The organism is Burkholderia sp. NFPP32, from assembly GCF_900119325.1.
Classification (GTDB): Bacteria; Pseudomonadota; Gammaproteobacteria; order Burkholderiales; family Burkholderiaceae; genus Burkholderia; species Burkholderia pyrrocinia_C.
Genome location: NZ_FPJP01000004.1, coordinates 1 through 57671 on the forward strand (window position 1 = coordinate 1; position 57671 = coordinate 57671).

Annotated in this window: 53 protein-coding genes and 1 tRNA gene; 30 read left to right on the plus strand and 24 right to left on the minus strand. The window is 67.0% G+C overall.

The window, feature by feature from the left end:
- The 7 genes from BT264_RS09300 to BT264_RS09330 all read right to left on the minus strand — a co-directional run.
- Positions 1–1121, minus strand: a 1121-nt coding sequence (locus BT264_RS09300) for an acetyl-CoA C-acetyltransferase (RefSeq protein ID WP_072467035.1), incomplete at its 3' end; no start/stop codon positions are given.
- A gap of 314 nt (positions 1122–1435) precedes the next feature.
- The gene (gene phaP, locus BT264_RS09305) at positions 1436–2023 is read right to left on the minus strand and encodes a TIGR01841 family phasin (RefSeq protein WP_072444655.1); all 588 of its coding nucleotides are present in this window, start codon (positions 2021–2023) and stop codon (positions 1436–1438) included.
- Positions 2024–2541: 518 nt separating this feature from the next.
- Entirely contained in the window at positions 2542–3306 is a 765-nt protein-coding gene (locus tag BT264_RS09310; RefSeq protein ID WP_034179044.1) for a ParA family protein, read from the minus strand.
- Between the two features lie 101 nt (positions 3307–3407).
- On the minus strand, positions 3408–4031 hold the full coding sequence (locus BT264_RS09315; protein ID WP_072444657.1) for a DNA-3-methyladenine glycosylase: 624 nt from the start codon (positions 4029–4031) through the stop codon (positions 3408–3410).
- Positions 4018–4569 (minus strand): G/U mismatch-specific DNA glycosylase, encoded by a 552-nt coding sequence (mug, locus tag BT264_RS09320; protein ID WP_072444659.1) that lies wholly within the window; start codon positions 4567–4569, stop codon positions 4018–4020. The genes BT264_RS09315 and mug overlap by 14 nt, the downstream gene beginning before the upstream one ends.
- 120 nt (positions 4570–4689) lie before the next feature.
- Positions 4690–5241, minus strand: coding sequence for a single-stranded DNA-binding protein (locus tag BT264_RS09325; protein ID WP_072444661.1), 552 nt, complete (start codon positions 5239–5241; stop codon positions 4690–4692).
- Positions 5242–5343: 102 nt separating this feature from the next.
- Positions 5344–6531 carry an MFS transporter gene (locus BT264_RS09330; RefSeq protein WP_072444663.1) on the minus strand — a complete coding sequence of 396 codons (1188 nt, stop codon included), beginning with the start codon at positions 6529–6531 and terminating at the stop codon, positions 5344–5346.
- A gap of 247 nt (positions 6532–6778) precedes the next feature.
- Between BT264_RS09330 and uvrA the strand changes: the two genes are divergently transcribed.
- The gene (gene uvrA, locus BT264_RS09340) at positions 6779–9664 is read left to right on the plus strand and encodes an excinuclease ABC subunit UvrA (RefSeq protein WP_072444665.1); all 2886 of its coding nucleotides are present in this window, start codon (positions 6779–6781) and stop codon (positions 9662–9664) included.
- A 250-nt stretch (positions 9665–9914) separates the two neighbouring features.
- A complete protein-coding gene (locus BT264_RS09345) occupies positions 9915–10997 on the plus strand; it encodes an AI-2E family transporter (protein ID WP_072444667.1) in 1083 nt (360 codons plus the stop codon).
- A 143-nt stretch (positions 10998–11140) separates the two neighbouring features.
- Here BT264_RS09345 and purU read toward each other — a convergent pair whose 3' ends face one another.
- The 5 genes from purU to BT264_RS09370 all read right to left on the minus strand — a co-directional run bounded on the left by purU (position 11141) and on the right by BT264_RS09370 (position 16251).
- Positions 11141–12025: a formyltetrahydrofolate deformylase gene (gene purU, locus BT264_RS09350; protein WP_034179051.1), complete on the minus strand. Its 885-nt coding sequence runs from the start codon at positions 12023–12025 to the stop codon at positions 11141–11143.
- 74 nt (positions 12026–12099) lie between these two features.
- Positions 12100–12954 (minus strand): NUDIX hydrolase, encoded by an 855-nt coding sequence (locus tag BT264_RS09355; protein WP_072444669.1) that lies wholly within the window; start codon positions 12952–12954, stop codon positions 12100–12102.
- 5 nt (positions 12955–12959) lie between these two features.
- Entirely contained in the window at positions 12960–13574 is a 615-nt protein-coding gene (locus BT264_RS09360) for a LysE family translocator (protein WP_072444730.1), read from the minus strand.
- Between the two features lie 26 nt (positions 13575–13600).
- Complete coding sequence (locus BT264_RS09365; RefSeq protein WP_072444671.1) at positions 13601–14167, minus strand: adenine phosphoribosyltransferase; 567 nt, start codon at positions 14165–14167, stop codon at positions 13601–13603.
- A gap of 77 nt (positions 14168–14244) precedes the next feature.
- A complete protein-coding gene (locus BT264_RS09370; RefSeq protein ID WP_072444731.1) occupies positions 14245–16251 on the minus strand; it encodes a monovalent cation:proton antiporter family protein in 2007 nt (668 codons plus the stop codon).
- Positions 16252–16377: 126 nt separating this feature from the next.
- Here BT264_RS09370 and kdsD point away from each other — a divergent pair, with 126 nt between their 5' ends.
- From kdsD to BT264_RS09425, 11 genes are all read left to right on the plus strand, one after another.
- Complete coding sequence (gene kdsD, locus BT264_RS09375; protein WP_034179055.1) at positions 16378–17361, plus strand: arabinose 5-phosphate isomerase KdsD; 984 nt, start codon at positions 16378–16380, stop codon at positions 17359–17361.
- Entirely contained in the window at positions 17361–17897 is a 537-nt protein-coding gene (locus BT264_RS09380) for a KdsC family phosphatase (protein ID WP_072444673.1), read from the plus strand. Before kdsD ends, BT264_RS09380 begins: the two co-directional genes overlap by 1 nt.
- A gap of 3 nt (positions 17898–17900) precedes the next feature.
- On the plus strand, positions 17901–18515 hold the full coding sequence (gene lptC / locus BT264_RS09385; RefSeq protein WP_072444675.1) for an LPS export ABC transporter periplasmic protein LptC: 615 nt from the start codon (positions 17901–17903) through the stop codon (positions 18513–18515).
- Between the two features lie 20 nt (positions 18516–18535).
- The gene (lptA, locus tag BT264_RS09390) at positions 18536–19201 is read left to right on the plus strand and encodes a lipopolysaccharide transport periplasmic protein LptA (RefSeq protein ID WP_072444677.1); all 666 of its coding nucleotides are present in this window, start codon (positions 18536–18538) and stop codon (positions 19199–19201) included.
- Positions 19198–19974 carry an LPS export ABC transporter ATP-binding protein gene (gene lptB / locus BT264_RS09395; protein ID WP_072444679.1) on the plus strand — a complete coding sequence of 259 codons (777 nt, stop codon included), beginning with the start codon at positions 19198–19200 and terminating at the stop codon, positions 19972–19974. The genes lptA and lptB overlap by 4 nt, the downstream gene beginning before the upstream one ends.
- Positions 19975–20134: 160 nt before the next feature.
- Positions 20135–21640 (plus strand): RNA polymerase factor sigma-54, encoded by a 1506-nt coding sequence (locus tag BT264_RS09400; RefSeq protein WP_072444681.1) that lies wholly within the window; start codon positions 20135–20137, stop codon positions 21638–21640.
- Positions 21641–21799: 159 nt separating this feature from the next.
- Positions 21800–22159, plus strand: coding sequence for a ribosome hibernation-promoting factor, HPF/YfiA family (hpf, locus tag BT264_RS09405; protein ID WP_006477786.1), 360 nt, complete (start codon positions 21800–21802; stop codon positions 22157–22159).
- A 196-nt stretch (positions 22160–22355) separates the two neighbouring features.
- On the plus strand, positions 22356–22868 hold the full coding sequence (locus BT264_RS09410) for a PTS sugar transporter subunit IIA (protein WP_034195643.1): 513 nt from the start codon (positions 22356–22358) through the stop codon (positions 22866–22868).
- A gap of 129 nt (positions 22869–22997) precedes the next feature.
- Entirely contained in the window at positions 22998–23966 is a 969-nt protein-coding gene (hprK, locus tag BT264_RS09415; RefSeq protein WP_006483133.1) for an HPr(Ser) kinase/phosphatase, read from the plus strand.
- Positions 23967–24041: 75 nt separating this feature from the next.
- On the plus strand, positions 24042–24950 hold the full coding sequence (gene rapZ / locus BT264_RS09420; protein WP_034179062.1) for an RNase adapter RapZ: 909 nt from the start codon (positions 24042–24044) through the stop codon (positions 24948–24950).
- 27 nt (positions 24951–24977) lie between these two features.
- On the plus strand, positions 24978–25613 hold the full coding sequence (locus tag BT264_RS09425; RefSeq protein ID WP_072444683.1) for an LON peptidase substrate-binding domain-containing protein: 636 nt from the start codon (positions 24978–24980) through the stop codon (positions 25611–25613).
- Between the two features lie 104 nt (positions 25614–25717).
- On the opposite strand, the gene mutY is transcribed toward BT264_RS09425, so the two are convergent.
- Complete coding sequence (gene mutY, locus BT264_RS09430) at positions 25718–26824, minus strand: A/G-specific adenine glycosylase (RefSeq protein WP_072444685.1); 1107 nt, start codon at positions 26822–26824, stop codon at positions 25718–25720.
- Between the two features lie 24 nt (positions 26825–26848).
- Positions 26849–27676, minus strand: a complete 828-nt coding sequence (gene mutM, locus BT264_RS09435) for a bifunctional DNA-formamidopyrimidine glycosylase/DNA-(apurinic or apyrimidinic site) lyase (protein WP_072444687.1) — start codon at positions 27674–27676, stop codon at positions 26849–26851.
- 86 nt (positions 27677–27762) lie between these two features.
- On the opposite strand from mutM, the gene BT264_RS09440 reads away from it, so the two are divergent.
- From BT264_RS09440 to hisC, 8 genes are all read left to right on the plus strand, one after another.
- Positions 27763–29586, plus strand: coding sequence for a tetratricopeptide repeat protein (locus tag BT264_RS09440; RefSeq protein ID WP_072444689.1), 1824 nt, complete (start codon positions 27763–27765; stop codon positions 29584–29586).
- Positions 29586–30206 (plus strand): lipoprotein insertase outer membrane protein LolB, encoded by a 621-nt coding sequence (gene lolB, locus BT264_RS09445; protein WP_072444691.1) that lies wholly within the window; start codon positions 29586–29588, stop codon positions 30204–30206. Before BT264_RS09440 ends, lolB begins: the two co-directional genes overlap by 1 nt.
- Before the next feature lie 26 nt (positions 30207–30232).
- Positions 30233–31114, plus strand: a complete 882-nt coding sequence (ispE, locus tag BT264_RS09450) for a 4-(cytidine 5'-diphospho)-2-C-methyl-D-erythritol kinase (protein WP_034179068.1) — start codon at positions 30233–30235, stop codon at positions 31112–31114.
- 55 nt (positions 31115–31169) lie between these two features.
- Positions 31170–31246 (plus strand) — tRNA-Gln (locus BT264_RS09455).
- 44 nt (positions 31247–31290) lie between these two features.
- Complete coding sequence (locus BT264_RS09460) at positions 31291–32247, plus strand: ribose-phosphate pyrophosphokinase (RefSeq protein WP_034179069.1); 957 nt, start codon at positions 31291–31293, stop codon at positions 32245–32247.
- A 160-nt stretch (positions 32248–32407) separates the two neighbouring features.
- Positions 32408–33016, plus strand: a complete 609-nt coding sequence (locus BT264_RS09465) for a 50S ribosomal protein L25/general stress protein Ctc (RefSeq protein ID WP_034179070.1) — start codon at positions 32408–32410, stop codon at positions 33014–33016.
- A gap of 120 nt (positions 33017–33136) precedes the next feature.
- Positions 33137–33736 carry an aminoacyl-tRNA hydrolase gene (gene pth / locus BT264_RS09470; RefSeq protein WP_072444693.1) on the plus strand — a complete coding sequence of 200 codons (600 nt, stop codon included), beginning with the start codon at positions 33137–33139 and terminating at the stop codon, positions 33734–33736.
- Positions 33737–33859: 123 nt separating this feature from the next.
- Entirely contained in the window at positions 33860–34927 is a 1068-nt protein-coding gene (gene hisC, locus BT264_RS09475; RefSeq protein ID WP_072444695.1) for a histidinol-phosphate transaminase, read from the plus strand.
- An 82-nt stretch (positions 34928–35009) separates the two neighbouring features.
- Here the strand turns inward: hisC and BT264_RS09480 are convergent, their stop codons facing one another.
- From BT264_RS09480 to rsmD, 3 genes are all read right to left on the minus strand, one after another.
- Positions 35010–35276 (minus strand): YfhL family 4Fe-4S dicluster ferredoxin, encoded by a 267-nt coding sequence (locus BT264_RS09480; protein ID WP_034179073.1) that lies wholly within the window; start codon positions 35274–35276, stop codon positions 35010–35012.
- 59 nt (positions 35277–35335) lie between these two features.
- Entirely contained in the window at positions 35336–35833 is a 498-nt protein-coding gene (coaD, locus tag BT264_RS09485) for a pantetheine-phosphate adenylyltransferase (RefSeq protein WP_031403077.1), read from the minus strand.
- 111 nt (positions 35834–35944) lie between these two features.
- On the minus strand, positions 35945–36559 hold the full coding sequence (gene rsmD, locus BT264_RS09490) for a 16S rRNA (guanine(966)-N(2))-methyltransferase RsmD (protein WP_072444697.1): 615 nt from the start codon (positions 36557–36559) through the stop codon (positions 35945–35947).
- 216 nt (positions 36560–36775) lie between these two features.
- Here rsmD and ftsY point away from each other — a divergent pair, with 216 nt between their 5' ends.
- A complete protein-coding gene (ftsY, locus tag BT264_RS09495; protein ID WP_072444699.1) occupies positions 36776–37930 on the plus strand; it encodes a signal recognition particle-docking protein FtsY in 1155 nt (384 codons plus the stop codon).
- Positions 37931–38002: 72 nt separating this feature from the next.
- Here ftsY and maiA read toward each other — a convergent pair whose 3' ends face one another.
- Positions 38003–38647 carry a maleylacetoacetate isomerase gene (gene maiA, locus BT264_RS09500; RefSeq protein WP_072444701.1) on the minus strand — a complete coding sequence of 215 codons (645 nt, stop codon included), beginning with the start codon at positions 38645–38647 and terminating at the stop codon, positions 38003–38005.
- 193 nt (positions 38648–38840) lie between these two features.
- Between maiA and ybiB the strand changes: the two genes are divergently transcribed.
- Complete coding sequence (gene ybiB, locus BT264_RS09505; RefSeq protein WP_072444703.1) at positions 38841–39815, plus strand: DNA-binding protein YbiB; 975 nt, start codon at positions 38841–38843, stop codon at positions 39813–39815.
- Positions 39816–40195: 380 nt separating this feature from the next.
- A complete protein-coding gene (leuA, locus tag BT264_RS09510) occupies positions 40196–41845 on the plus strand; it encodes a 2-isopropylmalate synthase (protein ID WP_072444705.1) in 1650 nt (549 codons plus the stop codon).
- 131 nt (positions 41846–41976) lie between these two features.
- On the opposite strand, the gene BT264_RS09515 is transcribed toward leuA, so the two are convergent.
- Complete coding sequence (locus tag BT264_RS09515; protein ID WP_072444707.1) at positions 41977–42360, minus strand: nuclear transport factor 2 family protein; 384 nt, start codon at positions 42358–42360, stop codon at positions 41977–41979.
- 45 nt (positions 42361–42405) lie between these two features.
- Complete coding sequence (locus tag BT264_RS09520) at positions 42406–42975, minus strand: acyloxyacyl hydrolase (RefSeq protein ID WP_072444709.1); 570 nt, start codon at positions 42973–42975, stop codon at positions 42406–42408.
- Positions 42976–43335: 360 nt separating this feature from the next.
- On the opposite strand from BT264_RS09520, the gene rpoH reads away from it, so the two are divergent.
- From rpoH to BT264_RS09560, 6 genes are all read left to right on the plus strand, one after another.
- Complete coding sequence (rpoH, locus tag BT264_RS09530) at positions 43336–44271, plus strand: RNA polymerase sigma factor RpoH (RefSeq protein ID WP_072444713.1); 936 nt, start codon at positions 43336–43338, stop codon at positions 44269–44271.
- A 377-nt stretch (positions 44272–44648) separates the two neighbouring features.
- Positions 44649–44927 (plus strand): cytochrome oxidase putative small subunit CydP, encoded by a 279-nt coding sequence (gene cydP / locus BT264_RS09535; RefSeq protein ID WP_034179080.1) that lies wholly within the window; start codon positions 44649–44651, stop codon positions 44925–44927.
- On the plus strand, positions 44917–46497 hold the full coding sequence (locus BT264_RS09540; protein WP_072444715.1) for a cytochrome ubiquinol oxidase subunit I: 1581 nt from the start codon (positions 44917–44919) through the stop codon (positions 46495–46497). The genes cydP and BT264_RS09540 overlap by 11 nt, the downstream gene beginning before the upstream one ends.
- 31 nt (positions 46498–46528) lie before the next feature.
- Positions 46529–47665: a cytochrome d ubiquinol oxidase subunit II gene (cydB, locus tag BT264_RS09545; protein WP_072444717.1), complete on the plus strand. Its 1137-nt coding sequence runs from the start codon at positions 46529–46531 to the stop codon at positions 47663–47665.
- Positions 47666–47719: 54 nt separating this feature from the next.
- Positions 47720–47842, plus strand: a complete 123-nt coding sequence (gene cydX / locus BT264_RS09550; RefSeq protein ID WP_034179083.1) for a cytochrome bd-I oxidase subunit CydX — start codon at positions 47720–47722, stop codon at positions 47840–47842.
- 569 nt (positions 47843–48411) lie between these two features.
- Entirely contained in the window at positions 48412–50895 is a 2484-nt protein-coding gene (locus BT264_RS09560; protein WP_072444719.1) for a family 20 glycosylhydrolase, read from the plus strand.
- 143 nt (positions 50896–51038) lie between these two features.
- Here the strand turns inward: BT264_RS09560 and nagE are convergent, their stop codons facing one another.
- The 4 genes from nagE to nagA form a co-directional block, all read right to left on the minus strand.
- Positions 51039–52802: an N-acetylglucosamine-specific PTS transporter subunit IIBC gene (nagE, locus tag BT264_RS09565; RefSeq protein WP_072444721.1), complete on the minus strand. Its 1764-nt coding sequence runs from the start codon at positions 52800–52802 to the stop codon at positions 51039–51041.
- Between the two features lie 87 nt (positions 52803–52889).
- Positions 52890–55472 (minus strand): phosphoenolpyruvate--protein phosphotransferase, encoded by a 2583-nt coding sequence (ptsP, locus tag BT264_RS09570; RefSeq protein ID WP_072444723.1) that lies wholly within the window; start codon positions 55470–55472, stop codon positions 52890–52892.
- A gap of 15 nt (positions 55473–55487) precedes the next feature.
- Complete coding sequence (locus BT264_RS09575) at positions 55488–56504, minus strand: SIS domain-containing protein (RefSeq protein ID WP_072444725.1); 1017 nt, start codon at positions 56502–56504, stop codon at positions 55488–55490.
- The gene (gene nagA, locus BT264_RS09580; RefSeq protein ID WP_072444726.1) at positions 56497–57600 is read right to left on the minus strand and encodes an N-acetylglucosamine-6-phosphate deacetylase; all 1104 of its coding nucleotides are present in this window, start codon (positions 57598–57600) and stop codon (positions 56497–56499) included. The genes BT264_RS09575 and nagA overlap by 8 nt, the downstream gene beginning before the upstream one ends.
- Positions 57601–57671 lie beyond the last annotated feature (71 nt).

Sequence of the window (57671 nt, forward strand, 5' to 3'; positions counted from 1 at the left end):
CCGCGCTTCGCATCGCGCTTGGCCATCTCGTGCAGCAGCGTCACCAGGATCCGGCAGCCCGACGCGCCGATCGGGTGGCCGATCGCGATCGCCCCGCCGTTCACGTTCACCTTCGACGTGTCCCAGCCCATCTGCTTGTGCACCGCCAGCGCCTGCGCCGCGAACGCCTCGTTGATCTCCATCAGGTCCAGGTCGCCCGGCGTCCAGCCCGCGCGCTCCAGGCACCGGCGCGACGCCGGCACCGGGCCCATCCCCATCACGCTCGGATCCACCCCCGCGTTCGCATACGCCTTGATCCGCGCCAGCGGCGTCAGGCCCAGCGCCGCAGCCTTCTGCGCCGACATCACCAGTACCGCCGCCGCGCCGTCGTTCAGGCCCGACGCGTTCGCCGCCGTCACCGAACCGTCCTTCGAGAACGCCGGCTTCAGCCCCGCCAGCGATTCCGCCGTCACGCCGTGACGCACGAACTCGTCGGTCGCGAACTGCAGCGGCTCGCCCTTGCGCTGCGGAATCGACACCGGCACGATCTCGTCGTTGAAGCGCCCGGCCTTCTGCGCGGCTTCCGCCTTGTTCTGCGACAACGCCGCGAACGCGTCCTGCTCTTCGCGCGTGATTCCGTATTCCTTCGCGACGTTCTCCGCCGTGATGCCCATGTGGTACTGGTTGTACACGTCCCACAGCCCGTCGACGATCATCGTGTCGACCAGCTTCGCGTCGCCCATCCGGAACCCGTCGCGCGAGCCCGGCAGCACGTGCGGCGACGCGCTCATGTTCTCCTGCCCGCCCGCGATCACGATCTCCGCGTCGCCCGCGACGATCGCGTTCGCCGCCAGCATCACGGCCTTCAGGCCCGAGCCGCACACCTTGTTGATCGTCATCCCCGGCACTGCCGCCGGCAGCCCGGCCTTGATCAGCGACTGCCGCGCCGGGTTCTGCCCCGAGCCGGCCGTCAGCACCTGGCCCATGATCACTTCGCTGACCTGCTCGGGCTTCACGCCCGCACGCTCCAGCACCGCGCGGATCACCGTCGCGCCCAGTTCAGGCGCCGCAATCTTCGCAAGCGAGCCGCCGAATTTGCCGACCGCGGTCCGCGCGGCCGATACGATCACTACGTCCGTCATGTTCAGTTCCTGCATCGAAATCAAGTTCGTCGTTCTGACGCCGGCACGAGCCGGCTGCAATTGGCGATGGCGCACGTCGGGCCATTCGGCGCGATAAGGGTCGCACGCCGCCGCGCCATGAGCAGCGTCCGGTCGCACCGGCGGCACACCGGCACGGCCCGCACATGCACCGGCACCTTGCGGCAAACCGGAGGGCCGCCGTGCACTGCGCAACACACGCGATGCACGGCGCCATCCGACGCCGATCAATCGTGTCGTGTCGCGCCTGCGCACGACACGCGCTCACGTCCGCGGTTATGTCCGCGGTTGCGCCGTTACGCGGCCGATTCGCGCGCAGCCGCTGCCGCGTCCTTGCGTGCGGCGGCAGCCGTCTGCTTGCCGCCCCGCGTGGCCGTTTCGCTGACCGCATCGAAGCCGCTCTGTGCAGCTTCGATCGCCTGACCCGTCGCTGCGCGCACGGAGTCGGCCGCTGCCGTCGCCGCGGACAGCGCCGAATTCAGTGCGGCCACCACCGGCGCCGAGCCGGCCGGCGCATGCTTCGACAGTTCGCCGATCACGTCCTTCAGGCGCTTGTCGTTCTGTTCGTATTGCGCCTGCGCGACCTTCGCCCATTCGGATTGCGTCGACACCGCGATGTCGAACAGATGGCGGCCGTACGACACGACCTTGCCGGCCGCTTCCTGCGGTACGGCCGCCTGCTGCGCGAAACCCGCGGCCGGATTGCTGCTGTTGAAGGCGTTCTTCAGCTTCTCTTCGTATTCCTCGAGCGCCGTCCGGGCTGCCTGCAGGTTGAGTTCGACGACAGCCTCGAAACCCTTGATCGCCGGACGGGCGATCGCGAACCACGCGGCGATACCGGATTGATAATCGGCGGCGAATTTTTCGGGGGCAAATACGGACATCGGGCACGCTCCTGTTGGCAATGCGAGAGACGACGTAAAGAAAAATAGAAGCCAGATCGAAAGCCGGCTTACTTATTGACAACTCTCCACTCACTTGAGCACGAGAAGTTGGAGGAAGCCATTCTAGATCGATTAATTGTCAATAAAATGGCATTAATGATAAGTGTAAACCCTTATTTCATTTCGAGCGACCGCCTGAGCCCGCGACGCGCCGATATCGCAGAGAAAAAAATACCGCGCACTCTGTCCCGTATTGCCTTTTTACCTTTTTACAACGTAGCGCATCATGACGTTGCACAACATTTACCAATTCACCGTTCCGTTTATTAGAAAACCGGCGCTCATTGAAAATGGAGCAGTCACTTATGTAATCGATTTTTCTGGATTTATTATGAAATCGTTTCCGGGATTATTAATGACAAAATCAATGATCGGATGAATTGCGGGTCGCAATGGAAAAAACCTGGCGCGGCCGTATGAAACGGCCGAGGCCGAGGCCGGCGCCGGCGTGCGGGCGATCAACCGGCCAGTTCGCGATGCAGTGCGCGGAATTCCTGGGCGAGCTTGTGCCCGGGTTCGAGATGGATCACCGGCTTGGACTGCTGATGCGACTCGCGGATCTTCACCGACGCCGACAGCCTCGACGCGAGCACCGGCAGCCCTTCGTCGACGAGTTCGTCGACCAGCCGTTGCGGAAGGCTCGCCCGTGGCTGGAACTGGTTGATGACGATCCCTTCCACCTCGAGCGCCGCGTTGTGGTCCTGCTGGATTTCCTTCACGTTCTCGAGCAGCGTGTACAGCGCGCGGCGCGAGAAATCGTCGCAGTCGAACGGGATCAGGCAGCGCTCGACCGCGATCAGCGCCGAGCGCGTATAGAAATTCAGCGCGGGCGGCGTGTCGATGTACACGGCATCGTAGGTGTCGAGTTCGTTCAGCGCGTCGCGCAGCTTGTAGATCTTGTAGCGCGATTCCAGCTTGCCGTGCAGCGTGTCGAGGTCCGGATGCGCGGGCATCACGTCGAGCCCTTCGAACGGGGTCGGATGAATGAACGACGCGACGTCGACCGGACGGAAGTTGAAGGTCAGCGCGGTTTCAAAGAAGCCGGCCACACCCGGTTGCGCATCGGCCGCGGCGTCGCCAAGCAGGTAGCGCGTGGAATTCGCCTGCGCATCGAGGTCGATGACGAGCGTGCGCAGCCCTTCGCTCGCGCTGATCGCCGCCAGGTTGCAGACGATCGTCGATTTGCCCACACCGCCCTTCTGGTTGAATACGACCCGCCGCATGGTGTCTCCTCGATCGAAACGTCGAAAGGATCAGCTTAGCCGGTCAATAATGGCGGCTGCGTGACGCAGATCGAATTACGCGCGATTGTGCGCAGCACGCATCAGGTGCGCGGGAGCGCCCCCGACACATATCGATTGCCGGGCACGCTCCATCGCCACGGGAAATCCTTGCCGACGCGAATGCCGATGCGCAGCCCGCCCGCCAGATCGGTGGGCGGCGCCATGCCGTCGTCCACGACCGCGAACCCTTCGCGCGCGCCGACCAGATCGACGCCATCCTGGGCGCCGCCGATCCCCATCGCCTGGGTCAGCCGCGCCGGCCCGCGGCACAAATCGCGATCGCGCGTCAGCGGCGGCCGTGCCGCACGCATCTGCTCGAGCCCGTGCAGCGGTTCCAGCGCACGGATCAGCACGCCCGTTCCCATGCCGTCCGGGCCGCACACGCAATTGCAGCACCAGTGCATGCCGTACGTGAAATAGACATACAGGTGCCCGGGCGGCCCGAACATCGTCGCATTGCGCGGCGTCTTGCCGCGATAGGTATGCGCCGCCGGGTCGATCGCGCCGGCATAGGCCTCCACTTCGACGATGCGGCCGGCCCGGCCGTCGGCTGCCGCGAGGATCTTGTTGAGCAGTTGCGGCGCGACGTCGGTCGCTGCGCGATCGAAGAACGCACGCGGCAACACGGTGCCCGGCCATGGGGATGCCGTCTTACCGAGTCGCATCCGGCCGCCCCTCCGGCTGATGACCGGAAGCGGTCCTCGCGTGCAGATAAAGCTGACGGTACGCATCGACCAGATCGTCGAGGCCGAACGCAAGATTTCTCCCGCTGGGATTGGGCAGCACCCAGACGCTCGCGCGCTGCATGCGCGCCGGCTGCAATCCCCACGCGATTTCGCGTTGCCCCGAGAGCGCCGAGTACGCCGCCTTGCCGAGAAACGCGACAAAGCGCGGCCCATAATGCGCTACCTTCTGTTCGAACTCCGCCGCCGCGGCGAGGAATTCCGCGCGCGAAAGCTGATCGGCACTCGCGGTCGGCCGCTTGACCACCGCCGTCAGGCCACAGCCGTACCGGAGTATCGCGCGATCGTCCTGCGGAGGAATTTCCGTTGGCGTGAAACCCGCGAGATGAATCACGCGCCAGAAGCGATTGGCTCTCCCCGCGAAGTGATGCCCGGTTGCGGCGGCGGTCATGCCGGGGTTGATCCCGCAGAACAGCACGTCGAGATGTGCAGCGATGAGGTCGGGGAGTTCGTCAGCCACGGTTCGCCTGGAGTGCGACGTACAAGGACGTAAACGAAGAAAGGCCCGAAGACCCGGGCCAAGCAACCGGCTTGACTCGGACATTCGGGCCCATCGTGATGCGGGATGCCGACTTGCCGATCAGAACGGAATATCGTCGTCCATCTCGTCGAAACCGCCGCCTGCCGGTGCGCTCGGACGGCTCTGCGCGCCGCCGCCAGCACCGCCGCGCGCCGCACCGCCGGCACGACCGCCGCCGCCACCGGCGCGTTCCGTCTGCTCGCCGCGGCCGCCACCGCCGCCACCGTAGCCGCCGCCGTAACCGCCTTCGTCACCGCCGCCACCACCGCCCGCACCGCCGCGGCCACCGAGCATCTGCATCTGGTCGGCGACGATTTCGGTCGAATAACGATCCTGGCCGTCCTGGCCTTGCCACTTGCGCGTGCGGATGCGGCCCTCGATATAGACCGACGAACCCTTCTTCAGGTATTCGCTGACGATTTCCGCCAGACGACCGAAGAACGCGACGCGATGCCACTCGGTCATTTCCTTGAAATCGCCGCTTGCCTTGTCCTTGTAGCGGTCGGTCGTCGCGAGACGGATGTTCGCAACCGCGTCGCCGCTCGGCAGGTAACGGACTTCAGGATCGGCGCCGAGATTGCCGACGAGGATGACCTTGTTGACGGATGCCATGTGTTTCTCCAGTAAATTCGATGCCGGGCCGCCCGCGCATGCGTCGGAGCGGCCCGCCGGGCAAGCCGGCGAACGCCGCCGGTGCCTGCCCGAAAATTGGGTTCAGGCCTTGCGCGGCGGCGCTTTCATGCTGGCCGCGATTATAAGCCACGCGGCAACCAGCCCTGAGCACGCGTAAAACACGGTGTTCGCGCCGCCGTGCTTCAGCAGCCAGCCGCCCGCGATGCCGCCGAGCGCGAGCCCGATCGACTGCGTGGTGTTGTACACGCCCGTGGCCGCGCCCTTGCGCGAACCCGGCGCGAGCTTCGACACGAGCGACGGCTGCGACGCTTCCAGGATGTTGAACCCCAGGAAGTAGACGAACAGGATCGCCGCCACAATCAGGATGGTATGCGGCGCGCTGCCCAGCAGCAATTGGCCGATCAGGATAGCCAGAATGCCGCCGAGCAGCACCGGCTTCATCTTGCCCCGCTTTTCCGCGACGATGATCGCCGGGACCATCATCACGAATGCGAGCCCCATCACCGGCAGGTAGACCTTCCAGTGCGCGGCGACCGGCAGCCCGCCGTCGACGAGCAGGCGCGGCACGACGAGGAACAGCGCCGTCTGCGTCGCATGCAGCACCAGCACGCCGAAGTTCAGGCGCAGCAGCTCGACGTTGTGCAGCACCTCGGCGAACGGCGCGGGCACGTGCACGGGCTTCGCCGCGTCGGGCACGATCCACACCACGACGCCGATCGCGAGGATCGACAGCACGCCGACGATCGTGAACAACCCGCTCATCCCGACCCAGTGGAACACGATCGGCGCGCCGACGATCGCGACCGCGAACGACACGCCGATCGAGCCGCCGACCATCGCCATCGCCTTGGTACGGTTCTGCTCGGAAGTCAGGTCGGCGATGAACGCGAGCACCGCGGACGACACGGCGCCCATCCCCTGGATCACGCGGCCGACGATGATCCACGTGATGTCGTGCGCGAACGCGGCGACGAAGCTGCCGATCGCGAAGATCACGAGGCCCGTGGCGATCACCGGCTTGCGGCCGAACTTGTCGGACGCCCAGCCGTAGAAGATGTAGAACAGCGACTGCGTGACGCCGTAGGCCCCGAGCGCGATGCCGACGAGCAGCACGTTGTCGCCGCCCGGGATGGTTTTCGCGTAGACCGAGAACACCGGCATGATCATGAACAGGCCGAGCATGCGCAGCGCGAAGATCGCCGCGAGCGACGTGGTCGCGCGCAATTCGGGCGCGGTCATGCGGGAAGACGTGGCGGACGGATTGGACATCGGGAATGAATTTCGAATGATCGGAATGTCCGCCCGGTAACGGGCGGCGGAAGATCAGGACCGGCGGGCGACGTATCGGGGCAGGATTCGGCAGCCTGCAGGCCACCCGGAACCGCGCGGCGCGACCGCTTTCCCCGGCGCAGGCGCCGCCTTGCTGCCACCTGCTGTAAAGGCTGGGGACCCCGAACGACGGTCTCGAAAAGCCGTTATAGTAGCAGGTTTGGTTCCCTCCATTTTCGCCAGGTTCATGGAACAGATCCGTATCCGTGGGGCACGTACCCACAACCTGAAAAACGTCAATCTCGACCTGCCGCGCCACAAGCTGATCGTGATTACCGGGTTGTCAGGGTCGGGCAAGTCGTCGCTTGCGTTCGACACCCTTTATGCCGAGGGCCAGCGCCGCTACGTCGAAAGCCTGTCCGCCTATGCCCGCCAGTTCCTGCAGTTGATGGAGAAACCGGACGTCGACCTGATCGAGGGCCTGTCGCCCGCGATCTCGATCGAACAGAAGGCGACGTCCCACAACCCGCGTTCGACCGTCGGCACGGTCACGGAAATCCACGACTACCTGCGACTTTTGTACGCACGTGTCGGCACGCCGTACTGCCCCGACCACGACATCCCGCTCGAGGCGCAGAGCGTGTCGCAGATGGTCGACGCCGCGCTCGCGCTGCCCGAGGAAACCAAGCTGATGATCCTCGCGCCCGTCGTCGCGAACCGCAAGGGCGAGCACGTCGAGCTGTTCGAGGAGATGCAGGCGCAGGGCTTCGTGCGCTTTCGCGTGCGCTCGGGCGGCGGCACCGCGAACGAAGGCGTCGCGAAGATCTACGAGGTCGAGTCGCTGCCGAAGCTCAAGAAGAACGACAAGCACACGATCGACGTCGTCGTCGATCGCCTGAAGGTGCGCCCGGACATGAAGCAGCGCCTCGCCGAATCGTTCGAGACGGCGCTGCGCCTCGCCGACGGCCGCGCGATCGCGCTCGAGATGGATACCGACCACGAGCACCTGTTCAGCTCGAAGTTCGCGTGCCCGATCTGCTCGTACTCGCTGCAGGAGCTCGAACCGCGCCTGTTCTCGTTCAACAACCCGATGGGCGCGTGCCCGGAATGCGACGGCCTCGGCCAGATCACGTTCTTCGACCCGAAGCGGGTCGTCGCGCACCCGTCGCTGTCGCTCGCCGCGGGCGCCGTGAAGGGCTGGGACCGCCGCAACCAGTTCTACTTCCAGATGCTGCAGAGCCTCGCGGCGTTCTACGAATTCGACATCGACGCCGCGTTCGAGGATCTGCCGGAAAAAATCAGGAAGGTGCTGCTGTTCGGCTCGGGCAAGCAGACGATCCCGTTCTCGTACATCAACGAGCGCGGCCGCACGACGATCCGCGAGCACGTGTTCGAAGGGATCATCCCGAACCTCGAGCGCCGCTACCGCGAAACCGATTCGGTCGCGGTGCGCGAAGAACTGTCGAAGTACCAGAACAACCAGCCGTGCCCGTCGTGCGAAGGCACGCGCCTGCGTCGCGAGGCGCGCCACGTGCGGATCGGCACGGGCGACTACGCGCGCGGCATCTATGAAATCAGCGGCTGGCCGCTGCGCGATGCGCTCGGCTATTTCGACGGGCTGACGCTCGAAGGCGCGAAGCGCGAGATCGCCGACAAGGTGATCAAGGAAATCGTCGCGCGCCTGACGTTCCTGAACAACGTCGGCCTCGACTACCTGTCGCTCGAGCGCAGCGCCGAGACGCTGTCGGGCGGCGAGGCGCAGCGGATCCGGCTCGCGTCGCAGATCGGCTCGGGCCTCACGGGCGTGATGTACGTGCTCGACGAGCCGTCGATCGGCCTGCACCAGCGCGACAACGATCGCCTGATCGGCACGCTCAAGCACCTGCGCGACCTCGGCAACTCGGTGATCGTCGTCGAGCACGACGAGGACATGATCCGCACGGCCGACTACGTCGTCGACATGGGCCCCGGCGCGGGCGAGCACGGCGGCGTGGTGGTGGCCGAAGGCACGCCGAAGCAGGTGCAGTCGAACCCGCAGTCGCTGACGGGCCAGTACCTGCTCGGCAAGCGCACGATCGAGTATCCGGACGAGCGGATCGCACCCGACGCCGAGCGGATGCTGCGCATCGTCGACGCGCACGGCAACAACCTGAAGCATGTCGATCTCGAGCTGCCGGTCGGCCTGCTGACCTGCATCACCGGCGTGTCGGGCTCCGGCAAGTCGACGCTGATCAACGACACGCTGTACCACGCGGTCGCGCGCCATCTGTACGGTTCGTCGGCCGAGCCGGCGCCGCACGAGGCGATCGAGGGCCTCGAGCACTTCGACAAGGTGATCAACGTCGACCAGTCGCCGATCGGCCGCACGCCGCGCTCGAACCCCGCCACGTATACGGGCCTGTTCACGCCGATCCGCGAGCTGTTCTCGGGCGTGCCGACCTCGAAGGAGCGCGGCTACGATCCGGGCCGCTTCTCGTTCAACGTGAAGGGCGGCCGCTGCGAATCGTGCCAGGGCGACGGCGTGCTGAAGGTCGAGATGCACTTCCTGCCGGACGTCTACGTGCCGTGCGACGTGTGCCACGGCAAGCGCTACAACCGCGAAACGCTCGAAGTGCAGTACAAGGGCAAGAACATCAGCGAAGTGCTCGACATGACGGTCGAGCATGCGTACGAGTTCTTCAGCGCGGTGCCGGTCATCGCGCGCAAGCTGAAGACGCTGCTCGACGTCGGCCTCGGCTACATCCGCCTCGGCCAGTCGGCCACGACGCTGTCGGGCGGCGAGGCGCAGCGCGTGAAGCTGTCGCTGGAGCTGTCGAAGCGCGACACGGGCCGCACGCTGTACATCCTCGACGAGCCGACCACCGGCCTGCACTTCCACGACATCGCGCTGCTGCTCGAGGTGATCCACCGGCTGCGCGACCAGGGCAACACGGTCGTGATCATCGAGCACAACCTCGACGTGATCAAGACGGCCGACTGGGTGATCGACCTCGGCCCCGAAGGCGGCGCCGGCGGCGGCCAGATCATCGCGCAGGGCACGCCCGAACAGGTCGCGAAGACGAAGGCGAGCTTCACCGGCAAGTACCTCGCGCCGCTGCTCAAGCGTCCGACCCGCAAGGTCGCGGCCGGCTGACGCGCTTTCGGCCCTCCCGGCCCTTCCCGCGCGCGGCCGCCCGGCCGCGCGCGTCCTTTCGCGGTAAGCAGCCCCCTCGTTTTCCCTTCTGCGTTTACACGACGCGCCAAACGGCCCGTTTGCGGACCATAATGGCAGCTATACTTTACGGTCGTAAGGTTCGCCTTCCGCACCAATCCGGTGCGACGCCGGGCGAACCCGGCTCTGCCGCGCGCTGTGCGGCATGACACACGAACGACAGGAATCCACGATGGAGAAGCAACAAGAGTCGCGCGATGCGCAGAGCCGCGAGCCGCACCTGCGCAGCGTGCGGCTGACGAGCGACTTCAGCCTGCCGAAGCTGTCGGCACTCGAGATCGGCAGCTATCTCTTCACGCTCGTCACGATGTGGCTCGTCCTCGAGCTCAAGCTGCTCGGCGGGTTGCTGGCCGGCCTGCTCGTCTACCAGCTGATCCACACGATCGCGCCCGTGATCGAACGCCACACGACGAGCATGCGCGCGCGCTGGGTCGCCGTCGTGCTGCTGGCGATCGCGATCGTCGGCGGGCTCACGGGCCTGACGATCGGCATCATCGAGCATTTCGAGCACACGGTGCCGAACCTGCAGAGCCTGCTCGGCCAGTTGATGCAGATCGTCGAGCAAACCCGCGCGCGCACGCCGGCGTGGATCGCGAACCTGCTGCCGGTCGACGTCGAGCAGATGAAGACCAAGGCGGCCTTGCTGATGCACTCGCACATGGACCAGCTCCAGCAGAGCGGCAAGAGCGTCGCGCGCGGCTTCGGCCACGTGCTGTTCGGGATGATCATCGGCGCGATGATCGCGATCGGCGTCGAGCACGGCAAGGTGCGCCGGCCGCTGTCGACCGCGCTCGTCACGCGCGTGTCGCGCTTCTCCGACGCGTTCCGCCGGATCGTGTTCGCGCAGATCAAGATCTCGGCGATCAACGCGACGTTCACGGGCATCTACCTGCTCGTCGCGCTCCCGATCTTCCACGAGCGGCTGCCGCTGTCGAAGACGCTCGTGCTCGTCACGTTCATCGTCGGCCTGCTGCCGGTAATCGGCAACCTGATCTCGAACACGCTGATCGTCGCCGTATCGCTGTCGGTCAGCATGGGCACCGCGATCGCGTCGCTCGTGTTCCTCGTCGTCATCCACAAGCTCGAATACTTCCTGAACGCGAAGATCATCGGCGGCCAGATCGAGTCGCGCGCGTGGGAGCTGCTGCTCGCGATGCTGATCATGGAGGCCGCGTTCGGGCTGCCGGGCGTGATCGCCGCGCCGATCTTCTATGCGTATCTGAAACGCGAGCTGTACCTGCTGCGGCTGATCTGAAACCCGCGTCTCAGGCGACAAAAAAACGCCGCGCCCCGTAAAGGAGGCGCGGCGTTTTTGTTTCCGGGGACTGCCGATCGGCGGCCGGCGATCCGGGGGGCGGCCAACCGGCGGCCGGCCAACCGGGGGCCGGCCGATTCAGATCAGCGGAACACGACCGTCTTCGTTCCGTTCAGCACGATCCGGTGCTCGACGTGCCACTTCACCGCGCGAGCGAGCGTCACGCACTCGACGTCGCGGCCGATCGCGGTCAACTGGTCGGGCGTCATGCTGTGGTCGACGCGCTCGACTTCCTGCTCGATGATCGGGCCTTCGTCGAGATCGGTCGTCACGTAGTGCGCGGTCGCGCCGATCAGCTTCACGCCGCGGTCGAACGCCTGGTAGTACGGCTTCGCGCCCTTGAAGCTCGGCAGGAACGAGTGATGGATGTTGATCGCGCGCCCGGCGAGCTGCTGGCACATGTTCGGCGACAGGATCTGCATGTAGCGCGCGAGCACGACGAGATCGGCCTGGTGCTCGTCGATCACCTCCAGCACGCGCGCTTCCTGCGCGGCCTTCGCGGCATCGGACGAACCGCCGATCAGCGGGAAGTGATGGAACGGGATGTTGTAGCTCGCGGCGAGCTGGTAGAACTCCTTGTGGTTCGACACGATCGCCGGGATCTCGATCGGCAGCTGGCCGGTGCGATAGCGGAACAGCAGGTCGTTCAGGCAGTGGCCGATCTTCGACACCATGATCACGACGCGCGGCTTCACGGCCGCATCGTGCAGTTCCCAGCGCATCGAGAATTGCTCGGCGAGCGGAGCGAATTCCTTGCGAAGTGTGTCGAGCGCCGACGCGGCATCCGTGCCGTTGCCGTCCTGCTCGAAGTGCACGCGCATGAAGAATTCGCTGGTGCGGCTGTCGCCGAACTGCGCCGAATCGAGGATGTTGTTGCTGCGCTCGAACAGGAAGCCCGAGACCGCGTGGACGATGCCGTGCCGGTCGGGGCACGACAGTTTCAAGATAAAGCTGTGATCGGTCGGCATGACCGCTACTCCCTTTGTTTCCGTATTCGTCAAATTACCCGTTCGCGCCGCCGGACTGCGCGTCGCGGCGCGCGTCACGCGGCCGGTGCGAACAGCGCGTCGATGCCTGCCGCCTCTTGCGCCGTCAGCCAGCGATGGCGCAGCAGCGTGTCGAGCGTCGCGAGGCTCGCGTCCATCGTCGCGCGGCCTTCGCGCAGCCAGCCGATCACCTCGGGTACGCCGGCCAGCAGATGCTCGGCCACTTCGCCGTCCTGGTTGCGCGGCGCGAAGTCGTGCGGCAGCGGCAGGTCGTACACGAAGATCAGTTCGGACTGCGTGCCTTCCGGCAGCGAGCACAGCACCTGCACCGCGCGGCCCGCGATCGCGCGTGCCGCGAGTTCGGCCGGAATGCCGGCTTCTTCCCAGCACTCTTTCGCGAGCGTCTCGTGAACGCCCAGGCCCCAGCCGATGCCGCCCGCGACGACGTTGTCGAGCATGCCGGGGTCGGTTGCCTTGGTCGCGCTGCGGCGGCCGAGCCACATCTGCGGCACGGCCGCAGCTTGCGTAGCCGCATATTCTACGATGCCGTTCAGATGCACCGCATAAGTCTGCGTCCCGAAGAACCGCGACGCGGCGCGCTCGATATACGCCAGCGGCGCATCGTCGAAGCGATTGCGGATCGCGTAGATCTCGTCGCGCCAGCCGGGAATCGCGCCTTCGGCCGCGAGCGCGCCGATCGCGCTCGCCAGCGCCATGCTGCGCGCGTCGACCGAGTCGTAGCGCGCCGACAGCACGACGCGCTCGCCGGTCAGCTCGAACACGTCGGGCCAGCGCGCAAGCTTCGCGACATCCTGACGGCGCACCCAGCCGACCGCCTGGCCGGCGATCTCGAAGCGCAGGTGCACGGCCGGATCGAAGCGGCGCGCGGCCGCGATGCACGGAAACGTCATTGCCGTCAGTCCTTCAGCGCGACACGGATGCCGATCGCGATGAACGTCGCGCCGGCGATCCGGTCGAGCCACACGCCGGCCTTCGGGCGGCGCTTCAGCCATGCACCGATCATCCCGGCGCCGACGCCGAACAGCGAGAAGATCGCGGCCGTCTGCAGCATGAACAGCGCGCCGAGCTCGAACATCTGCAGCGTTACGCTCTGCGCGCCGTGCGGATCGACGAACTGCGGCAGGAACACGACGAAAAACAGCGTGACCTTCGGGTTCATCAGGTTGCCGATCACGCTCTGCCGGAAGATCGTGCCGAGCGGCTGCGGCGGGCGCGCGTGCGCATTCGCGAGGCCCTGGCTGCGCAGCGCCTTGATGCCGATCCACACGAGGTACGCGGCGCCCGCGAGCTTCAGGATCTCGAACGCGATCGGCGACGAACGCAGCACGGCCGCGACGCCGAGCGCCGCGAGCGTCGTGTGGAACAGGATCCCGGCCGTGAAGCCGAGCGCGGCAACGAAGCCGGCCGCGCGGCCCTGCGAGATGCCGCGCGCGAGCACCTGCAGGTTGTCGGGCCCCGGCGCGAACGTGATCGCGATCGACGTGGCGAGAAACAGCATGAAGTTGGGCATCTTGACCTCGCGGTGTAAGCCGGCGTTCAATGGCCGGCGAATTCGGTAACGGTATAGACGGGCAGTCCCGCGTTGCGCAGCAGCGTGGAACCGCCGAGATCGGGCAGGTCGATGATCGCCGCGCCTTCGACGACCACCGCGCCGAGCCGCTGCAGCAGGTTGCGCCCCGCCATCATCGTGCCGCCGGTCGCGATCAGGTCGTCCATGATGATCACGCGGTCGCCGGGGCGGCACGCATCCTCGTGGATCTCGACCGTCGCGCTGCCGTATTCGAGGTCGTACGATTCCGAGCGCGTCTTGTACGGCAGCTTGCCGACCTTGCGGATCGGCACGAAGCCGGCGCTCAGCTCGTACGCGACGATCGGCGCGATGATGAAGCCGCGCGCATCGAGGCCCGCGACGTAGTCGAGCTTCGCGTCGACATAGCGCTCGACGAACAGGTCGACGAGGATGCGCAGCGCCTTCGGGCTCTGCAGCAGCGTCGTGATGTCGCGGAACATCACGCCCGGCTGCGGCCAGTCGGGCACCGTGCGGATCTGGCTGTGGATGAAGGCGACCGGATCGAGCGGCGCGCCCGACGACGAATGCGGCATGAAACTCTCCGAAAAAAACGGTGCGCGAAGATCGGGCACCGTTTCGAAAAATACGGGTCGGGTTATTGAATCGGCGCTCACGCGGCCGCGGCCGGCGGATCGCGCCGATGGCGCGACAGCCGCTCCTCCGCGAGCGCGAGCGCCTCGGGCAGCCCGCGCAGCACGACGATGTCGCTCGCGCGCAGCTTGGTCTGCGGATCGGGCTCGACGCCGCGGATACCGTGCCGGCGGATCGCCGTGACTTCCAGCCCGAGCGCATACAGCCCGAGTTCCTCCAGCGAGCGCCCGACCGCGTCAGCGCGCGCATCGACCGGCACCGATTGTAGCCGCACCTGCTCGTGGTCGTCGTCGTCCGCGTCGTCCGCGCCGCGGAAATAGCCGCGCAGCAGGCTGTAGCGCTCGTCGCGCATTTCCTCGACGCGCCGCACGACCTTGCGCATCGGCACGCCGACCAGCACCAGCGTATGCGACGCGAGCATCAGGCTGCCCTCGACGATCTCCGGAATCACCTCGGTCGCGCCAGCGGCGAGCAGCTTCTCGAGATCGGCATCGTCGACGGTGCGCACGATCGCGGGCAGCGTCGGCTCGAGCTCGTGCACGTGGTGCAGCACGCGCAGCGCGGACGGCGTGTTCGCATAGGTGATCGCCACCGCCGCCGCGCGGTGGATACCGGCCGCGAGCAGCGACTCGCGGCGCGCCGCGTCGCCGAACACGACCGATTCGCCGGCTGCCGCGGCCGCGCTCACGCGGTCCGGGTCGAGGTCGAGCGCGACATATGAAATGCCTTCCTGTTCGAGCATGCGCGCCAGGTTCTGGCCCGCGCGGCCGTAGCCGCAGATGATCACGTGGCCGCGCTGCTTCAGGCTTTGCGTCGCGATCCGCGTCATCTGCAGCGACTGCTGCATCCATTCGGTCGACGACAGCCGCATCACGATCCGGTCGGCGTTCTGGATCAGGAACGGCGCGGCGAGCATCGACAGCAGCATCGACGCGAGGATCGCCTGCAGCAGCGTCGAATCGACCAGATGGCGGTCGAGGATCAGGTTCAGCAGCACGAAGCCGAATTCGCCGGCCTGCGCGAGGCCGATGCCCGTGCGCATCGCGACGCCCGGCGTCGCGCCGAACAGCCGTGCGAGCCCGGCGATCATCGTCCCCTTGAACAGGATCTGCCCGACGAAGAAGCCGAGCACGAGCAACGGATGCTCCCAGATCACGCGCGGATCGAGCAGCATCCCGGTCGTCACGAAGAACAGGCCGAGCAGCACGTCGCGGAACGGCTTGATGTCCTCCTCCACCTGATGGCGGAACGGCGTCTCGGAGATCAGCATCCCCGCGATGAACGCGCCGAGCGCAAGCGACAGGCCGAACTTGTCGGTGATGAACGCGGCGCCGAGCGTGACGAGCAGCAGGTTCAGCACGAACAGCTCCTGCGAGCGGCGCCGCGCGACGACGTTGAGCCAGCGCGTCATGAAGCGCTGGCCGATGACCAGCAGCAGCGTGAGCGCGATCACGATCTTGACCGCCGCGAAGCCGAGCGTCAGCGCGAGATCCTTCGACGATTCGGCGCCGAACGCGGCGATCACGATCAGCAGCGGCACGACCGCGAGATCCTGGAACAGCAGCACGCCGAAGATGTTGCGGCCGTGCTCGGTCTCGATCTCGAGACGTTCGGCAAGCATCTTCGACACGATCGCCGTCGACGACATCGCGAGCGCGCCGCCGAGCGCGACGGCGCCCTGCCACGTGATGTGCACCCAGCGCTCGAACAGCGCGCCGAGCAGCAGCGCGAGCACAAGCGTCGCGACGACCTGCAGCAGCCCGAGACCAAACACGAGCCGCTGCATCGACCTCAGTTTCGCAAGCGAGAATTCGAGGCCGATCGAGAACATCAGGAACACCACGCCGAATTCCGCGAGATGCTCGGCGCGCTCGAGATCCGCCGCAATCCCGAGCGCGTGCGGGCCGACCAGGATGCCGACGGTCAGGTAGCCGAGCATCGGCGGGAGGTTCAGCGAGCGGAATACGACGACGCCCACCACCGAAGCCAGCAGCAGCATGAGCGTCATTTCGAGCGGGGAAATCACGGGCGAAGCGTCCTCGTTCGTCGGGGCCACCGCGAAGCGGGCGCGATGGCGTAGCGTGGGATAGGCGACATCGGACGAGTCCGAAGGCCCGGCGCGGCGAACAAACGCCTTTGCTATACTCCGCGCATGATAGCGAAAATCAATGATGATCGGGCGCTCGCGCTCGCCCGCGACGTGCTCGACATCGAGGCGGACGCCGTGCGCGCGCTGCGCGACCAGCTCGACGGCGGCTTCGTCCAGGCCGTCGCGCTGCTGCTCGGCTGCCGCGGCCGCGTGGTGGTGTCCGGTATCGGCAAATCGGGGCATATTGCCCGCAAGATCGCGGCAACGCTGGCCAGCACCGGCACGCCGGCCTTCTTCGTCCATCCTGCCGAGGCCAGCCACGGCGACCTCGGGATGGTCACCTCCGACGACGTCTTCATCGGCATCTCCTATTCCGGCGAATCGGAAGAACTCGTCGCGATCCTGCCGCTCGTCAAGCGGATCGGCGCGAAGCTGATCGCGATCACGGGCCGCGCGGAGTCGAGCCTCGGCACGCTCGCCGACGTGAACCTGAACGCCGCGGTCTCGAAGGAAGCGTGCCCGCTGAACCTCGCGCCCACCGCGAGCACGACCGCCGCGCTCGCGCTCGGCGACGCGCTCGCCGTCGCGGTGCTCGACGCGCGCGGCTTCGGTTCGGAAGATTTCGCACGCTCGCACCCGGGCGGCGCGCTCGGCCGGCGCCTGCTCACCTACGTGCGCGACGTGATGCGCTCGGGCGACGACGTCCCGTCCGTCGGGCTCGACGCGACGCTGTCGGACGCGCTGTTCCAGATCACCGCGAAGCGCCTGGGCATGACGGCCGTGGTCGACGCCGACGGCAAGGTCGCGGGCATCTTCACGGACGGCGACCTGCGCCGCGTGCTCGCGCGCGACGGCGACTTCCGCACGCTGCCGATCACCGACGTGATGACGCGCAACCCGCGCACGATCGGGCCGGATCACCTGGCGGTCGAGGCCGTGGAACTGATGGAGCGCCACCGGATCAACCAGATGCTGGTGGTCGATGCCGACGGCGCGCTGATCGGCGCGCTGAACATGCACGACCTGTTTTCGAAGAAGGTGATCTGATGAGCGCAGCGCTGACTGCGGCCGAACGCGCGAGCCGCGTGAAGCTGATGATTTTCGACGTCGACGGCGTGCTGACCGACGGCGGCCTGCTGTTTACTGCGGCCGGCGACGCGATGAAGTCGTTCAATTCGCTCGACGGCCACGGCGTGAAGCTGCTCGGCGAAGCCGGCATCGCGACCGCGATCATCACGGGCCGCCGCTCGGAGATCGTCGCGGCGCGCGCGAAGGAAATGAAGATCGCGCACCTGTTCCAGGGCGTCGAGAACAAGCTCGCGGTGTTCGCCGACCTGATCGCATCGCTCGGCCTCACCGCCGACGCGTGCGGCTACATGGGCGACGACTGGCCCGACCTGCCGGTGATGCTGCGCTGCGGCTTCGCGACCGCGCCCGCGAACGCGCACCCCGACGTGATCGCCCGCGCGCACTGGGTGGCCGAGGCCCGCGGCGGCCACGGCGCCGTGCGCGAAGTCTGCGACGCGATCCTGCGCGCTCAGCGCCGCTACGACGCGCTGCTCGCGGCCGCCTGCGGAGCCTGACGGATGAATACGCATTTCCGCTGGACCCAGCTGCTGCCGCTCGCCGCGGTCGCCGCGCTCGCGGGCATCACGTGGTGGCTGCTGCAGGCGACGCTGCCGCCGCCGGGCGAAGGCATCGCGCAGCCGAAGCGCCATACGCCCGACTATTTCGCGGACAACTTCTCGGTTACCGAACTCGACCAGTCCGGCACGACGCAGTACCGGCTGACGGCCGCGAAGCTGGTCCATTACGAAGACACCGAAAACAGCGACCTGGCCGATCCGGCCATGCGCGCATTCCAGCCCGGCAAGCCGGTCGTGACGACCACCGCGAAGCGCGGCACCGTCAACGGCGACGTGTCGATCGTCGATTTGTACGACGACGCGCGCATCCTGCGCGCGGCCGGCGGCGGCGATCCGCAAATGCAGGCCGATTCCCAGCATTTCCGGATCTTCGTCAATGACGATGTGATCCAGACCGAAAAGCCGGTTAAACTTCAGCGCGGCCTGTCGCTCGTCAACGCGACCGACGGCATGAAGTACAACAACGTCACCCGGGTCATCGAGCTTTACGGCAACGTGCGCGGCACGATCGCCGCGGCGGACACGTCCGGCGGCTCGAAAGGTCAACCCAAGTGACGCTTCCCTCACGTGACTGCATGAACGAACCGTTCCCTCGACAGATTTCCGGCGGCGCTGCGCGCGCCGTCCGCGCCGCGCTCGCCGCGACGCTCGTGGCGCTCCCGTTGATCGGGCTGGCGCCGCTCGCCCATGCCGAGAAGGCCGACCAGAACAAACCGATCAACGTCGAGGCCGACAACCTGACCTATGACGACCTGAAGCAGGTCACGGTCGCGACCGGCAACGTCGTGATCACGAAGGGCACGATCATCATCAAGGGCGACCGCGTCGAAGTGCGCCAGGATCCGGAGGGCTATCAGTATGCGACGTCGTTCGGCAGCGGCAAGAAGCACGCGACGTTCCGCCAGAAGCGCGAAGGCCTCGACGAATACATCGACGGCGACGCCGAGCGCATCGACTACGACGGCAAGCAGGACCTGACCACGCTGACGACCGCCGCGACCGTACGCCGCCTGCAGGGCACGTCGACCGTCGCGGACACCGTGCACGGCAGCGTGATCACGTACGACGGCCAGCGCGACTTCTACACCGCGAAGGGCGGCAAGGACATCGCCGCGCCCGGCAACCCGAACGGCCGCGTGCGCGCGATGCTGTCGCCGAAGAACGGCGGCCCCGCGCCGCTGACCGGCGCGCCGGCGAAGCTGTCGCCGTCGACCACGATCCAGGGAGCGCCGGGCCAATGAACGCGCTACCGAACCGCCAGCCGGCCGGCACCACGAGTTCGCTCGTCGTCCGCAACCTGAAGAAGCGCTACGGCTCGCGCACGGTCGTCAAGGACGTGTCGCTCGACGTGAAGAGCGGCGAAGTCGTCGGCCTGCTCGGCCCGAACGGCGCCGGCAAGACCACGTCGTTCTACATGATCGTCGGCCTCGTGCCGCTCGACGCTGGCGAGATCTCGCTGAACGGCAGCTCGATCAGCCTGCTGCCGATCCACAAGCGCGCGTCGCTCGGCCTGTCGTACCTGCCGCAGGAAGCGTCCGTGTTCCGCAAGCTGACCGTCGAGGAAAACATCCGCGCGGTGCTCGAGCTGCAATACGGCGAAGACGGCAAGCGGCTGTCGAAGGACGCGATCTCGTCGCGCAGCGAAGCACTGCTCGACGAGCTGCAGATCGGCCACCTGCGCGAGAACCCTGCGCTGTCGCTGTCGGGCGGCGAACGACGCCGGGTCGAAATCGCGCGCGCGCTCGCGACCAACCCGAACTTCATCCTGCTCGACGAACCGTTCGCCGGCGTCGACCCGATCGCGGTGCTCGAGATCCAGAAGATCGTCAAGTTCCTGAAGCAGCGCAACATCGGCGTGTTGATTACCGATCACAACGTCCGTGAAACGCTCGGCATCTGCGACCACGCCTATATCATCAGCGACGGCTCGGTGCTCGCCGCCGGCGCGCCGAGCGAAATCATCGAAAACGAAAGCGTGCGCCGCGTGTATCTCGGCGAGCACTTCCGCATGTAACTTCCTCCTCGTGGCTGGCTGCACCCCGCCCGGCATGGCCGCGCGGGGCCGCGCCCCGCTTCGCGGCCATGCCCGCGGCCGGGCGGCGCGCCGCGCGTAATCGCGGATGGCTCAACGCGCCTGGGTCGTGGCAAACTGCCGGTATGACTCCCTCCTTGCCATGAAAGCCAGCCTCCAACTCCGCCTGTCGCAACATCTGGCGCTGACGCCGCAGCTACAGCAGTCGATCCGGCTCCTGCAGTTGTCGACGCTCGAATTGCAGCAGGAAGTCGCGATGGCAGTCGCGCAGAACCCGCTGCTCGAGAACGACGACGAATGGATCGTGAGCCCGCTGCGCGTCGCGTCGGACGGATCGCTGATCGCGCAGACGCCTTCCGGCCAGAATACCGAGCCGGCCCCGGCAAACAGCAGCAGCACGTCGGGCGATCGCGCGGAGCGCGACGAACCGGCCGGCGCGGACGAGTACGACGGTTACGCGTCCGGCGACGGCAACGACGGCCCGCAATGGAATCTCGACGAATTCGGCCGCTCGAGCGGCGCGTCCGACGACGACGACCTCCCGCCGCTGCAGGTGCAGGAAGCCGCGACGTCGCTGCGGGACCACCTGTCCGCACAGTTGCGCGTCACGCAGGCCGGCCCGCGCGATCGCGCGCTCGTGATGTTCCTGATCGAATCGCTCGACGACGACGGCTACCTGACCGCCACGCTCGACGAAGTGCTCGCCGACCTGCCGCCCGAGCTGGAGATCGACTGCGACGAACTGAATGCTGCACTCGCGCTGCTGCACAGCTTCGACCCGGCCGGGGTCGGCGCCCGCTCGGCATCCGAATGCCTGAAGCTGCAGCTGCTGCGCCTCGATCCGTCCCCGACGCGCACGCTCGCGCTCGAGATCGTGTCGCAGCATCTGGAACTGCTCGCCGCACGCGACTTCACGCGATTGCGCAAGCACCTGAAGGCGAGCGACGACGCGCTGCGCGACGCGCACGCGCTGATCCGCTCGCTCGAGCCGTTCCCCGGCGCCGCGTACGGCAAGGCCGAGGCCGACTACGTCGTGCCCGACATCATCGTGAAGAAAGCCGGCCAGGGATGGCTCGCGGAGCTCAATCCGGAGGTCGTGCCGCGCCTGCGGATCAACAACCTCTACGCGAACATCCTGCGCAACAGCCGCGGCGATCCGTCGACCGGTTCGCTGAAACAGCAGCTTCAGGAAGCACGCTGGCTGATCAAAAACATCCAGCAGCGTTTCGACACGATCCTGCGTGTCGCACAGGCTATTGTCGAGCGTCAGAAGAATTTCTTTGCGCACGGTGAAATTGCCATGCGCCCCTTGGTTTTGCGGGAAATAGCTGATACGCTGGGCCTACACGAGTCGACTGTCAGCCGTGTGACAACCGGGAAGTACATGCTGACCCCGTTCGGGACGCTTGAATTTAAGTACTTCTTCGGATCTCACGTTTCGACCGACACCGGTGGCGCCGCCTCGTCGACAGCCATCCGAGCCCTCATCAAGCAACTGATAGGAGCTGAAGACCCAAAATCGCCACTTTCGGACAGCCGCATTGCCGAGCTGCTGGCAGAACAGGGTTTCGTGGTCGCGCGCCGCACGGTTGCCAAATATCGCGAAGCCCTCAAGATCCCGGCAGTGAATCTGCGCAAGTCTCTTTAGGCCTGCTGCCTGCCCGGCGGCAGGCGTGTTCCGGCCACCGCGCACACGGGGAACAGGCCGGGCGACCTGTCCGCGATACACCGCCTCTGTGCGGCACGGGCAAGTCGGCCGGAGCGCCGCCTCGATGCGGCCGGGTGGTCACTCGCTTGGAGAAGCACTATGAACCTGAAGATCAGTGGACATCATCTCGAAGTCACGCCTGCAATTCGCGAATACGTGATCACCAAGCTGGACAGGGTGCTACGGCATAGCGATCAGGTGATCGATGGCACTGTGATCCTCTCGGTCGACAATCACAAGGAAAAGGACAAGCAGCAGCGCGCGGAAATCAATCTGCACCTGAAGGGCAAGGACATCTTCGTCGAAAGCGCGAACGGCAACCTGTACGCCGCGATCGATCTACTGATCGACAAGCTGGATCGCCAGGTCGTCAAGCACATGGAGCGCCTGCAAACGCACGCGCACGACCCGATCAAACTTCAACCGTCGATCGACCAGATCGAACTGCCGCCGCAATAACCGTCACCGCAACACGCACGCCGCCCGGTTCGCCGGGCGTTTTTTTTGCGACTCCGCGCCCGTGGTGCGACCGGTCCGTCCATGCTGCGCCACGCACGCGGCTGTGCTCTATAATGTCCCGGTTATCGCCGGGGGGCGTTGGGTGCGGTAGCTGCGTTGCAGGTTGCCGATACCAAATGCCTTGATATCGCCGAACATGGAAAATCAGTCTGCCGCCGCAAGGAGACCCCAGGCCGCCCAATCGCCTGCCAACATGAATCGCCTAGCCAAAATCCTGCCCATAGAGAACGTCGTCATCGACCTCTCGGTCACCAGCAAGAAACGCGTGTTCGAACAAGCCGGGCTGATGTTCGAGAATCAGAACGGCATCGCCCGCAGCACCGTCACGGACAACCTGTTCGCGCGCGAGCGCCTCGGCTCGACCGGGCTCGGCGAAGGCGTCGCGATTCCGCACGGGCGCATCAAGGGTCTCAAGCACCCGCTCGCCGCGTTCGTCCGGCTCGCCGATGCGATCCCGTTCGAAGCGCCCGACGGCCAGCCGGTCGGCCTCCTGATTTTCCTGCTCGTCCCCGAGCAAGCCACCCAGCAGCATCTCGAAATCCTGTCGGAAATCGCGCAACTGCTGTCCGATCGCGACGCGCGTGAGCGTCTGCACAACGAAACGGATATCGCCGAGTTGCATCGCCTGCTCACTCAGTGGCAACCTTGAGTTGATCCGGGCGGAATATTTTCCCGTACGAGGCGGCACGCGCCGCCGTCCAGGGCCGCCCGGCGCCGGCCCGGCATGGCGACGTCCGTCGCCGCGCGCATGCACCGGCCCATTGGAGTGACGAGAGTCATGGATACGTCCAGCATCAACGCCCAGAGCATCTTCGACGACAACGCGGCCACGCTGAAACTGAGCTGGCTGACGGGGCATGAAGGCTGGGAACGCGGCTTTTCGGCCGACACGGTCGGCAACGCGACGTCGAGCGCCGACCTCGTCGGCCACCTGAACCTGATCCACCCGAACCGGATCCAGGTGCTGGGCGAAGCCGAAATCGACTACTACCAGCGCCAGACCGACGAAGACCGCTCGCGCCACATGGCCGAGCTGATCGCGCTCGAACCGCCGTTCCTCGTCGTCGCCGGCGGCGCCGCGGCGCCGCCCGAACTCGTGCTGCGCTGCACGCGCTCGTCGACCCCGCTGTTCACGACGCCGATGTCGGCCGCCGCGGTGATCGACAGCCTGCGGCTCTACATGTCCCGCATCCTCGCGCCGCGCGCGACGCTGCACGGCGTATTCCTCGACATCCTCGGGATGGGCGTGCTGCTGACCGGCGATTCGGGCCTCGGCAAGAGCGAGCTCGGCCTCGAACTGATCAGCCGCGGCCACGGCCTCGTCGCCGACGACGCGGTCGACTTCGTCCGTCTTGGCCCCGATTTCGTCGAAGGGCGCTGCCCGCCGCTGCTGCAAAACCTGCTCGAAGTGCGCGGCCTCGGCCTGCTCGACATCAAGACGATCTTCGGCGAAACCGCCGTGCGGCGGAAAATGAAGCTGAAGCTGATCGTCCAGCTCGTGCGGCGCCCCGACGGCGAATTCCAGCGCCTGCCGCTCGAAAGCCAGACCGTCGACGTGCTCGGTTTGCCGATCAGCAAGGTCACGATCCAGGTTGCGGCCGGCCGCAACCTGGCGGTGCTCGTCGAGGCCGCCGTCCGGAACACGATCCTGCAGTTGCGCGGAATCGACACGTTGCGCGATTTCATGGATCGGCAACGACTCGCGATGCAAGATCCCGACAGTCAGTTCCCCGGCAAACTGGTGTAACCCGCACGCGCCGGCCGCGCACCGCCGACGCGTCGAGCCGGTGCTATGATGAAACGTCAGGATTCTCTGCTTCCCATGCGCATCGTCCTTATCACCGGCATCTCCGGCTCAGGCAAATCCGTCGCGCTGAACGCGCTAGAAGACGCAGGCTATTACTGCGTCGACAACCTGCCGCCGCATGTGCTCCCCGAACTCGCCCGCTACCTTGCCCAGGACGGCCAGCGCCGGCTCGCGGTTGCGATCGACGCGCGCTCGAGCGCATCGCTCGACGAAATGCCCGGCCTGATCCGCGAGCTGTCGCGCGATCACGACGTGCGCGTGCTGTTCCTCAACGCAAGCACCCAGGCGCTGATCCAGCGCTTCTCCGAAACGCGCCGCCGCCATCCGCTCTCCGGTTCGCTGTCGCACGATGCGGACGTCGGCCTGCTGTCGTCGCTCGAGGAAGCGATCGAGCGCGAACGCGACCTCGTCGCGCCGCTCGCCGAGTTCGGCCACCAGATCGATACGAGCACGCTGCGCGCGAACGTGCTGCGCACGTGGGTCAAGCGCTTCATCGAGCAGAAGAACAACGACCTGATGGTGATGTTCGAGTCGTTCGGCTTCAAGCGCGGCGTACCGCTCGACGCCGACCTGATGTTCGACGTGCGCGCGCTGCCGAATCCGTACTACGACCACGAGTTGCGCCCGCTCACCGGGCTCGACCAGCCGGTCATCGCCTTTCTCGACGCACTGCCGATCGTCCACCAGATGATCGACGACATCCATGCGTTCCTGTTGAAATGGCTGCCGCACTTCCGCGATGACAACCGCAGCTACCTGACCGTCGCCATCGGCTGCACCGGCGGCCAGCATCGCTCGGTGTTCATCGCGGAAACGCTCGCCGCGCGCCTCGCGCACGAGGCGAACGTGATCGTGCGGCATCGTGACGCGCCAGTGGATGTCGACGCGTCGTCGCGGCTCGTCTCCGAGGTCGACCGACCCTAGCGACACCCGCCCCAACGCCCGCGCGCCATGTCCTCCCTATCGACCACCCTGATCGACCTGCCGCTGTTTCCGCTGCACACGGTGCTGTTTCCGGGAGGCCTGCTCCCGCTCAAGGTGTTCGAGGCACGCTACCTCGACATGTCCCGCGCGTGCCTGCGCGACGACGCGCCGTTCGGCGTGTGCCTGCTGAAGAGCGGGCCCGAAGTCGCACAGGACGGCGCCGTGTCGGTGCCCGAAACCATCGGCTGCATGGCGCGCATCACCGAGTGCGATACCGGCGAATTCGGGATGCTGTATCTGCAGGCGGTCGGCACGCAGCGTTTCGAACTGCTGTCGTATCGCGTCGAAGGCAACGGGCTGCTGGTCGGCATCGCGGAGCCGCTGCCCGACGACATCCCGCTCGAAGGCGAGCAGGCGCTCGCACAGTTCGGCTCGTGCGCCGAGGTGCTCGAGCGCATCATCGACGCGCTGAAGAAATCCGAGCCGGGCAAGCTGCCGTTCGGCGAACCGTTTCGTCTCGACGATCCCAGCTGGGTGTCGAACCGCCTCTCGGAACTGCTGCCGCTCGACCTGCGCGCGCGGCAAAAGCTGATGGAGTTTCCGGACGTCGGCGCACGCATCGACGCCGTGCACCACGTGCTCGACCGGCACGGCTGGCTGTGAGTGTCCCCAGGACCCGTGGCTTCGGCCCAGCCCCCGAGGGAGCATGAAAACCTGGGGCGGCCCGGCGTTTTCTCGAGCGCGCGGCCCGCGCCCTTCCCTGTTCGTTACAGCAGCGGCCCGCTCAGTGCATCGAGCAGCTTGCGCACGGGCGCCGGCACGCCGTACGCATCGAGCCGGCTCAGCGGCACCCACGCGGTCTCCGCGTCCCGTGCCTGCGACGGCAGGCCGCCGCCGTCCGCCATGTCGCTCAGCCGCGGCTCGATCTCGAGCCGGAAATGCGTGAACGTGTGCGTGAACGGCGCAAGCGGCACCGGGCCGCCGCCGCCGAAGCCCTGCGCAAGTTCCGCGAGCGCCGCATCGCCGTCGGCTTGCGGCAGGCTCCACAAGCCGCCCCAGATGCCGGCCGGCGGCCGCCGCTCGAGCAGCACGGCGTCGCCGTCGCGCAGCACGAGCATCCAGGTCTTGCGCGTCGGCACGGCCTTCTTCGGCCGCGCGGCCGGCAGTTCGCGCTGCCGGCCCGTCGATTGCGCGACGCAGTCGCCCGCGAACGGGCAACGCGCGCAATCGGGCTTGCCGCGCACGCACAGCGTCGCGCCGAGATCCATCAGGCCCTGCGTATACGCGCTCACGTCCGCCGCGTTCGCGGCATCGGGCAGCAGCGATTCGGCAAGCGCCCACATGTCGTTCTCGACGCGCTTCTCGCCCGGAAAGCCCTCGACGCCGAACACCCGCGCGAGCACGCGCTTCACGTTGCCGTCGAGGATCGTCGCGCGCGCGCCGTACGCAAACGATGCGATCGCCGCGGCCGTCGAGCGGCCGATACCCGGCAGTTCGGCCAGCGCGTCGGGCGTCGCCGGAAACGCGCCGCCGTGCTCGGCGACGACGGCCTGCGCGCAGCGGTGCAGGTTGCGCGCGCGCGAGTAGTAGCCGAGCCCCGCCCACAGCGCCATCACGTCGTCGACCGGCGCGGCCGCGAGCGCGGCGACGTCGGGGCAGCGTTCGAGAAAGCGCGCGTAATACGGGATGACGGTCGACACCTGGGTCTGTTGCAGCATGATTTCCGACAGCCAGATTCGGTACGGATCGCGGGTGTTCTGCCACGGCAGGTCGTGGCGGCCGTGCTCGCGCTGCCACGCGATCAGGCGCGTGGCGAACGTGCGGTGCAGCGGCGTGACGGGAAACGGAGCGGGGGCGATGCGGGGCGGCTTCAAGTTATCTAATCGCGGAAAAAGGTTTCAACGCTGGCAGGTCGCACAGAAATAGGTCGACCGCTGGCCCTGTACGATCTGGCGGATCGGCGTGCCGCATACGCGGCAAGGCTGGCCGGCACGGTCGTAGACGAAGCAGTCGAGCTGGAAATAGCCGCTTTCGCCGTTGCTGCCGACAAAATCGCGCAGCGTACTGCCGCCGCGCTCGATCGCATCGGCGAGCGTCGCGCGCACCGCGTCGGCCAGCCGCTCGTAGCGCGGCAGCGACACCTTGCCGGCGGCCGTCGTCGGCCGGATGCCGGCGCGAAACAGGCTCTCCGACGCATAGATGTTGCCGACGCCGACGACCATGTCGCCCGCGAGCAGCGCCTGCTTCACCGACACCGTGCGACCGCGCGTGCGCGCATGCAGCAGCGCGCCGGTGAACGCCGGCGAGAACGGCTCGACGCCGAGGCTCGCGAGAAGCGGATGCGCATGCACGTCGCCCGCTTCGCGCGGGTGCCACAGCACGGCGCCGAAGCGGCGCGGATCGCGGAACCGCAGTACGAATTCGTCGAAGATCCAGTCGATGTGATCGTGCTTCGCGGCGACCGGCACGCCGGCCGCGGGCAGCACGCGCAGCGTGCCCGTCATGCCGAGATGGACGATGAACCAGCCCGCGTCGACCTCGAACAGCAGGTACTTGCCGCGACGTTCGACCGCGAGCACCTCGCGCGCGCGCAACTGCTCGGCGAGCCCCGCCGGCACGGGCCAGCGCAGCATCGCGGTACGGATGTCGACACGCTCGACGCGGCGGCCCGCGACAAAGGGCTCGATGCCCCGGCGCGTGACTTCGACTTCTGGCAACTCTGGCATGTTATACGGGTCTGAGGCTGGATTCACGATCGTGCGTGTATTGTAGCGAGCGCGTTACAATCGGTTGAAACATCGAACGGATTTCCATGACTCTGCCCTCGAAGCTGCTTCAGAAGCGCCCCGCCGCCGCGCGCGGCGCGCGCGCCTTCCCGGTCCGTCGTGCACTCGGCGCCGCGCTGTTTGCCGCCTGGACCCTCACCGCCTTCCCGGCTCACGCGCAGGATCCGGCATCGGACGACGCGGAGCCGCAGGGCGCGTTCGAGCATGTGATCCCGGATGAGCAGAAGAATCTCCCCGGTGTCGCGCTGACGAGCCAGATCGTCTACCAGGTGCTCGCCGCCGAAGTCGCGCTCCAGCGCAACCAGCCGGCGCCGGCGTACCAGACCTACCTCGCGCTCGCCCGCGACACGCGCGATCCGCGCATGGCGCAGCGTGCGACCGAGATCGCGCTCGGTGCACAGAGCCCGGCCGACGCGCTGTCCGCCGCGAACCTGTGGCTCCAGTACGCACCGGATTCGAACCGGGCGTCGCAGGTCGACGCCGCGCTGCTGGTGCTCGCCGGCAAGCCGGCCGACGCGCAGCCGATGCTCGCGCGCGAGCTGGCCCGCGCAACCGGCGAGACGCGCGGGCCCGCGATCCTCGCGCTGCAGGCGCTGCTCGTGCGCGGCTCCGATCGCGTCGGCGGCCTCGCGGTGCTGAAGGACATGCTGAAGAACGACATGAACCGGCCCGAGGCGCAGCTCGCGATCGCGCGGCAGCAGCTCGCGGTCGACGACAAGGACGGCGCCGCGCAATCGCTGAAGCGGGCGCTGCAGCTCCGCCCCGACTACCTGCCGGCGGCCCTGATGCTGTCGCAGATGGGGCCGGCGGAACGCGCGGCGGGCATCGCGTCGTTCGAGAAATATGTTCAGCAGAATCCGAAGTCGCGCGACGCGCGGCTCGCGCTGTCGCAGCTCTATCTCGCCGACGATCGCCTCGACGATGCGCAGAAGCAGTTCGAGACGATGCGCAAGCTCGACTCGAAGGATCCGACGCCGCTGATGGCGCTCGCGCTGATCAAGATTCAGCAGAAGAAACTCGACGAAGCGACCGCCTACCTGAAGCAGTACGTGCAGCTCGGCGACAAGCAGCAGAACCTCGACGTCGGCCAGGGCTACATCTACCTCGCGCAGATCGCGATCGACCAGAACAACGATGCGCAGGCGTCGCAATGGCTCGACAAGGTCGACCAGACGAGCCAGCACTATCTCCCCGCGCAGATCACGCGCGCGCAGCTGCTGCAGAAACAGGGCAAGACCGACGAGGCGCGCAAGGTGCTCGACGACCTGCCGATCACGGATCCGCGCGACGCGGCCGTGGTCGCGCGCACCGACGCGTCGATCCTGTTCACCGCGAAGCGCTATCCGGAAGCCGAGGCACGGCTCGGGCAGGCGGTCCAGGACTTCCCGGACGATCCCGACCTGCGCTACGACTACGCGATGGCGGCCGAAAAAACCGGCCACTACACGACGATGGAAAAGCAGCTGCGCGAGCTGATCCGCACGCAGCCCGACAACCCGCAGGCGTACAACGCGCTCGGCTATTCGCTTGCCGACCGCAACCAGCGCCTGCCCGAAGCCAGCAAGCTGATCGACAAGGCGATGACGCTCGCGCCGAACGATGCCTACATCATGGATAGCCTCGGCTGGGTGAAGTACCGGATGGGCGACACGGCCGGCGCTACGAAGGTCCTGCGGCATGCGTACGAACTGCAGCCGAACGCCGAAATCGGCGCGCACCTCGGCGAAGTGCTGTGGAAGAGCGGCGCGCAGGACGACGCGCGTTCCGCGTGGCGTGCCGCGCAGAAGCTCGAGCCCGACAACGAAACGCTCGTGCAGACGCTGAAGCGTCTGCAGATCAACGGCCTCTGATGCAGATGTTCCCGATGCTTTCCCTGTTCTCCCGCGCGCAGCGCACGCTGGCCGCAGCCGGCGCGGCGCTCGCGCTCGCCGGCTGCGCGAGCACGCCGCCGTCGGCAAGCGCGCCGACGGGCGCGGCGCTGCAGACCGCCGCGACGCACGCTTACCATGGCCGCTTCGCCGTGCAGTACGACGACCGTCTCGGCAAGCAGCAGAACGTGTACGGCAACTTCGACTGGCAGGAGCACGGCAACGACGTGTCGCTCGAGCTGCGCAGCCCGCTCGGCCAGACGCTCGCGGTCGTGAAATCGACGCCGCAGGCGGCGTCGCTCGAGCTGCCGAACCGTCCGACGCAATATGCGGCAGACGTCGGCGACCTGATGCAGCGAACGCTCGGCTTCGCCCTGCCGCTCGCGGGCCTGCGCTACTGGCTGCTGCCGACGCCCGCGCCCGCGACGCCGGCGGAGACGGTACGCGATCCGGCCGACGACTCGCACGTCAAGCAGATCCGCCAGGACGGCTGGACGATCGACTACCTTGCCTACGCGGACGCCCCGGCCACGGGCGTCAAACGCGTCAACCTCGTGCGCGCGACGCCGCCGCTCGACATCAAGCTCGTGCTCGATCAGTGAGTACGCGCGCCTAGCCCAACAAACGCATGACCGATTCGACCCGCTCGCTGCGCAACTGCCTTGCGCCCGCGAAACTCAACCTGTTCCTACACATCACCGGCCGCCGCCCGAACGGCTATCACGATCTGCAGAGCGTGTTCCAGCTGCTGAACTGGGGCGACACGCTGCACTTCACGCTGCGCGACGACGGCCGCGTCGCGCGTGTCACCGACGTGCCCGGCGTGCCCGAGGAAAGCGATCTCGTCGTGCGCGCAGCCAACCTGCTGAAGGCGCACACCGGCACCGCGTCAGGCGTCGACATCGAGATCGACAAGTGCCTGCCGATGGGTGCCGGCCTCGGCGGCGGCAGCTCCGACGCGGCGACGACGCTGCTCGCGCTGAACCGCCTGTGGCAACTCGACCTGCCGCGCACGGAGCTTCAGTCGCTCGCGGTGAAACTCGGCGCAGACGTCCCGTTTTTTATTTTTGGAAAAAATGCGTTCGCAGAGGGTATCGGAGAAGAATTAGCTGAGGTAGAATTGCCGACTCGCTGGTTCTTGGTTGTGACGCCACGCGTTCATGTCCCGACCGCTGAAATATTTTCAGATGAGTTGTTGACAAGAGATTCGAAGCCCGTCACAATTGCTGACTTTCTTGCACAGCAAAACAGCGATGCGGGATGGCCAGACAGCTTCGGCCGGAACGATATGCAGCAAGTTGTGACAAGTAAGTACGCGGAAGTTGCGCAGGTGGTCAAATGGTTGTATGATGTGACCCCCGCGAGGATGACCGGCTCCGGAGCAAGCGTGTTTGCAGCGTTTCGCAGCAAACACGAGGCAGAAGCGGCGAAAGCCAAGCTGCCCGCCAGTTGGAACGGCGCAGTTGCCGAGAGCCTGAACGAGCATCCGCTCTTCGCTTTCGCGTCATGAAGTTTTACTTTGCCGGATGGCCTACACGAGTCCGGTGAAGTTATCAGTTAAGTGTAGGGGAGTCGCCAAGTTGGTCAAGGCACCGGATTTTGATTCCGGCATGCGAGGGTTCGAGTCCTTCCTCCCCTGCCAAAAATTTTCCCGCATTTCCCGCCTAAGCCTGAAGCAGGTGCACGATGAGCAGCCATGACGGCCTGATGGTTTTTACTGGCAACGCGAATCCCGCGCTCGCCCAGGAAGTCGTCAACATTCTTGGAATTCCCCTCGGCAAAGCAATGGTCAGCCGTTTCTCCGACGGCGAGATCCAGGTCGAGATCCAGGAAAACGTGCGTGGCAAGGACGTCTTCGTCCTGCAATCCACGTGCGCGCCGGCGAACGACAACCTGATGGAACTGATGATCATGGTCGACGCGCTCAAGCGCGCATCGGCCGGCCGGATCACCGCAGCCATCCCCTACTTCGGCTACGCCCGTCAGGATCGCCGCCCGCGTTCGGCGCGCGTCGCGATCTCGGCGAAGGTCGTCGCGAACATGCTGGAAATCGCCGGCGTCGAGCGGATCATCACGATGGATCTGCACGCCGACCAGATTCAGGGCTTCTTCGACATCCCGGTCGACAACATCTACGCAACGCCGATCCTGCTGGGCGACCTGCGCAAGCAGAACTACTCGGATCTGCTCGTCGTGTCGCCGGACGTCGGCGGCGTGGTGCGTGCCCGGGCACTCGCGAAGCAGCTCAACTGCGATCTCGCGATCATCGACAAGCGTCGTCCGAAGGCGAACGTCGCCGAAGTGATGAACATCATCGGTGAAGTCGAAGGCCGCACCTGCGTGATCATGGACGACATGGTCGATACGGCCGGCACGCTCTGCAAGGCCGCGCAAGTACTGAAGGATCGCGGTGCGAAGCAGGTGTTCGCGTACGCGACGCACCCCGTGCTGTCGGGCGGCGCCGCCGACCGCATCGCAGCATCGGCACTCGACGAGCTGGTCGTCACCGATACGATCCCGCTGTCGGCCGAATCGCTGGCGTGCTCGAAGATCCGTTCGCTGACGAGCGCAAGCCTGCTGGCCGAGACGTTCTCTCGGATCCGCCGCGGCGATTCGGTGATGTCGCTGTTCGCGGAATCCTGATCGCGAGTCGACACAACAAAGCATGCGCAGAAAGCGAAGCGGCAACGCTTCGCTTTTTGCACAATCGGACGGGATAGACGAAACCCCGCCGTTTCATCGGGGGCCGCCGTTTGACGGCCCCGTTTTACTGCCTGGTCGCGGGCAGCCATTGGAGAATCACATGAAAGTCGTCGCTTTCGAGCGCCAACAGCAAGGTACGGGTGCGAGCCGCCGCCTGCGCAACGCCGGTAAGACCACGGGTATCGTTTACGGTGGCGAAGCAGCCCCGCAAAAGATCGAACTCGATCACAACGCCCTGTGGCACGCCCTGAAGAAGGAAGCCTTCCACTCGTCGATCCTCGACCTCGAAGTGGCCGGCCAGTCGCAGCAGGTTCTGCTGCGCGACGTGCAATACCACCCGTTCAAGCAACTGGTGCTGCACGTGGACTTCCAGCGCGTTGACGCGAAGAAGAAGCTGCACACGAAGGTGCCGCTGCACTTCCTGAACGCCGAAGTCAGCCCGGCCGTGAAGCTGTCGAGCGCGGTCGTTTCGCACGTCGCGACGGAAATCGAAATCGAGTGCCTGCCGGCTGCCCTGCCGGAGTTCCTCGAAGTCGACCTGTCGAAGATCGAAGCCGGTCAGTCGCTGCACGCGAAGGACATCGCGCTGCCGAAGGGCGTCGCGCTGGTCGCGCACATCGATGCGGAAAACCCGGTTGTCGCATCGGCGACGGTCCCGGCTGGTGCCGTGTCGGACGCAGCAGGCGAAGGCGAAACGCCGGCTGCCTAAGCGGCTGCCTACGCGCCCGATCGATCCGTTTCACGAAACGGTCGACGCAACCCGCCGCGGCTTGCCCGGCGGGTTTTTCTTTTTCTGCGCCCAGGCGGCAGCCGCCGCCTTCGAAACGTCATGATCAAACTGATCGTCGGCCTCGGCAATCCCGGGGCGGAATACACCGCGACGCGCCACAACGCCGGCTTCTGGCTGATCGACCAGCTCGCCCGCGAGGCGGGCACGACGCTGCGCGACGAGCGCCGCTTCCACGGCTTCTACGCGAAAGCGCGCCTGCACGGCGAGGAAGTCCACCTGCTCGAGCCGCAGACCTACATGAACCGCTCCGGCCAGTCGGTCGTCGCGCTCGCACAATTCTTCAAGATCCTGCCCGACCAGATTCTCGTCGCGCACGACGAGCTCGACCTGCCGCCCGGCACCGTGAAGCTGAAGCTCGGCGGCGGCAGCGGCGGCCACAACGGCCTCAAGGACATCTCCGCGCACCTGTCGACGCAGCATTACTGGCGGCTGCGGATCGGCATCGGCCATCCGCGCGACCTGATTCCGGAAAGCGCGCGCGCCGGCGCGAAGCCCGACGTCGCGAACTTCGTGCTGAAGCCGCCGCGCCGCGAGGAACAGGACGTGATCGACGCGTCGATCGAACGCGCGCTCGCCGTGATGCCGATGGTCGTCAAGGGCGAACTCAACCGCGCGACGATGCAGTTGCATCGCAACTGACCTGACCGCGTATCGCACCGGCCCGGTGCATCGGGCTGTCCGGCGTCGCCGGGCGGCACCGCCCTCCCCACCTTGACGCGCACATGCGGTAATCTCGTCGTTTTGCCCGACAGGAGCCAAGCGGTGAGCCGTTACTGGAGCGACGTCGTTCAGCAACTCGTGCCTTACGTGCCGGGCGAACAGCCCGCGCTCGCGCACCCCGTCAAGCTGAACACCAACGAGAATCCCTATCCGCCGTCGCCGCGCGTCGTCGCGGCGATCGCACGCGAACTCGGCGAGACCGGCGACACGCTGCGCCGCTATCCGGATCCGGTCGCGCGCGCGCTGCGCGAGACGGTCGCGGCCCACCATCGCATCAAGCCCGAACAGGTGTTCGTCGGCAACGGCTCCGACGAGGTGCTCGCGCACACGTTCCAGGCGCTGCTGAAGCACGACCGGCCGCTGCGGTTTCCCGACATCACGTACAGCTTCTATCCGACCTACGCTCGCCTGTACGGCGTACAGACCACGATCGTGCCGCTCGCGGACGACTTCTCGATCCGCGTCGACGACTATCTCGACGACGCCGGCGGCGTGCTGTTTCCGAACCCGAATGCGCCGACCGGGCGCGCGCTGCCGCTCGCGGACGTGGAGCGGATCGCGGCCGCGAATCGGTCGTCGGTCGTCGTGATCGACGAGGCCTATGTCGATTTCGGCGCGCAGTCCGCGATCACGCTGATCGACCGCCATCCGAACCTGCTTGTCGTGCACACGACGTCGAAGGCGCGCTCGCTCGCGGGCATGCGCGTCGGCTTCGCGTTCGGCGATGCGGCACTGATCGACGCGCTGAACCGCGTGAAGGACAGCTTCAACTCCTATCCGCTCGACCGGCTCGCGCAGGTTGCCGCGCAGGCCGCGTACGAGGACACCGACTATTTCGACGCGACCTGCCGGCGCGTGATCGACAGCCGGACGCGGCTCACGCACGCGCTCGACGCGCTCGGCTTCGACGTCGTGCCGTCGGCCGCGAATTTCGTGTTCGCGCGCCATCCCGCGCACGATGCGGGCGCGATCGCGGCAAAGCTGAAGGAACGGGAAATTTTCGTGCGGCACTTCCGGCTGCCGCGAATCGACCAGCATCTGCGCATCACCGTCGGCACCGACGCCGAATGCGATGCGCTCGTCGCGGCGCTGCGCGAGCTGCTTGCCTAAGGAAAGAACCGGCGCCGGACGGCGCCGCTCGGGACGCGTGACGCGTGCGCCGATAAACCAAAGCGCGCGCGTCACCGCAGGGTCACGACGCGTCGTCGCCCTTCCCGGCGATCAACGCGTGATACTTCTCCATCAATTGCGCGTGCGATTCGTCATGCTGCGGATCGCGCGGAATGCATTCGACCGGACACACCTGCTGGCACTGCGGTTCGTCGAAATGGCCGACGCACTCGGTGCACTTGTTCGGGTCGATCACGTAGATATCCGGGCCCATCGAAATCGCGCCGTTCGGGCACTCGGGCTCGCACACGTCGCAATTGATGCACTCGTCGGTAATCATCAAAGCCATACTGATCTCACTTCTTCAGGCCGGCGGCCGGCTTCGCAACGAAACCGGCCGGCGCCGCGTCACGCGGCAGGGCCTCCCATCGCGGCGACTTTCTCGGTCAGCCACTTTTCGACGGACGGAAACACGAACTTGCTGACATCGCCGCCCAACTGTGCGATTTCGCGCACGATCGTTCCCGAGATGAACTGGTACTGATCGGACGGCGTCATGAACATCGTCTCGACGTCGGGCAGCAGATAGCGGTTCATCCCCGCCATCTGGAACTCATATTCGAAATCGGACACGGCGCGCAGGCCGCGCACGATCACGCGCGCGTTGTTGGTGCGGACAAAGTCCTTCAGCAGACCGGTGAAACTCATCACCTTCACGTTCGGATAATGGCCGAGCACCTCGTTCGCAATCGTCAGACGTTCTTCGAGCGAGAAGAACGGCTTTTTCGCGCGACTGTCGGCGACACCGACCACCAGCGTATCAAAAATGCTCGACGCGCGCCGCACGAGGTCTTCGTGCCCGCGCGTCAGCGGATCGAACGTACCGGGATACACGGCGACTACCATGTCGCTCCTCCTGTCATCACGCAAACGGGATGGCAGCGGTGCGATGCGCACGCCACTGCCGAGATGGGCATGCGTCGCCTTTGCGGCGCGCCGCCTCGTATCGAACGCGCATTATTCATCATTTTCGCGCCGCAGCAAATGATAGTGAACCGCACCGGCCTTGCCGTGCTTCACGACCTGCCAGCCCGCGAGCGCGTCGTGCGCGGCCGGATCGAGTTCCGCCCCCGTCTCGACGTACAGCGCGCCGTCCGCCGCGACAAGCGGCGCCGACAGCGCGATCGCGCGCTCGAGCACAGCGGAATCGCCGAACGGCGGATCGAGAAACACGACGTCGAACGCACCCGGCGCGAGCCCGGCCGCGAGCCGCAGCGCATCGGCTTCGGCGACTTCGACCGTGCGGGCGCCGAGCTTGTCCTTGATCGCACGCAGTTGCTGCGCGGCGCGCGGATGGCGTTCGACCATCACGACGCTCGCCGCGCCGCGCGACGCGGCCTCGAAGCCGAGCGCGCCGGTGCCCGCGAACAGGTCGAGGCAGCGCCGGCCTTCGAGATCCTGGCCGAGCCAGTTGAACAGCGTCTCGCGTACGCGATCGGGCGTCGGCCGCAGACCATCGAGATCGAGCACCGCGAGCGGGGTGCGTTTCCAGTCGCCGCCTATGATGCGGATCGTGTGCGGCTTGCCGCGGCCAGGAGGGGCCGCCGGGCGGCCGGGAGAGGAACGGGACATACGGAATATAGGCAACGGAGGGACCGGGCGCGCGCCAGGGCGCACCGCCAAACAGGCGCACGTTACCACAGCGGCGTCGCGCACTGACGCGAGTGCCACGCCGCACTGATAAAATGCACGGTTTCGGCCGCCGTGCGCCGCGCCCGCGCGAACGCAGAACGGCCCATCCGGCGCCCCGCTCCTGGCGGCGGCCCACCCTCTTCCCGACGTCAGACCATGTTCAGCTTCTTCAAACGATTCAAGAAAACGCAGGAGCCCGATCCCGCGGAATCGCAATCGGCCGACGCGCAGCAAACGGACGAGCCGTCCGAGGCGCCCGCGCTCGAGGCTCCGCCCGCGGCCGACGTGCCGCAGGCGCCCGTGCAACCGGCCGCGCCGGCCGTCGTGATGACGGTCACGCCGACCAACGACGGCCGCGACGAAGTCGTCGAGACGGTCGAAATCGTCCCGCCGCCGCTGCAGGACGCATCCGCGAAGCAATCGTGGCTTGCGCGCCTGAAAACGGGGCTCGCGAAAACGGGCAACAGCATCACCGGCGTATTCGTCAACACGAAGATCGACGAGGATCTGTACGAGGAACTCGAAACCGCGCTGCTGATGTCCGACGCGGGCGTCGACGCGACCGAGTACCTGCTCGACGCGCTGCGCGAAAAGGTGCGCACCGGCCGGCTGACCGACCCGCAGCAGGTGAAGAGTGCGCTGCACGACCTGCTCGTCGAGCTGCTGAAGCCGCTCGAGAAATCGCTGATGCTCGGCCGCGCACAGCCGCTCGTGATGATGATCACCGGCGTGAACGGCGCGGGCAAGACCACCAGCATCGGCAAGCTCGCGAAGCATCTGCAGAGCTTCGACCAGTCGGTGCTGCTGGCCGCGGGCGACACGTTCCGCGCGGCGGCGCGCGAACAGCTGGCGGTCTGGGGCGAGCGCAACAACGTGACGGTCGTGCAGCAGGAAAGCGGCGATCCGGCCGCGGTGATCTTCGACGCGGTCAGCGCCGCGCGCGCACGCAAGATCGACGTGATGATGGCCGACACGGCCGGCCGCCTGCCGACGCAGCTCCACCTGATGGAAGAGTTGAAGAAGGTGAAGCGCGTGATCTCGAAGGCGCATGACGGCTCGCCGCACGAAGTGCTGCTGGTGATCGACGCGAACACCGGCCAGAACGCGCTCACGCAGGTGAAGGCATTCGACGACGCGCTCGGCCTCACGGGACTCATCGTCACGAAGCTCGACGGCACCGCGAAGGGCGGGATTCTCGCCGCGATCGCGCGGCAGCGCCCGGTGCCCGTCTACTTCATCGGCGTCGGCGAGAAGGTCGAGGACCTGCAGCCGTTCAGCGCCGTGGAATTCGCGGACGCGCTGCTCGGCTGAACGCCGCCGGCCCGCATCGCCCAGGGCGCCTTCGGGCGCCCTTTTTCATGCGCGCCCGGGGGGGCGCCGCGCTCATTCGGCGTCGGGTTGCGCGCCGGGCTCGGCGGCCTTGAACGCGTCGAGCGTCGATGCATGGTCGACGATCCGTTGAATCGTCGGATAACGCGTCGTGTCGATCGAGAAGCGGTTCGCGTTGAACACCTGCGGCACGAGGCACAGGTCGGCGAGCGTCGGCGTGTCGCCGAAGCACAGCTTGCCGGTGCGCGGATCGTTCGCGAGGCGCGTCTCGAGCGTTTCGAAGCCCGCCTCGATCCAGTGCCGGTACCACGCGTTCTTCGCCTCTTCGGGTACCTGCAGCGTGTGCTTCAGGTACTTCAGCACGCGCAGGTTGTTGAGCGGATGGATTTCGCACGCGATCTGCAGCGCGACCGCGCGCACGTACGCGCGGTCGACCGGCTGCTTCGGCAGCAACGCGGGCTCCGGATGGGTTTCTTCGAGATATTCGATGATCGCGAGCGACTGCTGAAGCGTCGCGTCGCCGTCGGTCAGCGTCGGCACGACCGCATCCGGATTCAATGCACGGTACTCGTCCTTCAGTTGCTCGCCACCGTTGCGCAGCATGTGCACGGGGACATAGTCGAACGGCAGCTGCTTCAGGTTCAGGGCGATCCGCACGCGGTACGACGCAGAACTGCGGAAATAGCTGTAGAGCTTCATGGGATGTCTCTCGTAGTCGTATTCGGCCGGCAACGGCACAGGCGCGGCGCAGCCGGCGCGCCCACCGCCGGTAACCAGAGTGTAGCGCGACGCGATGCGCGGCCGCGCTTGAGCCGGCCGCACCCGTGCGATACTCGGGGCATTCCTTACGCTCACCGCGCGGCCCGATGCCGGCCGCCCGCCCCACGTCCCGATGACCGCTTCCCACGATCCCGCCGCCGTTCCGTTCCGTTGCGCCCGCTTCATCAAGGAGATCGGCCGCGGCCCGAACGGCGCGCGCGCACTGTCCGCCGAGGACACGTTCGAGCTCTATCGCGCGATGCTCGACGCACGCGTGTCGGACGTCGAACTCGGCGCGATCCTGATCGCCTATCGGCTGAAGGGCGAAACGTCCGACGAGCTGGCCGCGATGCTCGCCGCCGCGCAGGCGTCGTTCGAGCCCGTGCACGTGCAGGACGCCGCGTTCCGCCCCGTGTCGATCCCGAGCTACAACGGCGCGCGCAAGCAGCCGAACCTCGTGCCGCTGCTCGCGCTGCTGCTCGCGCGCGAAGGCGTGCCGGTGCTCGTGCACGGCGTCGAGCGCGACCCGGGCCGCGTGACGAGCGCGGAGATTTTCTCGGCGCTGTCGCTCGCGCCGTCGACGTCGCACGATGCGATCGAGGACATGCTCGCCGAGCGCCGCGTCGCGTTCGCGCCGATCGAAGCGCTGGCGCCGCGCATCGCGCACCTGCTGTCGATGCGCAGCGTGCTCGGCGTGCGCAACTCGACGCATACGCTCGTGAAGATCCTGCAGCCGTTCGCGCCGGCCGGCCTGCGGCTCGTCAACTACACGCATCCGCCGTACCGCGACAGCCTCGCGCAATTGTTCCGCGACCATCCGGACGCCGCGCTCGGCGGCGCGCTGCTCGCGCGCGGCACCGAGGGCGAGGCCGTCGCCGATACGCGGCGCCAGGTGCAAGTCGACTGGCTGCATGACGGCGTATGCGACACGCTGATCGAGGCCGAACGTTCGTCGACCGATACGCCGCCCGTCGCGCTGCCCGAATCGCGCGATGCGGCGACGACGGCCGCGTGGACGGACGCCGTGTTGCGCGGCGAGGTGCCGGTGCCCGACACGGTCGCGCGGCAAGTCGCGACGATCGTGCAGATCGCCCGCATCGCGCGCTGACGGCGCGGCAACGACCCGCCCCGCGCCCCCGACCATTTGACACGCGAGCGCATCCTGGCATAGAGTTGCCGTCATGCGTTCCTTTCCGAACACCCTCCGAATTACCTCCGGCCGCCTAGCGCGGCCGCTATCGCTACGACTAGCCTAAGGCTGTCGTAGCGCCGTGTGCTGTCCGCACGGTCCCTCCCTGCAGTTCCTCGCCGTACCCCTCTCGCAGTTTTTACAACCCGAAGTCGTCAGCATTCGTCCGTCTATCCGTCGGTCGATTCGCGAAGATCATCCGCAACCGCAGCGCGATCGCGCGCCGCGGTGCGGGGCAGCGCCAACCGTCGCCCCTGCCGCCCGTCTTCGCTCGCGACTTGAGACCCGAGGTCCAGAAGATGAAGCGCAATCCGCAAGACAAGTACCGTCCGTTCGAGCCCGTCCGCATCAATGGCCGCCGCTGGCCGACCCGCACCATCGAGCGCGCGCCCGTCTGGATGAGCACCGACCTGCGCGACGGCAACCAGTCGCTGATCGAGCCGATGAGCATCGAGCAGAAGCTCGAGTTCTTCGAGATGCTGGTCGCGATCGGTTTCAAGGAGATCGAAGTCGGTTTTCCGTCGGCATCGCAAACCGACTTCGATTTCGTCCGCAAGCTGATCGACGACCAGCGGATTCCCGACGACGTGACGATCGAGGTGCTCGTGCAGTCGCGCGAAGACCTGATCGCCCGCACGTTCGACGCGCTCGAAGGCGTGCCGCGCGCGATCGTGCACCTGTACAACGCGGTCTGCCCGTCGTTCCGCCGCATCGTGTTCGGGATGTCGAAGAACGACGTGAAGGCGCTCGCGGTCGACGGCACGCGCATCATCAAGGAACACGCCGCCGCGCGCCCCGACACGCACTGGACCTTCCAGTACTCGCCGGAAACCTTCAGCATGACCGAGCTGACGTTCGCGCGCGAAATCTGCGACGCGGTCGCGCAAACCTGGCGGCCGACCCGCGACCACAAGATGATCGTCAACCTGCCGGCCACCGTCGAGGCCGCGAGCCCGAACGTGTTCGCCGACCAGATCGAATGGATGGACCGCAACCTCGCGTATCGCGACAGCATCGTGCTGTCCGTGCATCCGCACAACGATCGCGGCACCGCGGTCGCGGCGGCCGAACTCGCGCTGCTCGCGGGCGCCGACCGCATCGAGGGCTGCCTGTTCGGCAACGGCGAGCGCACCGGCAACGTCGATCTCGTCACGCTCGCACTGAACCTCTACACGCAAGGCATCGACCCGGGCCTCGACTTCTCCGACATCGACGCGGTGCGCCGCGTCGTCGAACGCTGCAACCAGATTCCCGTGCATCCGCGCCATCCGTACGCGGGCGACCTCGTGTTCACCGCGTTCTCGGGCTCGCACCAGGACGCGATCCGCAAGGGTTTCGCGCAGCAGCGCCCCGACGCGGTCTGGGAAGTGCCGTACCTGCCGATCGACCCGGCCGACCTCGGCCGCAGCTACGACGCGGTAATCCGCGTGAACAGCCAGTCAGGCAAGGGCGGCGCGACGTTCCTGCTCGAACGCGGGATGGGCTTCACACCGACGCGCCGCGTGCAGATCGAATTCAGCCATGCGGTGCAGACGCTCGCCGACGCGTCCGGCGAGGAAGTGACGGGCAACACGATCTGCGCGCTGTTCGCCCGCGAATTCTTCGAGACCGACGGCCCGGCCGCGCGGCATGGCAGCGGTGCACGCTGGCAGAACCGCGAGATCGCGGCAGCGCCGGCAGCGGCCGACGCGACGCCCGAAGACGCCGTGCGACATTTGGCCGCGGCATTCGCGGCGGCCGCCGGCGCCGCGATCGACATCGCGTCGTACGAACATGCGCGCACGACGGACGGCCGGATCGCGGTATCGGTCGGCTGCCGGGTCGGCGATGCGCCGCTGCGGCACGGGGTCGGCCTGCACGCCGATGCGGCAAGCGCCGCGCTCGATGCGATCGTCAGCGCAATCAACCGTTCGGCATGGCATTGCACGGATCGCCGCGCGGCGGCCTGACGCTCAGGGTTCGGCAGTCAGCGAGCAGGGCGTGACCGCCCGTGCGCCGCGCGATCCGCGCCGCACGGGCCAGCAAAAAGCGGCCCATAAGGCCGCTTCGGTGGGGACATGAAAAGGAGCGCCACGCGCGCTCATGTCTCGGTCGCGCACCGCGTCGCCTGCCATGCGAGCAGGCACCAGCGGCCCTGCTCCTCGGTGTGGACGGACGTATAGGCAATCGGAAAGACCAGGCCGCCGTTGTTCGTTTCCATCTCGATCAAAGCGCGCCCGGTGACGACGCAGGTATCGCCGCCGACGGGCAGTACGTCCTGCGACTGGATTTCGATCTGACGATAGCGGCGGCGGCCGGCGACGATGGCGTCGATGAACTGCTGCTTGGTTTCACGCTTGCCGTTGGTGTGCACGAAGAACACCTTGTCCGACAGCAGCGCGTCGAGCGCCTCGCCGTCCCCGTCCACCATCGCCCGGAACCGATCGCGCTCGAGCGCGCGGATCGCATCGACCACCTTCGCCATCGCCTGACTCCTCGGCAACGCGCACGCCGTGCGCGGGCATGCGGATCAGAAGTTGTACTGCACGTAGAACTGGTGGAAATTTATACCAGGATTCGGCTCTTTGATACCCGCGTTAGACACATGTTGAAAACGGTAACCGACCTGATACTGTTGCCGTTCTCCGAACTGTGCGCCGACGCCGACGACATCCACGAACTGGAACGACGTCGCGAGCGAAAGATTGTTGGAAATCGTCGGGGAAGTCAGGAAGCGGATACCGGCGCCGGCCTCGACGAACGGGCGCACCTGGCCCGCACTCTTGATGAAGCGGAACATCGGCGTCCCGCCGAATTCGCCGATGCTGCCGTGGACATTGCCGCCCGTGTGCCAGTAGCCGACGTGGCCTTCCATCACGAACGCGAAGTGCCAGCCGCCGATTTCCCACCAGTTCCAGCCCGGATCCCACACCACGCCGAGATCGGCCTTGTCGATCCCGTGACGATCCGAAAACCCGCCGCCCGCCTGGATACCCCATCGATCCGCGAACGCCGCGCCCGATCCGCCCAGAAGTGACGCCGCCAGCATCGCATGCAGCGCAAGCCGGCTGCGGGGCCGGCGATTCTTCTTATTGTTCATCTGACACTCCAACTTTGTGGGTTGAATGGAGCCTGCCGCGACGGCCTGGCCCGAGCGAACTGAATGGTATGGTAAAGGACTTTTCGGATCGGCATCACGAAGCGAAATGGCTTCCTTCCAAAACGACAAAAATCGAAATCGTCTACTGATTCCTATCAGAAACAATGGTTTACGGAACTTCGATCCGCCGCCTTGGTCGCAGAATAGACTATCGACTCGACTATCTCGATAGAAAAATCGGGAACTCAGATGCCCACGCCCGCTCTAAGGAATTAGCACTCGGTTTGCGGGAGTGCTAAGATTGGCCCCGGAATCTCATCCGAGACCCGGGGTTTGTCCCTGATTCCAAAGGAGTTTTTAGTGAGCAACGCCCTGACCCTTCCGAATACCCTGAGCCCGACGCCGGCCAAGGCCGAATCGGCAGGCTCGCTGGCGCTCGCAGCTCAATCGATGTTGCCGGGCCAGCTTGGCAACATCGACGCGTATATCCAGGCCGTCAATCGCATTCCTCTGCTGACGGCCGAAGAGGAACGCCAGTACGCAACCGAATTCCGCGAAAACAACGACCTCGACTCGGCGCGCCGCCTCGTGCTGTCGCACCTGCGTCTCGTCGTGTCGATCGCGCGCAACTATCTCGGCTACGGCCTGCCGCACGGCGACCTGATCCAGGAAGGCAACATCGGCCTGATGAAGGCCGTGAAGCGCTTCGATCCGGCCCAGAACGTGCGCCTCGTGTCGTACGCGATCCACTGGATCAAGGCCGAGATCCACGAGTACATCCTGCGCAACTGGCGCATGGTGAAGGTCGCGACGACGAAGGCGCAGCGCAAGCTGTTCTTCAACCTGCGCAGCCACAAGAAGAGCATGCAGGCGATGACGCCCGAGGAAATCGACGGCCTCGCGCAGGAGCTCAACGTCAAGCGCGAAGACGTGGCCGAGATGGAAACGCGCCTGTCGGGCGGCGACATCGCGCTCGAAGGGCAGGTGGAAGACGGCGAGGAGTCGTACGCGCCGATCGCCTACCTGGCCGACTCGCACAACGAGCCGACCGCCGTGCTCGCCGCGCGTCAGCGCGACACGCTGCAGACGGACGGCATCGCGCAGGCGCTCGACGCGCTCGACGCGCGCAGCCGTCGCATCATCGAGGCGCGCTGGCTGCACGTCGACGACGACGGCTCGGGCGGCTCGACGCTGCACGATCTTGCCGCCGAGTTCGGCGTGTCCGCGGAACGCATCCGCCAGATCGAAGCGAGCGCAATGAAAAAGATGCGCACCGCCCTCGCCGAATACGCATAAATCCGGCGATTCGGAGCGCTTCATCGAAAACCGCTGCCCGACCGGCAGCGGTTTTTTTTCGTCTGCTTTTTCCTGCTGCTTTTTCCGCTTTTCCCGCTGCGTTTCATCCGCTTTACCGCCCGTCTCTTCGGCGATTAATTGACCTGATTCATCAGGTATTAGGCCGTTTTCGGGCCCCTTCCGCATAACCTTGATCTGCCTCAAGTTTCAGCCTGCAGTTAGCGACGGTCTGCCGCAGCGCAGCACTCGGCATCGGAAAGCCGTCATCTTAAAATTGGCATGTCAGGCGCAAAAGGATTAAAACAGCTTTCACGGCCGTCATAAATCCGACGTAAAGTCGCCCCCAATCCGACCTAAATCGATTCAGGATAATCGCCTTGATCTCGATCAATAAAGAGCCTGCGCCGCCTCCCCAGCGGCCGGCCGGCACGATCGGCTGGCGCGCGCGCATCGCCGCGTGGGCTCGCGGACCGACCCTCGCCCGCGACATCACCCTGGTGCTGATCGTCAAGCTGATCCTCCTGATGTCGCTCAAATACGCATTCTTCAATCATCCGCAGGCCGAGCACATGTCGCTTCCGCCTGCCGCCGTCGCCGAGAAGCTGCTCTCGGTACCGGCGCCTGCACCCACCGAGGGAGACCACCATGATAAGTAGTGAAGTCGTCGATCTATCACGCCTGCAGTTCGGCATCACGGCGCTCTACCACTTCCTGTTCGTGCCGCTGACGCTCGGCCTGTCCTGGCTGCTCGTCATCATGGAAGCCGTCTACGTGATGACCGGCAAGCAGGTCTACAAGGACATGACCCAGTTCTGGGGCAAGCTGTTCGGCATCAACTTCGCGATGGGCGTGACGACCGGCATCACGCTCGAATTCCAGTTCGGCACGAACTGGTCGTACTACTCGCACTATGTCGGCGACATCTTCGGCGTGCCGCTCGCGGTCGAAGGCCTGATGGCGTTTTTCCTCGAATCGACGTTCGTCGGCCTGTTCTTCTTCGGCTGGAACCGCCTGTCGAAGGTCAAGCACCTGATGGTCACGTTCCTTGTCGCGCTGGGCTCGAACCTGTCCGCGCTGTGGATCCTCGTCGCGAACGGCTGGATGAACAACCCGGTCGGCGCCGAGTTCAACTACCAGACGATGCGGATGGAGATGACGAACCTGTTCGACGTGCTGTTCAACCCGGTCGCGCAGGTGAAGTTCGTGCACACGGTGTCGGCCGGCTACGTGACGGCTGCGATGTTCGTGCTCGGCGTGTCGTCGTGGTACCTGCTGAAGAAGCGCGACATCGACTTCGCGCTGCGCTCGTTCGCGGTCGCGGCCGGCTTCGGCCTCGCGGCGACGCTCTGCGTGATCGTGCTCGGCGACGAATCGGGCTATACGACCGGCGAAGTGCAGAAGATGAAGCTCGCCGCGATCGAATCCGAGTGGGAAACGCAGCCGGCGCCCGCATCGTTCACGCTGATCGGCATTCCGAACCAGGAAGAGCAGCGTACCGACTACGCGATCAAGATCCCGTATGCGCTCGGCCTGATCGCGACGCGCTCGATCGACGAACCGGTGATCGGCCTGCGCGATCTCGCGAAGCGCAGCGAGGAGCACATCCAGAGCGGGATGATCGCGTACGGCGCGCTGCAGAAGATCAAGCAGGGCGATACGAGCGCCGCGACGCGCGAACTGTTCGACCAGCACAAGCAGTATCTCGGCTACGGGCTGATGCTCAAGCAGTTCACGCCGAACGTGACCGACGCAACACCCGAGCAGATCAAGGCCGCCGCGAAGAAGACGATCCCGCCGGTCGCGCCCGTGTTCTTCTCGTTCCGGATCATGGTGGCCCTCGGCTTCCTGTTCGTCGCGACGTTCGTTGCCGCGTTCTGGTTCTGCGCGCGCCGCGAACTGCTGCAGGACAACCGCCGCTGGTTCCTGCGCTATGCGGTGTGGGCGATCCCGCTGCCGTGGATCGCGATCGAATTCGGCTGGATCGTCGCCGAACTCGGCCGCCAGCCGTGGACGATTGCGGGCGTGCTGCCGACGCACCTGTCCGCGTCGAGCCTGACGCCGACCGACCTGTACCTGAGCCTCGCGGGCTTCATCCTGTTCTACACCGCGCTGTTCGTCATCGAGATCAAGCTGATGTTCAAGTACGCGCGCCTCGGCCCGTCGTCGCTGCATACCGGCCGCTATCACCACGAACTCGCGGCCGCCAGCGAGCGCGCCCCGGCGTGAGCACGCACCCGAAACGGAACAAGGAATCGCTATGGACTATGCAACTCTCAAGCTGATCTGGTGGCTGCTCGTCGGCGTGCTGCTGATCGGCTTCGCCGTCACCGACGGCTTCGACATGGGCGCGACCGCGCTGCTGCCGTTCCTCGGCAAGACCGACGAGGAGCGCCGCATCATCGTCAACACGGTCGGCGCGACGTGGGAAGGCAACCAGGTGTGGCTGATCACGGCCGGCGGCGCGATGTTCGCGGCCTGGCCGCTCGTCTATGCCGCGTCGTTCTCCGGCTTCTACTTCGCGATGCTGCTCGTGCTGTTCGCGCTGTTCTTCCGGCCGGTAGGCTTCGACTACCGCAGCAAGCGGCCGGACCCGCGCTGGCGCGCGGGCTGGGACTGGGGCCTGTTCGCCGGCGGCTTCGTGCCGGCGCTCGTGTTCGGCGTCGCGTTCGGCAACCTGCTGCAGGGCGTGCCGTTCAAGTTCGACAGCGACCTGCGCGTGACCTATTACGGCAGCTTCTGGGCGCTGCTGAACCCGTTCGCGCTGCTGTGCGGGCTCGTCAGCCTCACGATGCTCGTCGCGCACGGCGCCGCGTTCATCAAGATGAAGACCGACGGCGTGATCGCGCGCCGCGCATCGATCGCGCTGCGTGTGGCGTCGTTCCTCGCGGTCGTGCTGTTCGTGCTGGCCGGCGTGCTGATCGCGTCGTATATCGGCGGCTTCCACATCACGAACGCCGCGCCGACCGACACGGTCGCGAACCCGCTGCTCAAGGACGTCGCCGCCGGCTCGGGCCTGTGGCTCGCGAACTACGGCGAGTATCCGTGGATGATCGCGGCGCCGGTCGTCGGGATCGCGGGCGGCCTGCTGGCGCTGCTGCTCGCCGGCTCGAAGCAGGAGAAGACGGCGTTCTTCTGCACGGGCCTGATGATCGTCGGCGTGATCCTGACCGCCGGCTTCTCGATGTTCCCGTTCATCATGCCGTCGTCGCTCGACCCGCGCAGCAGCCTGACCGTGTGGGATTCGACGTCGAGCCACAAGACGCTGCAAGTGATGCTGTTCGCGGTGATCGTGTTCCTGCCGATCGTCCTGATCTACACGGGCTGGGTGTATCGCGTGATGCGCGGCAAGGTCACGCACCAGACGCTCGAAGAGAACAATCACTCGATGTATTGAACCGGGCCGGGGCGCACTGGCGCCCCCGCCCACCGTTTCGCAAGGAGTCGGATCATGTGGTATTTCAGCTGGATTCTCGGTATCGGCGTCGCGCTGTCGTTCGGCATCGTCAATGCGATGTGGCTCGAAGCGCGGCAGAAGACGCAGGAAGCGCCCGCGCGCGTGCGCCGCGACTGACGCGTGACGCGTGCGGCGGATCGCGCCGCCGCCGTCCGGAACGAACCTCGCTTCGCGCGAGGTTTTTTTTCGTCCCTGCCGTCCGGACAGGCACCGCACGCCGATGCCAATTTAGCGCCAGATTGATACCACTTGAATACCAATAAAAGGTTTCATAAGATCGTTGGACACGGCCGCTGACAAGCCGAATCCTTCTGAGTGGGGGAGACATGCGAATCCCGTTTATGGCGCGCGCCTGCGCGTCGTGTCGCCGGGCGGCGTCCGGTTGCCGTTCGGCGGCGCCTGTCGTCGCCAGCGTGCGCGGCCGGACGAACATAGCCGACCGCGGCCGCTTCGCCATTGCGGCCGTTGCCGCGCGCCGCCGATGAACGCGTGTACGCCGCCCCGCCGATCCGATCGGCACGCCTGCCCGCCTCCCGTTCCGTAACGCACGCCCTCGCGTGCCGAAAGCGCGCGGTGCGGCCGCATCGCCCCGCACGCTGGCATCTCCCGCAGCTCCACTGAAAGACCCGATCGCAGCGACGTCACCCCACGACGCCGCCACGCCCCCTTTTTTCTCAGGAGTTCGAATGAAGCGCATCTTGTCATCCCTCTTTGCCGGCGCGCTGATCGCAGCGCTGTCGCCGGCCGCGATCGGCGCCCAGCCGGCGTCGGCCGCGTCCGGCGCAACCGCGGGCATCGCGCAGCCCACCGCGCAAGCGGCCAGTCTCGCGGCGCTGCTGTCGAACGGCCTTGCCTTGCGCGTCGCCGTCGACAACAACCACGCAGCCGCGGCCGGCGTGCCGTGCGCCGATCTCGGCGCCGACGGCGCGGCCTGCGCGACGGGCCGCCTGATCCTGCAGAACCGCGGCCACCAGGCGATCGCCGACGGCGGCTGGAAGCTCTACCTGCACAGCATCCGCCGCCTGCTGCGGATCGACCGTCCGGGCTTCGCGCTGCGGCGGCTCACGGGCGACCTGTACGAGTTGACGCCGCAGCCGGGCTCGGTGCGGCTTGCGCCGGGCGAGCGCATCGAACTGCCGTTCGTCGCCGAATACTGGCTGCTGCGCTACAGCGACGTGATTCCGCGCCCGTACGTCGTCGTCGACGGCGCGCCGCCCGCCGTGCTGCGCTACAACGACACCGACGACGAGCTGCGCTACGTCGAATCGCTGCCGTCCGACGCGCAGAACAACTCGACCGGCAATGCGCCGCCGGTCGCCGCCCGGCCCGACGCGAGCCGTGCGCTGCCGAGCGTGAAGCGCGAGCAGCCGCTGCCCGGCACGCTCGACCTGCGCGGCGTCGAGTTCGCGTTGCCGAACCTGCCGGACGCGCAGGTCGCGGCGCTGCGCGAGCGCGCGACGACGCTCGGCCTCGACGGCGCACGCGTGCCCGTGTGGGGTGCCGTCGCGCCGCGCCGGCTGCCGGCCGACATCGCGACGCCGGGCGGCTACCGGCTCGCGATCGGGCCGCGCGGCGTGTTCATCGAAGCCTACGATCGCGCGGGCCTCTACTACGGCGTGCAGACGCTCTTCTCGCTCGCGCCGGCCGGCGGCGGCCCGATCCCGGCGATGCTCGTCGAGGATGCGCCGCGCTTCACGCATCGCGGGATGCACGTCGACCTCGCGCGCAACTTCAAGCACCCGGCGACGCTGCGCCGCCTGATCGACCAGATGAGCGCGTACAAGCTCAACCGCCTGCACCTGCATCTGTCCGACGACGAAGGCTGGCGCATCGAGATCCCCGGCCTGCCCGAGCTGACCGAGATCGGCTCGCGCCGCTGCCACGACCCGAGCGAGACGCGTTGCCTGCTGCCGCAGCTCGGCTCCGGCCCGGACAACCGCTCGGGCGGCGGCTACCTGACGCGCGACGACTACGTGGCGCTCGTGCGCTACGCGGCCGCGCGTTTCGTCGAGATCATTCCGGAGATCGACATGCCCGCGCACGCGCGCGCGGCCGTCGTGACGATGGAGGCACGCTACCGCCGGCTGCATGCGGCTGGCCGCGAGCAGGAAGCGAACGCATACCGGCTGCTCGATCCGCAGGACACGTCGAACCTGCTGACGGTGCAGTTCTACGACCGCCGCAGCGACCTGAACCCGTGCGTGCCGGGCGCGCTCAATTTCGCGTCGAAGGTGATCCGCGAGATCGCGGCGATGCATGCTGACGCGCAGGCGCCGCTGCACACCTGGCACTACGGCGGCGACGAGGCGAAGAACATCCTGCTCGGCGCGGGTTTCCAGCCGCTGAACGGCACCGACCCGAACAAGGGCCGCATCGATCTCGCCGCGCAGGACAAGCCGTGGGCGCGTTCGCCCGCGTGCACGGCGCTGCTCCAGCGCGGCGAGATCAAGTCGATCGACGAACTGCCGACGCGTTTCGCGCAACAGGTGAGCGCGGCAGTCAACGCGAACGGGATCGACACGATGGCCGCGTGGCAGGATGGCATCAAGCATGCGAACGGGCCGCAGGACTTCGGCACGCGCCACGTGATGGTGTCGCTGTGGGACACGATCTTCTGGGGCGCGTCGGACAGCGCGCGCGACCTGAGCGGCAAGGGCTACCTGACGGTGCTGGCGCTGCCCGACTACCTGTACTTCGACTTCCCGTACACGCTCAACCCGCGCGAGCGCGGCTACTACTGGGGCTCGCACGCGACCGACGAGTACAAGGTGTTCTCGCTCGCGCCCGAGAATCTGCCGCAGAACGCCGAGGTGATGGGCGACCGTGACGGCAACGCGTTCGAGGTAACGGGCACGGGCCCCGCGCCGCGCCTCGAAGGCATGCAGGGGCAGGCATGGGGCGAGGTGATGCGCAACGACACCTTCCTCGAATACATGGCCTACCCGCGGCTACTCGCGCTCGCCGAGCGCGCGTGGCACCGGGCCGACTGGGAGCTGCCGTACGCGGCCGGCGTGCGCTACAAGCGCGGCGATACGCATCACGTCGACACGGCCGCGCTGCAGCGCGACTGGGCCGGTTTCGCGACGCTGCTCACGCAGCGCGAATTGCCGAAGCTCGACCGCGCGGGCATCGGCTACCGGAAGCCGACCTTCACGCTGACGAACCCGTGAACGGTTGAGCGGTTGAGCGATGCGGACGAACGCATCGCGCAATCGCCCCGCCAAAGCAAAACGGCTTGCGACGCATCGCAAGCCGTTTTCGTTTCTGCCGGCCGGCCCGAACCCGCAGCGCGGGTCCTGCCGGCCTTATTGCGTCATGCCGGTTGCGCTGCCGCCCCGCCTGCCGCCGGCGGCAGGCGCGCGCCGAGCTGTTCGGCATAGCGTGCCGCCGCATTGCCGCAGACGATGTGGAACGTGTCGAGCGACACCCACGCGACGTCGAGCGTGCCGAGACGATCGCGATCGACCGCCGACGGATCGCGCACGACGACGCGCAGGCGCGTGGTCGCGACCGCGTCGAGCGACACGACGTTGGTCGCCCCGCCGAACACCGCGAGCCAGCGTGCCGGCTCCGGATCGAGCGGGCCGGCGGCCGCGCCGGTGACGGGCTGCGCCGCGGCGGCCGTCGCCGTCGACGCCGCGCCGGTCGCACCGCTGCCGATCGCGGTACGCATCTCGTCGGCAATGAGGTCGGCCTCGGGCCCGATGATCACCTGTACGCTGTTGCCGCCGCGCTTGAGCACGCCGCGCGCGCCGATCGACTTCAGTCCCGGCTCCGATACCTTCTCCGGATCGACGACGGTCAGGCGCAGGCGCGTCGTGCATGCGTCGACGACCGTCAGGTTGCCCGCCCCGCCGAGCGCGGCGATGTAGCGCTGCGCGCGCGGTGCAGCCGATGCCGCGTCCGCAGCCGGCGCGACGAAGCCGCCCGATGCGTACGATTCCGCCGCCGCGTCGGCCGATGCCGGCTCACGGCCCGGCGTCGCCATGTTGAACTTGCGGATGAAGAAGCGGAACAGCCCGTAGTACGCGGCGCCGTATGCGATGCCGAGCGGAATCGCGATCCAGCCCTTCGTCGACAGCCCGTAGTTCAGTACGTAGTCGATCCCACCGGCCGAGAACGTGAAGCCCAGCTTCACGCCGAGAATCTGGCAGATCGCGAGCGACAGCCCCGTCAGCACCGCGTGGATCACGTACAGCACCGGCGCGAGGAACATGAAGCTGAACTCGATCGGCTCGGTCACGCCGGTCAGGAACGACGTCAGTGCCATCGAGAACAGCAGGCCGCCGACCATCGCGCGGCGCTCCTTCGGCGCTTCGTGCAGCATCGCCAGACACGCAGCCGGCAGGCCGAACATCATGATCGGGAAGAAGCCGGCCATGAAGGTGCCCGCGGTCGGGTCGCCCGCGAAGAAGCGGTGCAGGTCGCCGTGCACGATGTCGCCGCCGGCGGGCGGCGTGAAGTTGCCGAACACGAACCACGCGAGCGAGTTGATGATGTGGTGCAGGCCCGTGACGAGCAGCAGGCGGTTCAGGAAGCCGAACACGAACGCACCGATCGCGCCCGCCGTCGTCAGCCACTGGCCGGCCGCGTCGATCGCATGCTGGACCGGCTGCCACACGTACCCGAACACGATGCCGAGTATCACGCAGACCAGCCCCGTGATGATCGGCACGAACCGTTTGCCGCCGAAGAACGCGAGGTAGTCCGGCAGCTTGATGTCCTTGAAGCGGTTGTACAGCAAGCCCGCAACGACACCCGCGATGATCCCGGACAGCACGCCCATGTTCAGCTTGGGATCGATGTCCTTCATGATCGCGGTTTCGATCAGGTAGCCGATCGCACCCGCGAGCGCCGCAACACCGTTGTTGTCTTTCGCGAAGCCGACCGCCACGCCGATCGCGAACAGCAGCGGCAGGTTGTCGAAGATCGCACCGCCGGCGTCGGCGATCATCTTGATGTTGAACACGTCCGGCTGGCCGAGCCGCAGCAGGATGCCGGCAACCGGCAATACCGCGATCGGCAGCATCAGCGCCCGGCCCAGGCCCTGTATTTTCAGAAACGGATTCCCGTTCATTCAGTCCTCCAATCCTTGTCTCGTCGTTAAGCGTCGTTGACCTAATTGCTCTCGTAGTGAAACGGGTCGCGAGCCTGCCTTCGACGTTCAGTCGAGCGGCCAGACCTCGCGGCTTGCTGCCCTTACCGCCTGTGCCGAATCGAGCGCGAGCAGATCCTGCGCGCGCTGACGGCACATCTGGTAATCGAGACGGCGCACACGCGCCTTGATGCCCGGCACCGCTACCGGGTCGACCGACAGTTCGGTCACGCCGAGGCCGACCAGAATCGGCACCGCGAGCGGATCGCCGCCGAGCGCGCCGCACACGCCGACCCACTTGCCGTGCTTCGCGGCGCCGCGCACCGCGATGTCGATCAGGCGCAGCACGGCCGGATGCAGGCCGTCGGATTGCGCGGCCAGATCGGCCTGGCAGCGGTCCATCGCGAGCGTGTACTGCGTCAGGTCGTTGGTGCCGATCGACAGGAAATCCGCGTGTTGCGCGAGCTGGTCGGCCAGCAGTGCGGCCGACGGCACCTCGATCATCACGCCGACCTCGATCGGCTCGGTGCGGCCCTGCGCGCGCGCGAACTCGTCGATGCGCTTTCTGAGCCGCACGATCTCGCCCGCGTCGGTGACCATCGGCAGCAGGATGCGCACCGCGCCGAACGGCTTCACCGCGAGCAGGCCCTGCAACTGATCGTCGAGCAGATCCGGGCGCACCTGCGCGAGGCGGATGCCGCGCAGGCCGAGCGCCGGGTTCGGCTCGGGCGGCAGCGTCAGGTAGTCGACTTCCTTGTCGGCGCCGACGTCGAGCGTGCGGATGATCGCCGTGCGCCCCTGCAGCGCGTCGACGATCGACTGGTAGCTCTGCTGGTGTTCGACGACCGTCGGCGCGGCCTGGCGATGGATGAACATCAGCTCGGTGCGCAGCAGGCCGACCGCGTCCGCGCCGTTGTCGACCGCGGTGTTCGCGTCGTCGAGCGTCGCGATGTTCGCGGCGACCTCGATCGCGCGGCCGTCGGCCGTCGTGGCGGCAACGCCGGCCAACTGCCGGTTCGCCTCGCGCACGCCGTCCAGGCGCTGGCGCTCGTGCCGCGCGCGTTCGACGTCGAGCGCGGTCGGCGCGTGTTCGAGACGGCCCGCGCTCGCATCGACGACGACCTGCGTGCCGTCCGGAATCGCATACAGCGCATCGCCGACCGCGACCAGCGCCGGAATGCCGAGCTGCCGCGCGATGATCGCCGCGTGCGACGTCGCGCCGCCGCGCGCCATCACGAGCGCGGTCACGCGCTGGCGATCGAGCGACGACAGATCCGACGGCGTGAATTCCTCGGCCGCGAGCACGGCCTCGTCGGGCAGCGCACGCGCCGCGCCGTTCGTGTGGCCGAGCGCGCGCAGCACGCGCTTCTCGATGTCGCGCAGGTCGGCCGCGCGTTCGGCGAGCAGCGCGTCGTCGAGCTTCGACAGCGTGTCGATCTGCGTGCGGATCGTCGCGCGCCATGCGAAGCCCGCGCCCTTGCCGAGGCTGATCAGGTCGCGTGCGGCGTCGATCAGCGTCGGGTCTTCCAGCAGCACGCGATGCACCGCGAAGATGCCCGCTTCGCCGACCGCGCCGCGCGCCGATGCGCTGCGCACCGTTTCGTCGAGTTCGGCATCGACTGCCTTCAGTGCCTGGTCGAGCTGGCGGCTTTCCGTGGCCGGCGTGCCGGCTGCCTGCTCGGGCGGCACGATTTCCGCATCGTCGAGACGCACCAGCGTGCCGACCGCGATGCCGGGAGCCGCACACACGCCCGCGAGCGAGTTCGGGTCAATCGGCGCGCCGACGTTGCGCGCGACCGTCTGCGGCGCGGGCGACCTCAGCCGTGCCGGCTTTTCCTCGACCTCGCCGTGCGCTTCGCGCAGCAGTTCGTGCTCGACCGCATCGACGGCCTGCCGTGCGTGCGCACCGCGGCCGACCAGTTCAACCGTCGCGCCTTCGCCGGCGCCGAGGCCAAGCAGGCCGACGACGCTCGCGATCGACGCCTTGCGGCCGTCGAACAGCACGTCGACGGTCGCGTCGAGCCCGCGCACGGCCTCACGCGCACGCGCGGCCGGCCGCGCATGCAGGCCGCCCGGCTGCGCCAGCACGATTTCGCGGCGCACTTCGTTGTGTGCCGCCGCGCCGGCCTGCGCCGCCTGCGCGGCCGCTTCGCCCTTGCCGCGCAGCGCGAGCAGCGGCGTCTCGCCGGCCGTCGCGAAACCGCTCGCACGGTCGACGACCTCGAACGCGTCGGAGTTCGCGATCGCGATCACCGACACGAGCGAATGCGCGCTGCGTGCGACCGCGTCCTGGTCGAACTCGATCAGCAGATCGCCCGCCTCGACGCGCGCGCCGGCCTCGACGTGCGCGGCGAAGCCCTGCCCGTTCAGCTCGACGGTGTCGATGCCGATGTGCAGCAGCACTTCCGCGCCTTGCGGCGTCGTGATCGTCACCGCGTGGCCCGTGCGCGCGAGATGCGACACGATGCCCGCGCACGGCGCGACGAGCTTGCCCGCGAGCGGGTCGATGCCGATGCCGTCGCCGAACATCCCGCCGGAGAACACCGGATCGGGCACGTCGGCCAGCGGAACGATCGGCCCCGTCAGCGGGGCAAGCAGGACGATCTGATCGTGGGTGGGGCTCTTCAACTGGGACTCCTCGGCGCGTCTCATCGGCTGTCTCGGCTATCAGTGCGTTTCGGTGACTTTGTTCAGGTGGCGCGGCGTGTCGGGATTGCGGCCTCGCGCGACGGCGAGATCCGCCGCCATCACGTAGAACGAAAGAATGGCGGCGATCGGGTCGAGCGCCGGATGGGCGGACTGCGCGAGCGGCAGCACCGTGCCCGGCAGGCCGGGCGTGCCGGCGGGCGCCGCGAGCAGCACGGCGGCGCCGCGCGCGCGCATGTCTTGCGCGAGCTGCAGCAGGCCGGCCTGCTCGGGCCCCGGCGGTGCGAACACGAGCAGCGGATAGTCGCGGTCGATCAGCTCCATCGGGCCGTGACGGACTTCGGCGCTCGAGAACGCCTCTGCCTGGATGCCGGACGTTTCCTTCAGCTTCAGCGCGGCTTCCTGCGCGATCGCAAGACCAAGGCCGCGGCCGATGACGATCATCCGCTCGACGCCCGCGAGCGCGGCAACGGCCTGCGACCAGTCGAGCCGGCCGGCCTGCGCGAGCACGTCGGGCAAGCCGCGCAGCGCGGTCATCAGCGCGGCGTCGCGCTGCCAGTAAGCGACGATCTGCGCGGACAGCGACAGCATCGCGATATAGCTCTTCGTCGCGGCGACCGACAATTCGGGGCCGGCGAGCAGCGGCAACTGGTGCTCGCACGCATCGGCGAGCGGCGACGGCAGCACGTTCACGGCGGCGACGGTGCGCGCGCCGGCTTCGCGCAGCGCGGCCATCGTGTTGACGAGGTCGGGGCTCTTGCCCGACTGGGAGAATGCGATCGCGAGTTGATCCTGCACCTTCAGCGGCGCCTGCTGCAGCGTCGCGACCGACATCGGCAGCGACGCGACCGGCACGCCGAGGCGGCTCATCGTCAGGCTCGCGAAATAGCTCGCGGCGTGATCCGAGCTGCCGCGCGCGACCGTCAGCGCGACGGCCGGCGGGTGATCGAGCAATTGGCCGGCGAGCGCTTCGACGCGCGTGGTGTCGGCGATTTGCGCGGCGACGACCTGGGCGGACTCGCGCGCTTCCTTAAGCATATTCGACAATCGATTCTCCTTCGACATAGGTCGCGGTGAGGTTCAGGTCGCGATCGAACACCGCGAGGTCGGCCCATGCGCCGCGCTCGAGGCGGCCGCGATCGGCAACGCCGAGGTAGTCGGCCGCATAGCGCGACATCCGGTTCGACACGTCGGCGATCGGCAGGCCGAGCGACACGAGGTTCCGCAGCGCCTGGTCCATCGTCAGCGTGCTGCCGGCGAGCGTGCCGTCGGCGAGCCGCACGCCGCCGAGGCACTTCGTCACGTGCTGGCTGCCGAGCCGGTATTCGCCGTCGGGCATGCCGGTTGCGGACGTGCTGTCGGTCACGACGTACAGGCGCGGGATCGCGCGCAGCGCAGCACGAATCGCGCCCGGGTGCACGTGCAGCAGGTCGGGAATGATTTCCGCGTATTCGGCATGCGCAAGCGCCGCGCCCACCAGGCCCGGGTTGCGGTGATGCAGCGGCGACATCGCGTTGAACAGGTGCGTGAAGCCGCATGCGCCGTGCTTGAGCGCGGCGACGGCATCGTCGTAGGTCGCGAGCGAATGGCCGAGCTGCACACGCACGCCGCGCGCGGCCATCTCGCCGATGATCTCGATGTGGCCGGCGATTTCCGGCGCGAGCGTGACGACGCGGATCGGCGCGATCGACAGGTACTTCAGCACTTCGTCGAGCACGGCCGACACGGCCGCGTCGGGCTGCGCGCCGAGCTTGCCGGGGTTGATGTACGGCCCTTCGAGGTGCACGCCGAGCACGCGCGCGCCGCCCGGCGTGCGGGTGCGTGCAACGCTGCCGAGGTTGCCGACGACTTTCATCAGTTCGTCGCGCGGCGCGGTCATCGTCGTCGCGAGCAGGCTCGTCGTGCCGAATTGCGCATGCGTGCGGGCAATCGTCTCGATCGCGTCGCCGCCTTCCATCACGTCGGCGCCGCCGCCGCCGTGCACGTGCAGGTCGATGAAGCCGGGCAGGATGTACGGCGCGTCGTTCTTCGCGGGATCGGCGGGCGTACCGTCGAGCGTGGTGATGCGGCCGTTCTCGCTGTCGAGCGAACCGTGAATCCAGCCGTCGGGGGTGAGGATGTTTCCAGTCAGCATGACGTTCTCTTGATGATCTGGTGACGCGGGCATCCGCGTCGTGATTTGCAAATCCGTGTCGTTGCTTCGCG

Coding starts and splice junctions, on each gene's coding strand:
- phaP (WP_072444655.1), bottom strand. CDS start 2,023: ATGTCCGTATTTGCCCCCGAAAAATTCGCCGCCGATTATCAATCCGGT.
- BT264_RS09310 (WP_034179044.1), bottom strand. CDS start 3,306: ATGCGGCGGGTCGTATTCAACCAGAAGGGCGGTGTGGGCAAATCGACG.
- BT264_RS09315 (WP_072444657.1), bottom strand. CDS start 4,031: ATGCGACTCGGTAAGACGGCATCCCCATGGCCGGGCACCGTGTTGCCG.
- BT264_RS09325 (WP_072444661.1), bottom strand. CDS start 5,241: ATGGCATCCGTCAACAAGGTCATCCTCGTCGGCAATCTCGGCGCCGAT.
- BT264_RS09330 (WP_072444663.1), bottom strand. CDS start 6,531: ATGTCCAATCCGTCCGCCACGTCTTCCCGCATGACCGCGCCCGAATTG.
- uvrA (WP_072444665.1), top strand. CDS start 6,779: ATGGAACAGATCCGTATCCGTGGGGCACGTACCCACAACCTGAAAAAC.
- BT264_RS09345 (WP_072444667.1), top strand. CDS start 9,915: ATGGAGAAGCAACAAGAGTCGCGCGATGCGCAGAGCCGCGAGCCGCAC.
- purU (WP_034179051.1), bottom strand. CDS start 12,025: ATGCCGACCGATCACAGCTTTATCTTGAAACTGTCGTGCCCCGACCGG.
- BT264_RS09355 (WP_072444669.1), bottom strand. CDS start 12,954: ATGACGTTTCCGTGCATCGCGGCCGCGCGCCGCTTCGATCCGGCCGTG.
- BT264_RS09360 (WP_072444730.1), bottom strand. CDS start 13,574: ATGCCCAACTTCATGCTGTTTCTCGCCACGTCGATCGCGATCACGTTC.
- BT264_RS09365 (WP_072444671.1), bottom strand. CDS start 14,167: ATGCCGCATTCGTCGTCGGGCGCGCCGCTCGATCCGGTCGCCTTCATC.
- kdsD (WP_034179055.1), top strand. CDS start 16,378: ATGATAGCGAAAATCAATGATGATCGGGCGCTCGCGCTCGCCCGCGAC.
- BT264_RS09380 (WP_072444673.1), top strand. CDS start 17,361: ATGAGCGCAGCGCTGACTGCGGCCGAACGCGCGAGCCGCGTGAAGCTG.
- lptC (WP_072444675.1), top strand. CDS start 17,901: ATGAATACGCATTTCCGCTGGACCCAGCTGCTGCCGCTCGCCGCGGTC.
- lptA (WP_072444677.1), top strand. CDS start 18,536: ATGAACGAACCGTTCCCTCGACAGATTTCCGGCGGCGCTGCGCGCGCC.
- lptB (WP_072444679.1), top strand. CDS start 19,198: ATGAACGCGCTACCGAACCGCCAGCCGGCCGGCACCACGAGTTCGCTC.
- BT264_RS09400 (WP_072444681.1), top strand. CDS start 20,135: ATGAAAGCCAGCCTCCAACTCCGCCTGTCGCAACATCTGGCGCTGACG.
- hpf (WP_006477786.1), top strand. CDS start 21,800: ATGAACCTGAAGATCAGTGGACATCATCTCGAAGTCACGCCTGCAATT.
- BT264_RS09410 (WP_034195643.1), top strand. CDS start 22,356: ATGGAAAATCAGTCTGCCGCCGCAAGGAGACCCCAGGCCGCCCAATCG.
- hprK (WP_006483133.1), top strand. CDS start 22,998: ATGGATACGTCCAGCATCAACGCCCAGAGCATCTTCGACGACAACGCG.
- rapZ (WP_034179062.1), top strand. CDS start 24,042: ATGCGCATCGTCCTTATCACCGGCATCTCCGGCTCAGGCAAATCCGTC.
- BT264_RS09425 (WP_072444683.1), top strand. CDS start 24,978: ATGTCCTCCCTATCGACCACCCTGATCGACCTGCCGCTGTTTCCGCTG.
- mutM (WP_072444687.1), bottom strand. CDS start 27,676: ATGCCAGAGTTGCCAGAAGTCGAAGTCACGCGCCGGGGCATCGAGCCC.
- BT264_RS09440 (WP_072444689.1), top strand. CDS start 27,763: ATGACTCTGCCCTCGAAGCTGCTTCAGAAGCGCCCCGCCGCCGCGCGC.
- lolB (WP_072444691.1), top strand. CDS start 29,586: ATGCAGATGTTCCCGATGCTTTCCCTGTTCTCCCGCGCGCAGCGCACG.
- ispE (WP_034179068.1), top strand. CDS start 30,233: ATGACCGATTCGACCCGCTCGCTGCGCAACTGCCTTGCGCCCGCGAAA.
- BT264_RS09460 (WP_034179069.1), top strand. CDS start 31,291: ATGAGCAGCCATGACGGCCTGATGGTTTTTACTGGCAACGCGAATCCC.
- BT264_RS09465 (WP_034179070.1), top strand. CDS start 32,408: ATGAAAGTCGTCGCTTTCGAGCGCCAACAGCAAGGTACGGGTGCGAGC.
- pth (WP_072444693.1), top strand. CDS start 33,137: ATGATCAAACTGATCGTCGGCCTCGGCAATCCCGGGGCGGAATACACC.
- BT264_RS09480 (WP_034179073.1), bottom strand. CDS start 35,276: ATGGCTTTGATGATTACCGACGAGTGCATCAATTGCGACGTGTGCGAG.
- coaD (WP_031403077.1), bottom strand. CDS start 35,833: ATGGTAGTCGCCGTGTATCCCGGTACGTTCGATCCGCTGACGCGCGGG.
- rsmD (WP_072444697.1), bottom strand. CDS start 36,559: ATGTCCCGTTCCTCTCCCGGCCGCCCGGCGGCCCCTCCTGGCCGCGGC.
- ftsY (WP_072444699.1), top strand. CDS start 36,776: ATGTTCAGCTTCTTCAAACGATTCAAGAAAACGCAGGAGCCCGATCCC.
- maiA (WP_072444701.1), bottom strand. CDS start 38,647: ATGAAGCTCTACAGCTATTTCCGCAGTTCTGCGTCGTACCGCGTGCGG.
- ybiB (WP_072444703.1), top strand. CDS start 38,841: ATGACCGCTTCCCACGATCCCGCCGCCGTTCCGTTCCGTTGCGCCCGC.
- leuA (WP_072444705.1), top strand. CDS start 40,196: ATGAAGCGCAATCCGCAAGACAAGTACCGTCCGTTCGAGCCCGTCCGC.
- BT264_RS09515 (WP_072444707.1), bottom strand. CDS start 42,360: ATGGCGAAGGTGGTCGATGCGATCCGCGCGCTCGAGCGCGATCGGTTC.
- BT264_RS09520 (WP_072444709.1), bottom strand. CDS start 42,975: ATGAACAATAAGAAGAATCGCCGGCCCCGCAGCCGGCTTGCGCTGCAT.
- BT264_RS09540 (WP_072444715.1), top strand. CDS start 44,917: ATGATAAGTAGTGAAGTCGTCGATCTATCACGCCTGCAGTTCGGCATC.
- cydB (WP_072444717.1), top strand. CDS start 46,529: ATGGACTATGCAACTCTCAAGCTGATCTGGTGGCTGCTCGTCGGCGTG.
- cydX (WP_034179083.1), top strand. CDS start 47,720: ATGTGGTATTTCAGCTGGATTCTCGGTATCGGCGTCGCGCTGTCGTTC.
- BT264_RS09560 (WP_072444719.1), top strand. CDS start 48,412: ATGAAGCGCATCTTGTCATCCCTCTTTGCCGGCGCGCTGATCGCAGCG.
- nagE (WP_072444721.1), bottom strand. CDS start 52,802: ATGAACGGGAATCCGTTTCTGAAAATACAGGGCCTGGGCCGGGCGCTG.
- ptsP (WP_072444723.1), bottom strand. CDS start 55,472: ATGAGACGCGCCGAGGAGTCCCAGTTGAAGAGCCCCACCCACGATCAG.
- BT264_RS09575 (WP_072444725.1), bottom strand. CDS start 56,504: ATGCTTAAGGAAGCGCGCGAGTCCGCCCAGGTCGTCGCCGCGCAAATC.
- nagA (WP_072444726.1), bottom strand. CDS start 57,600: ATGCTGACTGGAAACATCCTCACCCCCGACGGCTGGATTCACGGTTCG.